The sequence below is a fragment of the Candidimonas humi genome (assembly GCF_019166065.1).
GTDB classification, from domain to species: Bacteria; Pseudomonadota; Gammaproteobacteria; order Burkholderiales; family Burkholderiaceae_B; genus Candidimonas; species Candidimonas humi.
The window spans coordinates 1-57,671 of record NZ_JAHTBN010000010.1 but is presented as its reverse complement, the minus strand read 5'-3'; the positions used below and the strand labels follow the sequence as shown (position 1 = coordinate 57,671).

The window sequence follows — 57,671 nt, the reverse complement described above, 5'->3', positions numbered from 1 at the left end:
TATACGCAGCTGGGCCGCTCCGATGTCGGCTTGACCACTGCCAGCGAAGCCGTCAATGTGCTGGCGCGCATCACCGACCGTGTCGAGACTCCGGTGATCGTCGACGCGGACAATGGCTTCGGCAATGCCTTGAACGTTCAACGCACCGTTCGGGACATGGAGCGCGCCGGAGCGGCGATGATCCAGTTGGAAGACCAGAGTTTTCCCAAGCGCTGCGGCCATCTCGAGAACAAGGCCCTGGTGTCCAAGGCGGAGATGTGCGGCAAGCTCAAGGCCGCGCTAGATGCCAGGCATGACGACGCAACCCTGATCCTGGCGCGCACCGACGCGGTCGCGGTCGAGGGCTTCGAGGCCGCGCTCGATCGCGCGCAGGCCTATCGCGAGTGCGGCGTCGACGCGCTATTCGTCGAGGCGCCGGGATCGACCGAGCAGATGCGCATCGTCTGCGAGCGCTATGCGGCGCATATCCCGCTGCTGGCCAATATGGTCGAGGGCGGCAAGACGCCTGTGCTCAGTACCGACCAGTTGTCCGGCCTGGGCTTTCGCATCGTCATCTTCCCGGGAGGCACGGTACGGTTCGCGGCGCGCCAGCTACAGCGCTATTTCGAGACTCTCAAGAAACACGGCACCACCTCCCCCATGCGCGAGGAAATGTTCGATTTCGACGAGCTCAACGCATTGATCGGCACGCCCGAGCTGCTGGAGCAAGGGCGCAAGTACCAGTAAGTAACGCTGGCGCTCGCAGCACGGCGCGGCCGGCCGCGGTGCCATGTTATTGGGGTTTGCCGGCGCGCCGGGCCGCGCCGGCTTGTCATGTCGGCGGGTCCGGGCTGCTGCGGCGGATACTCGCGGCCAGGCCGACCCGGCTGTGTGGTTTGGAGCAGGTCCTTATTGTGATAACGGAGCATCCGATGGCGAGTGCGGCAGGCCCACTAGGCCTTTTCGACAAACTCTGGAATATGCATGTCATCGCGCAGCGCGAAGACGGTGCAAGCCTGGTCTGGGTCGACCGGCATTATGTGCAGGAAGGTTCGTTCCACGCCTTCAACAAGTTGCGGGAGCGTGGGGCGCGCGTTGCCCGGCCCGACCTGACCGTGGCGATCGCCGATCACTACGTGCCTACCCGCGGCCGCGAGCATCCCGAGCCCGAAATGCTGAGGATGATGGATCAGCTTGCGGCCAATGCGCGCGAGCACGGCATCCGTCTGTACGACATGGACGATCCGGGGCAGGGCATCGTGCACGTGGTCGGCCCCGAAACCGGGATGACGCTGCCCGGCCTGCTGGTGGTCGAGGGAGACAGCCATACCTCCACGCATGGCGCATTGGGCGCCTGGGCCTTCGGCGTGGGCGCATCCGAGGTCGCCCACGTACTCATGACGCAGACCCTGTGGCAGAAGCGTCCGGCGCGTATGCGCGTGCGCATCGAAGGGACCTTGCCTGGCGGCGCCAGCGCGAAAGACGTCGCGCTGTCCATGATTGCGCGCGTCGGCGCCGACGGCGCGGTGGGGCACGTGATCGAGTATGCCGGCGCCGCGGTGCGTGCGCTCAGCATGGAAGGGCGCATGACCTTGTGCAATATGTCCATCGAGTCGGGCGCGCGCTGCGGCATGGTGGCGCCCGATCAGACCACCATCGATTACGTGCGCGAGCGCGCCTTCGCGCCGCGCGGCGCCGCTTTCGAGCTTGCGGCCTTGCAGTGGCTCGCCCTGGCAAGCGATGCCGATGCCGAATTCGAAAGAGAGATCGTCCTGGACGCCGCGGACATCGTGCCGACGGTCACCTGGGGCACTACGCCCGAGGACGCGCTGCCCGTGGACGCGACGGTGCCCGATCCGGCGCGCGTCGCCGACTCCTCCAAGGCCGCACATATCCGCGATGCGCTCGAATACATGGGCTTGCGTGCCGGCATGCGCCTGACCGACATCGCGGTCGACCGCGTCTTCATCGGTTCCTGTACCAACGCCCGCATCGAAGACCTGCGCGCGGCGGCCACGGTGCTGGCCGGCCGCAAGGCCAAAGTGCCCGGCCTGGTGTCGCCGGGGTCCACGGCGGTCAAGCGGCAGGCCGAGCAGGAAGGCCTGGACCGAGTGTTCAAGGCGGCCGGGCTCGAATGGGGCGCTTCGGGCTGTTCCATGTGCGCGGCGATGAACGGCGACATGCTGCGCCCCGGCGAGCGCTGCGCTTCTACCACCAACCGCAATTTCAAGGGTCGCCAGGGCGCCGGCTCTCGTACCCACTTGATGTCGCCCGCCATGGCCGCCGCAGCCGCCGTCGCGGGCCATCTCGTCGATGTGCGCAGCTTGACGGGAGAGCGATGATGCAGCCTTTGACCACATTGGAATCTACAGCCTGCGCGCTGCCCTTCATCAACATCGACACGGACCAGATTTTCCCTGCCCGATATATGAAGCAGCCGCGCTCGGTCGGCTATCAGAATTTCCTGTTCCACGAGTTGCGCCGCCATGCGGACGGCGAACTCGATACAGACTTTCCGCTGAACGACCCGCGCAACCGAGGTGCCCGCATTCTCGTGGCCAGGCGCAACTTCGGCAGCGGCTCTTCGCGCGAAGCCGCCGTCTATGCCCTGGTCGACCAGGGCATACGCTGCGTGCTGGCCCCGTCCTTCGGCGACATCTTCGCCTCGAATGCAGTCAACAACGGCTTGCTGCCGGCCCGCCTGGGTGAAGACGACATCGAAGCCTTGCTCGCCATCGCCGCGCCGGGCGGCGTGACGATGGCTGTGGACTTGAATGCGTGCACGGTCAGCGCGCAGGGGCAAGTCTTCGAATTCCGTATCGATCCGGTATGGCGCGTCAAGCTTCTCAATGGCTGGGACGATATAGACATCACGCGCAGCTACGAAGTCGAGATCGCCGCCTGGCTGGCAAGGGACGTGGCGGCCCGGCCCTGGGCGGCGCTGCACGCACCGGATTAAGTCTTTCATTCAACGAGCAAATGGCAAGACTCTACAACCCTGGAGACAAGCAAATGAGATTGAGCAAGAAGACCCTGCGACTGGGCATATTTGGAGCAATGCTGGCGCTGGCCCTGCCTACGTCCGGTATCGCGTTCGCCGCCTCCAACCCCGTGCTTCTGGTGGTCGGGGCTTCGCCCGGAGGCGATACCGACCGGCTGGCGCGTGGCATAGCCAAGGAAATGGCGCCGCTGCTGAAGCAGCCGGTCATCGTGGAAAACAAGCCGGGCGCGGGCGGCAACATCGCCGCAGAATACGTGGCGCGTTCCGCCAAGGACGGCAATACCTTGCTGGTGAGCTACAGCAGCTTCTCGGTCAACCCCAGCCTGTACAAGCACCTGCCCTTCAATCCGGAAAAAGACTTCAGCCCGATCAGCATGCTGGCCGAAGTACCCGCCGTGCTGGTGGCGCGCAAGGATTTTCCGGCCAGCACCGTGGCCGAGGCGATCCGCTTGTCCAAGGCGGCCCCGGACAAATACTCCTTCGCCATAGGCGGGGTAGGTTCGTCGGTGCACATGGCCACCGCCAGCTTCGAAATGCAGGCCGGCATCAAGGGCCTGAACGTGCCTTTCAATGGCACGACACCCGCCCTGCAGGCACTGCTGGGCGGGCAGGTCGACCTGATGTTCGCCACCGCGGCCAATGTCATGCCGTTCCTGAATTCCGGCCGCCTCAAATATCTGGGTGTCACCAGCGAGCAGCCCATGCCGCAATTCCCGGGCGTGCCGCCCATCGGCGCCACGCTCAAGGATTTTTCGTCCAAGGCCTGGTTCGGCATGTTCGCGCCCGCCGGCGTGCCGCGCGCCAGAATCGAACAGCTCAATCGTGCCGTGGTCGAGGGCGCGCATCATGCCTCGTTCGGGCAGCTCATCGTTCCCGAGGGAGGCGCCGTCGTCACGATGGCGCCCGACGAACTCTCGCGCTTTGTGACGGCCGATATCAAGCGCTACGCGCAAATCGTGAAGTTCACGGGGGCCAGTCCTCAATAGGCGGGACGAGGGCGGGCGCCGCCGGCGCCCGCCCGGCGGCAATGGCGGCTTTTTGTGACTGCTGTCTCTATCGCGCGTATGGCGGCACGGCCGCGGCGCCCAGCCTGCGATCTGCTATGATGCTGCTTCTTTTCGGGGCGTAGCGCAGCCTGGTAGCGCATCTGCTTTGGGAGCAGAGGGTCGCGAGTTCGAATCCCGCCGCCCCGACCAAATAAGTCAAGGGCTTACGTAAGAAATTACGTAAGCCCTTGCGTATTTTTTGCGTTGAATTTCTTCTGTACCCCCGGAATACCCCTGATAGCAGCTACTCGGCCTGGGCCAAGTGCTCGGGGTGTGCTTTGCTCCAAAATGTAATATAAGGGCTCTTATCGTCACACGGGAAAGAGAAGAACAATGAGCAGCTTCCAGTTAACCATGCTGTCAGGATCTGCAGCCTTTTGTCTTGTTAGTACGGTAATCGTCTTTCTGATTGTTCGGCTTGTGTCCACATTCTTTCTAAAGCCGCCGCCTGGGTTTGTGAGGTCCCTAATAGCGCTCTTGATCACTTGGTTTATTGTTGCCTTCTATTTGCCATTTAAGAGCGTTTCGTACTACATAGCGCACTCGCAGGAGATGTATCTTGCTGAGCTAATAGTTAGCGTGCTGGCCTTGTATGCGGCAACCAAACTCTCGCCGACCAAGGCTAAGTGATGTTCGGGCTATTCAGGAAAGTTGACGAGCGTGCGCTGGCTAACGCCGTTGTCGCTTTTGGAAGTGGCTTTTACAAGTCCGTGCGCCAGCATATGGATGCGGCCGATGTTGATGTGGCGGTGATGCGGTCAGAGTTCCCGTTGGTTGCAATAGCAGTGACAACCGCCTTTGTGGGTATGCGAAGGAAAAACCATACGAAGTTGATGGCGACAACCGCGCAGCATGCCGCCATGGCCTACGGCGTGCAAATGGAGCGTATAACCAATGGGCAGGTGGTTGCTGGGGAGTATGCCGTCAGGTTGACTCAGGGTCTTGCTGACGGGCGTGGAATGGAATACGTGCGTATCGTCTGCGAGGATCCGCCGGAAGATCAGCCTAAAAGGCTTATATCGCACTACTTAATGCGATTGAATACATCAATACCGGCGGGGGCAATTGATACTGCCATCAATGGCGTTGCGGCCTCTCTATCGAAACTGATTGACGATATGCGGCATGCCGGCATTTAGACACGGCGCCCGCCAGGGGGCGCCCCGGCACGGGTTAGACCAGGCCGCTTTCAGCGAGCGATACCGTGGAGTCTCCCGCGACGATGATATGGTCCAGCAAGTTGACATCGACCAGGGCCAGGGCCTGCTTCAGGTGCTTTGTCAGCGCGATATCCGCGCGGCTGGCTTCCTTGCATCCGCTGGGGTGGTTGTGGCTCATTATGATAGCTGCAGCATTGAGCCGTAAAGACTCCTTGACGATCTCGCGCGGGTACACCGAGGCTTGGCTGAGGGTGCGACGGAACATCTGTTGATCCTCGATTAAGCGATACTGGCTATCCAGGAACAAAACCCAGCACACTTCGTGGTCGAGTCTCGCCATCCTGCACTGCAGGTAGGCTTTGACCACCTTCGGATTCGTCATTTCGAGCCCGGCGTGGCGCATCTGCTCGCGCAGGATCCCTTGTGCTGCTTCGATGATGGCTTCATGGCTTGCGGGCTGGTACGTGCCCATCACATCCTGGACCATTAATGTGCTGTAGCTGTTGTCGGGGAGGCTTTCACATAGTGTCATTTGCTGTTGGGTATTCATGTTTTCCGCTCCTTGGTTGTTTTAAAACCGCTGCTGGCTTTGAAGATCTAGAGCCGGATCGTTGAATTTCTGGATCGCGGGTAAGCTCTTGTCTTCGCTGCTGCTGTCTTCGTGAGTCCGTCGCCGTGCCGTCATGGACCATGCAGCGACGAACGGAACAGGGACGTGGAATAAATAGGGAGCGGATGCGAGCGGTTTATGCCGCGAAAGCCCTGTGCAGTGCGGGAGTGGAGTGGTACGTGTCGGTGATTTCGGCGGCGGGCTGACGATGACTGCGGTGTTTAGCAGTGCTCAATTGCCCGCGATTCCGGCCGCGCGGCGAGCGCCTGTAGCCTGGCGAGCGCCAGGCTCGAAATGGGAGATTCCTGGGATTCCAGGAAACCCCACCCGGGCCTGCGGCCCGACCGCCCCAGGGCGGTGGGCTAGCGGGGAGGGGAAGGTGGTCACCTCCTCCCCGATGGCAGTACCCCGAAGGGGTCGGCCCGCAACGGCCGGAATGACGAAGTCTTCAGCCCTTTCTATACTGTTGTTCGAACCTTGGCCGCTTCCTTTTGTGTTGATCATCTCGTGCAACACGTCGGCATCGGCACTCTTCTCAAGCAGCCCCTGTAGTTACATCGTGTCACTGGTCGTCGGTGGTTCCTCAGGTCGGGCCAGGTATGCAACCCAAACCCTCAACCCGGATCTCGCCGATGGCCCCAGTTACACCACGTCTAGGGACATAATCGTTTTCGATATCTATCCCCCCTTATTTGAGAAGGTTTACAATTGTTTCAAATTTTATTCAGCGCCGCGAATCGACGGATGCCTAACTCAGATGGGGGAGAACTGGCAATGACAAACAAGAAAAGCCCACCCAACTATCGCGATGCAAGCACGGGGAGGTTCGTCACCAAAAGGTATGCCGAGCAGCACCTAACGGCGACGGAAAAAGAGCACAACCGGCCCGCCCGGAAATCGCCGCCAAAGTGCTAGCAGTTGTACTACCAGAATACAAGACTGACATACGGAGGTAGGTCAAGGTGAGCAACGAGTCGGCGGCTAATTCAGGCCAATCGGTTGAAGGAGAGGAGCCGAGGGCAAGTCAGGGGATGACGCAAGAGCAATTTTCGGCGCTTGTTGCTGAGGCACAAGCAGCTCAGACAAAGGTGCAGGAGGCCGAGAGTAAGGCGAAGGAGGTAGTTGATAAGCTTAACGAGCTACTCGCGGAAGCCAAGGCGGTGCTCGGGCAAACCGCAGAAGTAGCGCCGAAACTTGCTACAGCGACCGCGGAGGTTGAGGCTAACCGGATGTCAGCCCAAACACACGCGGGGCAAGCCGGTGAGGCGCAAGCCAGAGCTGCGGAAATTCGGGGGGAGCTGGAGACGATACTTGCCACTGCCCAACAGTCACAAGGCGCAGTGGATGCGGCGAAGCAGAGCGTGGATGGCCTCAAGGACTCTGCCTCGCAGACCAATGCGGATATTCTGAATGTCAAAGCGACAGCAGACGTGAACGCCAAAGCAATTGAAGACGCCCTTGGCGTCGCGAAGGCTTCCGCTGAAACCGCGAAGGGTTTGGCTGATGTCGCAGAGACTGTGGATCAGCGCGTCAAGGATTATGAGGCGAAGCTCAAGGAACTCAGTGCCCAGTGCGACGAGCAACTGGAGGAGATAAAGAAGCTACTTCCGGGAGCGACAAGTGCCGGGCTCGCATCGGCTTTCGACAAGCGCCGCCAAACCTTTTTGAACCCTGGTAAACATTGGCAATTGATCTTTGTGCTCACCGTAATAGTCCTTATAGCGGCCTCAACTTGGAGCCTCATTGAGGTCTACCAGCATGCGTCGGCCACAAACGGCCAGATGGTTATGTTCTGGCTGTCGCGTGTCCCCGTGGCTGCAGCGCTCGTTTGGTTGGCAATGCATGCCAGTCGTGAAGCTGCCTTGGCAAAGCGATTGGAAGAAGACTATGGTTTCAAGGTTTCCGTGGCCTCTTCATTCCAAGGATTTCAGGAGCAGATGCAGATTGTCGGCGGCTCCGCTGCTAATAATGAACCGTTGAAGGCGCTGTGTGACGCCACACTTACTCAGATCCTCAATCCGCCAGGCCGAATATACGAGAGACACTCACTCGCTGTGTCCCCAACTTCGGAATTGGGGAAAATGGCGCAAACCATTGCTGATATAGCCAAGGCCGTGAAATTGCCGACTAGTCATTGACTTGTGCTAGTTAGGGCGATTCTCGAATAATAAGCCCCCGATAAACCCATCTTGAGCCGTCCGGGGTGCTTCCGATAGTGTCCACCATTTTAGGTGGACATCATGCATCAAGGACAAGGCAGATGAGCATCCTGTGGCGTTTTGTGTGGTGCATTGCCGCCATCACGTGGGCTGGCAACACTGTTGCCAATCCCGTTTCTGGGGCTTATCTCAGGCAAGGTGCGGATGTGGTTCAACTGCTGCAGATCACCGCCAAGAATGACGGCGGCCTGCGAGGCACCATAACGCGGAATAAGCTGCAATCGGACGGATCTATTTCGAGAGAGAGTGTCGCTATTACGGGGGTCATTGACGGGCGTGCTATCACCATCATTGCCGGCCTGTTCGTCCGTTCGTCCAGCCTATCCGGAACCATTGACGGCGCGTCAGGACATAAAGTCATTGCGCTGGCCGTTGCTGACGGAGTAGCCCGATACACCGAAAGCGACCTTGACCAGTACCAAGCGGCTCTGCATGGCCTGGAAGCAAGGGGCGAAGCCATCCGGAAACAACGGCATACGAGTCCAAAGAAACGGCACACAGCGCCGCCTGCGCCAGCCGCGCCGACCATGCCGACCATGCCATCCAATAAGGGCGATATGATGAGCTATGCCACGAAAGTGAGGGCTTGCATCCGCCCGCGTGTCGCATATCCAGTGCCGCCTCGCACTAGTGAAAACCCAGCGGTTACCTACAGGGCTACCCTGGACTCGCACGGGATGGTCGAAAACGTTGAGATCAAGAGGTCTTCCGGAGTGTCGGGATTCGACAGAGCCGTGACTACGGGAGTGAAGAACTGCTCACCGTTCCCGAAGCCGCCATCGGGTGAGTACCCATCGTATGTTGATGGCAGCTATCGGATGTACGACTGACTAGGGCCTCGGACCTGACAAAAACCCAATGCCGCACGATGTGTGGCGCCGGTCCGAGCCCAGGGCGGCGTCGATATCCCCGACCGTGACATCGTGCCTGTCATCGATGGCGGCATTGCCAAGAGTCTGTTCCAGAGTCTTCCTGATTGTGCGGGGCGGAAGATCGTTCAGGCGCTGCACCGCTCGGTCGCTAAGCTCCGGGGCGAATGCATTGCCCCAGTGCCTCCCCTGGAGCATCAGACGGTATATGCGGCGAGCGATTGCCGCCACTTCATTACGGCTGGGTTCAGGGATCTCGAAGACCGCTAGCCTGGATAGGATGGGCGCTGGGATTGAGTCGAGGCTGTTAGCTGATGCGACCCATAAAATATGGCTCGCATCAATATCAAGCTCAGGGATAGATAGGTCCCGGAAATGTGCAGCCGATGCGGGTTTCAATAGTTGATATAGCCCGGCTAAAGGGTCGTGTCATCACCTTGTTCCAGCAGCATTGAGCCAAGACCTGCATGCGGCAATTCTCAAAGTTCCGGAAATCAAGGGGTGGCGCGCGCGTCTGGTCACATGAACCGCGAGCGCCAGCCCTCTTCAGCAGGCGGCTCTCGCGTACGTCTTACTAAAACAGTGCCTACTTCAGCTCCAGCCCCAGCTTCTTGCCGAGCTGCGAGTAGAACGCATACTGGTCTGCGACATATTTATGCGTGGCTTGGGCCGACAGCACATGGGGTACGGAGCCCAGGCGCTCTTCGGCCTGGATCCAGGACTTGTCCTTGCTCAGGTCGGTCAGGGCTTGCGTCCATTTCTTCTGCACTTGCTGCGGCAGTCCGGGCGGGCCGTAGAGCGCGCTCCAGCCGTTGACCGACTCCAGTTGAGGGTAGTGCACTTCCCGTGCCGTGGGCACGTCCGGCAGGTCGCGCAGGCGTTGCGGCGAGGTGGTGACCAGGGCGCGCAGGCGGCCGCCTTGTATGGGGCCGACCAGCGACGTGAGGTTGTTGCAACTGAAGTCGACCTGGCCCGCGATGACCGCGGTCGTGGCGTCGCCGCCGCCCTTGTAGGGGATCTGCGTGGCGGCGGTCTTGGGCAGCCCGGCGGCCGAAAGCAGGGTTTGCGCCGCCAGGTTCAGTACCGTGGCGGGCCCGGAGGTGCTGTAGTTCAGCTTGCCGGGGTGGGCCTTGATGTCTGCCACCAGGTCGGACAGCTTGTGATAGGGCGACTTGGCATTGACCACGCAAGCCATGGGGTTCAGATCCAGCAGGCCCAGGAAGGTGAAGTCGTTCCAGCGGTAGGTGAGACTTTTCTGCAGCGCGGGCAACACGGCCTGAGACCCTACGCGCGCCAGCAGCAGCGTGTAGCCGTCGGGCGAGGCGTCATGGGCGAACTGGGAGCCGATGGCGCCGTTGGCCCCGGCCTTGTTCAGCGGCACCATGGCCGCGCCCACGTATTTGGACACATGCGAGGCCAGGTTGCGCGCCGCCAGGTCGGAGTCTCCGCCGGCGCTGAACGGGATGACGATGGTGATGGGGTGCGTGGGGTAGGGGGCCGCGGCTTGCGCGGTTCCTGCGAACGCGCAGGCCAGGGTGGCGGCGGCGAGCATGCCGGGCGCGATGGCGCGGTGACGTTGATGCATGGAAAACCTCCTTTGGGTTTTAGAAGCGACAAAGGCGCCGCGTTGAACGGCGCCGGTTTTACTTCTTGGTATTTAGAGTGATTATGGGGCCATGCTCAATTGGCCTTTAGTTTACGGTCGTGGACAACTTTGCTCCACATTACCGATTCGGTCTTTATCAATTGCGTCAGTTGTTGCGGGGTGGTCGGCGCCGGGGTGCAGCCCTGAGCCTCGAGATTGCGCACGGTGTCGGGGTTGGCCAGGGCCTTGGCGACATCGCGCTGGATGGACTGCACCACGGCGGCCGGCGTTTTTGCCGGCGCCAGCAGTCCGAACCAGCCATGGACCTGCAGTTGCGGGTAGCCGGCCTCGGCGACGGTCGGCACATTGGGCAGCATCTTGGCGCGGACTTTGTCGGTTACCGCCAGTGCGCGGATGCGCCCGCTGGCCACCAGTGGCGCCAACGCGGCGATATTGCCGACGACGAAATCGATATGGCCGGCCATGAGATCGGCGTAGGCCGCGGCCTCGCCCTTGTAGGGAACGTGCATGACGTTGAGGTTTGCCGCCGCGGCGAGTTTCTCGGCGGCCATGTGCACCTGGCTGCCGACGCCGGCTGAGCCGAAGTTGACCTTGCCGGGGTGCTGCTTCGCGTAGTCGATCAGTTGCTGCAGGGTCTTGACGGGCAGGCTGGGGCGCACTGCCACCAGCATGGGGCCGGTGGCGACATTGCTGATGGGCGCGAAGTCCGCCAGCTTGTACGGCAGGTGCGTATAAATATACGGGTTGACTGTAAACATCGAGCCCGAAGCCAGCAGCAGGGTGTAGCCGTCGGCGTCGGCGCGCGACACGTATTCGGCGCCGATCATGCCGGCGGCGCCCGGTTTGTTCACCACCACCACGCTTTGTTTCCAGATGGAGCCCAGGCGCATGGCGAGGGCGCGTCCAATGTTGTCCGTGGCCCCGCCGGCGACGAAGGGCACGACCAAATATACGGGCCTGTCGGGCCAGGGCGCAGCCGAGGCAGAGGCGCCGGCCATACAGGCAGACAGCGCGAGCGCGGCGCAGGCAAGCGGGCGCACGAGGGGCCGGGGCCTACAGGCGCCGGACGAATGGCGGCGTTTGAGCAGGGCGGAAAAAAGGGACGATATGACGCTTGCGGCTCTGGACATGCATGTCTCCGTTGCGTGATGTTGTGTCGCCGTCCCGATGCTGCTGCGGACTGCGGGCTGCGGCTAGCTGGATGTTTTTTTCAGGATATAGGGGATCGAATCGCGAGGTAAAGCGAGTATTTTTCGCCTTGAGCGCAAGAAACTCTTTATGGCGGCATGGGTTTTAGGCGCTCGGTCCAGCCTCGTCCATAGGGGCGAAATCGAGTTCCGCGATGATTTCAATAAAATCAAAAAAACTGTAGTAAAAAAAACTTGATTCAAATAAAAACCACAAATATACTAATTTTCATACCGCCCACAGGGTCATTTATGGCGCCACGCCCGAGCGCCGCGAAATGGAGTCCGTCCGCATGTCTGCCCGTTCAGGAGCCTCTCTCGTCACCGACGCCCTGGTGCGCGCCGGTGTCAAAACGATCTTCAGCCTGTCGGGCAACCAGATCATGCCGATCTACGATGCCTGTATCGACGCCGGCATACGCATCGTGCACGTGCGTCACGAAGCGGCCGCGGTGCACATGGCCGATGCCTGGGCGCAACTGACCGGCGGTCCGGGCGTGGCCCTGCTTACTGCGGCGCCGGGCCTGACCAACGGCCTGTCGCCGCTGTTTTCGGCGCGTAGCGCGGAAAGCCCTGTGCTGCTGCTTTCTGGCGATTCGCCCCTGGGCGCGGATGGCATGGGCGCATTCCAGGAACTGGCGCAGACGCAAATCACCGCGCCCCTGGTCAAGGCCGCTTTGCGGCCTCGCCTGGCGGCGGAACTGGACAAGGATGTCAGCGCGGCGATCACGGTAGCGATCTCTGGCCGTCCGGGGCCGGTGCATGTGGCACTGCCCTTCGATTTATTGCAGCAGCAAGTGCCGGCCGAGCAGATTGTGGCCGCCGCCAAGCCGGTGCGCCACCGTATCGAGCCGCCGCGGGCCGATGTCGAGGCCATCGCGGCGCGGCTTGCGCAGGCCAGCCGGCCGCTGGTCCTGGTGGGGCCCATGCACAACGCGACCCGCGCCGGGCAGCGGCTGGAAGCGGCGCGCCGGGCGCTCGGCGCGCCCGTCATCCCCATGGAAAGCCCGCGCGGCCTGCGCGATCCCGCCCTGGGCGGCTTTGCCGACGTGCTGGCGCGTGCCGATCTGGTGGTGTTGCTGGGCAAGCCCCTGGATTTCACTCTCGGTTTTGGCCGCACGCCCGCGTGGAACCCCGAGGCGCAGGCCATCGTGGTGGATCCGGAAGCGCACCTGGTCGATCGCTCCAGGGGTTTGCTCGACAAGCGCCTGCAGCGAGCCGTGGTCGCGGATGCTGATGCGACGCTGGACGCCTTGTGCCAGGCTTCGCGCCCTGCGGACCGGGGCGCATGGCTGGACGAAGTGGCGGCCGCCCTGGCCCTGCGCGACTTGAAGGCCGGCAGCGTCCAGCCGGCCCATGCGGCCGCGGACGGAACGACGCCCGCGCTGCCGACCGAGATATGCGCCGCCGTGCAGCAGGTGCTGGACGCGGCCGAAGACCCCATCCTGATTTGCGACGGCGGCGAGTTCGGCCAATGGGCGCAGGCCTTCTGTCGCGCGCCCACACGTGTGATCAACGGCATTTCGGGCGCCATAGGCGGCGGCCTGTGTTATGCCATTGCCGCGAGCATCGCGCGCCCGCAGGCCACGGTGGTGGCATTGATGGGCGACGGCACGGTGGGCTTTCATTTCGCCGAATTCGAGACCGCGCTGCGGGCCAATGCGCGCTTCCTGGCCGTAGTGGGCAATGATTCGCGCTGGAATGCCGAGCATGTCATCCAGATGCGCGAGTACGGGCCGCAACGGCTGATCGGCTGCAGCCTCAGTCCGTCGGTGCGCTACGACCTGGCTGCGGCCGGCCTGGGTGTGCACGGGGCCCATGTCACCGCGCCCGGACAGTTGCAGCAGGCCCTGGCCGAGGCGCGGTCGGCGGGTACGGCCGCCTGCATCAATATAGAGATGAACGGCCAGGCAGCGCCCGTGTACGCAATGCAAGGCGCCACGCCGCGCGGGCCTCACTAGTTTCGTATCGCGGGGCGGCCGGAGGCCCCGGCCGCGGGCAGGCCCGGCCATGGGCCGGCAGTTTCAATCTGAGAGGATGAAATGGAGAGCAAGGAATCAGTATCCCCTTCCGGACATGGGCCGGAGCAGGCCGCCGCCCAGCACAAGGCGCTGAAGGTCAGGGTCTGGCGCGGCGCCGACGAGGGGAGCTTCGCTACTTATGAAGTGCCCTGGCGCGAGAACCAGACCGTGCTCGACGTGGTCACCGAAATCCAGCGCCGCATCGAGCCCGATCTCGCCTACCGTTTTTCCTGTCGCGTCGGGGTCTGCGGAACCTGTGCCATGACGGTCAACGGCAAGCCGCGCTGGACCTGTCGCACCCATGTCAGCCGCGTGGAGCGCGACGGCGTGATCGAGCTCGAGCCGATGCGCAACATGCCGCGCATCAAGGACCTCGTGGTCGACATGACCGAATTCTTCGACAAATGGCTGAAGGCGGGCGGTCGTTTCATCGGCAAGACCACGCGCAAGGAACGCCCCATCGCCGTCGATCCGGCCAGCAAGGAACGCAAGCTGGCAGATGCCGCCATCGAATGCATCAATTGCGGCATCTGCTATGCCGCCTGCGACGTGGTGGAATGGAACAAGGACTATCTCGGCCCGGCCGCGCTGAACCGCGCCTGGAGCCTGGTCAACGACGTGCGGCATGCCGACATCCGCGGCGTGATCAAGCAGGCTACCGCGGACGGCGGCTGCAATTCCTGCCATACGCAGGGCAGCTGCATGACGCACTGTCCGGTGGGCCTGAGCCCGACGGGCAGCATCGCCGGGCTGAAGAAGCGGGCGCTGCTGGATTTGTTCCGGAGGGACTGAAGCCATGGAAAACAAGCTGTTTCTCCTGCAGCGCCTGACGGCGATGTTCCTGGGCCCCTTCGTTCTGATACACCTGGGCGTGATCCTGTACGCGGTGCGCGGCGGCCTGACCGCCGGTGAAATCCTGCATCGCACCCAGGGCAACTGGTTCTGGCTGGCCTTTTATGGCTTGTTCGTGCTGGCGGTGTCCGTTCATGCCCCGATCGGCTTGCGCAACATCCTGATCGAATGGGCGCGCCTGCCGCGCGGCCTGGCCGGCGTGCTGTGCGCCCTGTTCGGTGTATTGCTGCTGGTGCTGGGCTTGCGCGCGGTGATTGCCGTCGGGGGGTGGCTGGCATGAAGTCCGTACACAATCACAAAGCCTATTGGGCCTTCATCGGGCACCGCGTGTCGGGCCTGCTGCTGGCGATTTTCCTGCCATTCCACTTCCTGGCGCTGGGCCTGGCCCTGGAAGGCGCGGCGCGCCTGGACAGCTTCCTGGTGTTCACCGACATTCCCCTGGTCAAGGTGGCCGAATGGGGGCTGGTGCTGCTCTTGACGCTGCATCTGGCCTTCGGCTTGCGCCTGCTGGTGCTGGAATTCCTGCCGTGGCGCGCACCGCGCGACGCGCGGCTCAATTGGGTGGGTTGGGGCGCCGGGGCGGCCATTGTGGTGGGCGCGGCGTTCCTGATAGGGGTATTTTGAACATGCAAATCGAACGCACTAAAACTGATGTCCTGGTGCTGGGTTCCGGAGGCGCAGGCCTGTTCGCCGCGCTGCACGCGCTGCAGGCCGATCCCACCCTGGAAGTCACGGTTGCCGTCAAGGGGCTGATGGGCAAGAGCGGCTGCACGCGCATGGTGCAGGGCGGCTACAACGTCGCCCTGGCCAAGGGCGATTCCATCGAACGCCATTTCATGGACACCATCGTCGGCGGCAAATGGCTGCCGCGCCAGGACCTGGCCTGGCGCCTGGTCGTGGGGGCCGTCGAGCGTGTCTGCGAACTCGAAAACGAGATCGGTTGTTTCTTCGACCGCAACCCCGACGGCACGCTGCACCAGAAGGCGTTCGCCGGCCAGAGCTTCGACCGCACGGTGCACAAGTCCGACTTGACCGGCATCGAGATCATCAACCGGCTGATGGAACAGGTGCGCGGCGCGGGCGTGCGGCGCATGGAAGAGCACCGGGCGATCGAGCTGATACCGGCAAGCGACGGCTCGGGCATATCCGGCGTGCTGTTCATCGACATGCGCAGCGGCGGCTATCGCTTCGTGCAGGCCAAGGCCGTGCTGCTGGCTACCGGCGCCGGCCCGACCATGTATCTGTACCACACCCCTTCGGGGGAAAAGACCTGCGACGGCTTGGCCATGGCCTTGCGCTACGGCCTGCAATTGCGCGACATGGAAATGGTGCAGTTCCATCCCACCGGCCTGCTGGGCGGCCCCGACACCCGCATGACGGGCACCGTGCTGGAAGAGGGCTTGCGCGGCGCCGGCGGCTATTTGCTCAACGGCAACCACGAACGCTTCATGGCGAACTACGACGCGCGCGCCGAACGCGCCACGCGCGACGTGGTCAGCCGCGGCATCTACGCAGAAATGCGGGCCGGACGCACCAGTCCCATGGGCGGGGTGTACATACAAATGAGCCACCTGGGGCCGAAGAAAGTCGCCAAGACCTTCCCCGGCATGGTGCAGCGCTGCGCCGATTGCGGCTTCGACCTGGCCGGCGGCCTGGTCGAAGTGGTGCCGACCGCGCACTACCTGATGGGGGGCGTGGAATTCAACGCCGATTGCACCACCGCCTCGCCGGGCCTGTTCGCGGCGGGTGAGGATTGCGGCGGCGTGCACGGCGCCAATCGCCTGGGCGGCAACGGCGTGGCCAATTCCACAGTGTTCGGCGGCATCGCCGGCGACTCCATGGCGGCCTACGTACGCCAGGGCGCGCCGTGGCGCGACCCCGACGAGCACGTCATCGAGGCCGGCATCGCGCGCGCCGAATTCCCGTTCTCGCGGCCCACGGGTTCCAGCCTGCCGGTGCGCGAGGCTTTGTCGCGCACCATGTGGGACCAGGTCGGCGTGATGCGCACGGGCGCCAGCATCGACGCCGGCATGGCGGAACTGGCCCGGCACCAGGATGCGCTGAGCCAGGTGGGTGTGAAGGACGGCGCGCGCCACTTCAATCTCAGCTGGCACGACTGGCTGAATGTCGAGAGCCTGGTGACGATCTCCCAGGTCATCGCCACCGCGGCGCAGGCGCGCGAGAACAGCCGGGGCGCGCACTACCGCGAGGATTTCCCTGAACCGGGCGACCTGATGGGCAGTTGCTACACGCGGGTCACACAGGAAGAAGGCGCCGGCTTGCGCCTGGAAATGGTGCCGGTGTCCTTCGACATCGTCAAGCCGGGCGAGTCGCTGATCGACGACGAGGCCGGCGCACCGCCGCCGGCGCAGCCGGCGACGGCGGCCTGAAAGACGCAGTATTTATCTGGAGAAGGCTTATGGCCATAGACATAGACACTATCGAGGCGGCGGCATACGAAATCATGTCGCGCGCCGCCATCGACATACCCGAAGACTACAAGAACGGCATCAGCCAGATGGGCAAGACGGAACAAGGCAAGTTGGCGTGTTTCGTGCTGCACACCATGATGGACAACTGGGATGCCGCCAGCAAGGACAGGCGCCCCATGTGCGCCGACACCGGCGTGCCGCGCTACTACGTCAAGGTGGGCAACGAGGCGTCGGTGCAGAGCGGCTTCGTCGGGGTGGAACGGGCGCTGCGCTCGGCCACCGCACGGGCCACCCACGACATACCGCTGCGGCCCAACCGCGTGCATCCGCTGTGGCGCAACGAATACAACAACAACGTCGGCATCAACGCGCCGGAAATCGAATGGTCGTTCGAGCCCGACGCCGACTGGGTCGATATCACCACGGTGCACAAGGGCGGGCTGTTCGGCACCGATTACCGCATGCTGTTTCCGGGCGACGGCCTCGACGGCATCAAGCGTTTCGTGCTGGACGGCCTGATCGCCTTCGGCAAGCGCGGCCTGGCCTGTCAGCCGGCCATCGTCGGCATAGGCGTGGGCGGCTCCAAGGACACTTGCATGCAGCTGGGCAAGCAGGCGGCATGCCTGCGCGTCGTGGGCGACCGCAATCCCGACCCGCGCATCGCCGAGCTGGAAATGGAAATCAAGCAACTGGGCAATTCCATAGGCATGGGCGCCATGGGTTTCGTGGGCTCGTCCATGGTGGTCGACTGCCACATCGAAGTCGGCTTCACGCACACCGGAGGCATGCCGGTCAGCATGCATACTTTCTGCCTTTCGTCGCGCCGGTCCACCGCCCGCGTATACGCCGACGGCAGAATCGAATACCGCAACGATCCGCAGTGGTTCACCCCATACATGCGCAGGGAGACAGTCGAATGGCCGACCGAAACGACAGTGACGATCTGAAGATTTTCCGCCTGGATCTGCCGGCGCGCGACGAGGACATCAAGCGCCTGGAGATCGGTTCTATCGTCTACATGACAGGCACCGTCTATACGGCGCGCGAGGGCGTCTACCAGAAAATACTCGGCGACGGCGTCGCGCCGCCGGTGGACCTGAAGACGGTCAGCAACGTGAATTTCCATTGCTCGCCGGCGGCCGCGGCCGACGACAAAGGGGGCTACAAGGTCGGGGCCGTAACTGCCACGGCCAGCTTCCGCTTCTCGAAATGGATGGACCGCTGGCTGGAAATGACCGGCACCCGCATCGTCATCGGCAAGGGCGGCATGCCGCACGAGGACTATGCGCGCGTGATGGTGCCGCATGGCGCGGTCTACCTGACCACCGTGGGCTACGGCACGGGGGCGCTGCTGGGCCGCGGCATCGTGCGCGTGCGCGACGTGTTCTGGCTGGACGAGCTGGGCATCGCCCAGGCCATGTGGCTGTTCGACGTCAAGGACTTCGGGCCGTTCATCGTCGAAAGCGATGCCGCCGGCAATTCCTTGTTCCACAAGCACGGCGAGGAAATCAACGCCGGCATCGACAAGCTGTATGCCGGCCTGAAGCCGCCCGCGCTGCATCGCTATGGCGAGACGGACGATCGCAAGAAAGAAGTGATGTAAGCCCAGGCCGCCTCGGCCGGCGCCGGCCGGCCGAGGCGGTTTCGTACGGCGCGGCGCCTGGCGCCTGCGCCATACGCCCGATCCCGAATTTTCAACGCCCGGGCCCGAGGCCCGCCTGACGAGAGGAACTCCATGGGAATCATCGATTTCCGCTTGCGTCCGCCCCTGCGCGGATTTCTCGACACCTTGATGTACAACGCCGGCGAGCGGCGCGACGGCTTCACGCGCACGGTCGGCTTCGAGCCGTCGCCGGCAGCCCAGCAACAGTCCATGGACATGCTGCTGGCGGAAATGGATCGCGCCGATATCGAGCACGGCGTGGTGGTCGGCCGGCGTGCCGGCATGCTGGGCAGCGTCTCGAACGAAGACGTGCTCCACATTATGCAGACCTATGGCCCGCGCTTTATCGGCGCGGCTTCCATCGACCCGACCTCGCGCCGCCAGGCTTGCGCCACCATCGACGCGGCGATCGAGCAAGGCTTCAAGCTGATCAATATCGAGCCGGGGGCATACCCCGTGCCCATGTATGCGGACGACCGCCGCCTGTATCCGATCTACGCCCATTGCGAGGATCGCCAGGTGCCGGTCATCATGATGGTGGGCGGCACGGCCGGCCCGGACCTGGGTTATTCCGACCCCATACGCACCGACCGCGTGCTGGCCGATTTCCCGTCCATGAAGGTGGTGGTGGCCCATGGCGGCTGGCCCTGGGTCAACGAGATCCTGCATGTGGCCTTCCGCCGGCCGAACCTGTACCTGTCTCCGGACATGTATTTCTCGCGCATGCCGGGCTGGGAAGAATACGTCAAGGCGGCCGATGGCTTTCTTGCCGATCGCATGCTGTACGCCAGCTCTTTCCCGTTCTGCCCGGTGCAAGGCTACAAGGAATGGTTCGAGCAACTGCCCCTGAAGCCCGAGAACCGCGCCAAGGTAATGGGGGATAATGCCCGGTCGCTGTTGGGGCTGTAGCGGCCGCAGGCCTGCCTGGCCGCCATGGCCCCGCGGGCATATTTCGAGAAGCCGATGGACGTCAAGACGCTATATACGCTGGTTGCAGTCGCCGATCGCGGCAGCTTCGCCGAGGCCGGCAAGGCCATCGGCCTGTCGCTGTCGGCCGTCAGCATGCAGATGCGCGCCCTCGAAGACGAACTAGGCACTGTGCTGTTCGACCGTACCCGTCGTCCGCCCGTGCTTACCCCCAGCGGCCTGCGCCTGATCGATCGTGCGCGCGACCTGATCGAGCACTGGGAAAGCCTGAGCGACAGCCTCAAGCGCGATGTCGCGGGCGGCGTGCTCAAGTTGGGCGCGGTGCACACCTCGATTTCGGGCTGGCTGCCCCTGGCTCTCAGGCGTCTGCAAAAGCGCGGGCAAGGCATCGAGATACGCCTGACCAGCGGGCTGACGCACGAACTCGAAATGGAGGTCTACCACGGCCAGCTCGACGTCGCCCTGGTGACCGAGCCCGAGGTCAGCCGGGGCAGCCTGCAGTTCCATGAATTCTTCGAAGAGGCCATGGTCGTGATCGCGCACAAGACGGCCGCCGGCGATACCGATCGGGAATTGCTGGAGAATAACCCCTATGTGCGCTTCAACCGCATGGCGCGCGTGGGCCGCATGGTCGGCGCCGAAATAGAAAGGCGCGGGCTGGAAGTCCAGTCGACCATGGAAATCGACTCGGTCGAGGGCGTGGTCGCCATGGTGGCCAATGGCCTGGGCGTATCCGTGGTGCCGAACCGGGGGGTGGCCAACGAGTTCCCCTCCACGATCCGCGTGCTGCCTTTCGGCGACCCGCCCATCATGCGCCGCTTGGGGCTGCTGATGCCGCGCGACAATCCGCGTTCGCACCTGTCCCATGCATTGCTGGATGCCTTGAGAGAAGTCTCGGCGCCGCGCGAGAAGAAATACGCCTGAGCAGGCTGGCCGAACGCGCCGGCCACAGGTTTGCGAACCTTGCGCCGTCTCGGGCTATGGCCTTGCCTTGCGAGCGCCGCTACCCGAAACCTGGTCGAAGTACAGCTTGACGGCATCGGTGAACGCGGTGCGGCTGTGGCTCGCGCGTTCCAGCAGGCCTATGCGGCGCTCGATGTCCGTGGTGGGCAAGGGAATCACTTGCAGCTCGCGGTCTTCCTGCCAGCAGACGTTCGCGAGCTGCGGCACGATGGATATGCCGAAGCCGTGGCGCACGAGCTCGATGATGGCCTCGACGGAGTTCAGTTCCATGCTGTCGCGCACCTGGACGTCCAGGCGGTCGAGCACGTCCTGTATCAGGTTGCCCGTCCAGGTGTTGCGGTCGAAGCGCATGAATGGCGCTTCGGCCAGGATCTGCATGGCTTGCGAGGAGGGCAGCGCAAAATGCGGCCGGCGCGGCACGATGAGTATCATCGGTTCGCTATAGAGCGGCGTCCATAAAAGATTGGCCGAAAGCGGAAACGGCGACTGGGTGACGATGGCCGCATCCAGCTCGCCCTGTTCGACGCGCCGCGTGAAATCGCTGGACAGCCCCGCGAACAAGCGCACGTCCAGCTTGGGATGGCGTTGGCGCACGGTCCATAGCGCGTCGGCGAAGGCCCCCATCAGCACCGAAACCAGCGCCCCGACGATTATCGTGCCCGACATGCTGTCCGCGCCGGTTTGCGCGGCCAGTGACTCGAAGTGGCGCACGATGTCTTCGATTTCCGGTACCAGCGCGCGGCCGGACGAGTTGAGGATCACGGCGCGGGCGCTGCGATCGAACAACTGGCAATTCATGGAGTCTTCCAGGGCGCGGATCTGCAGCCCGACCGCCGCCGGAGTCAATCCGATTTGCTTGCCCGCCGCAGCGAATGAGCCTTGGCGCGCCACGGCGAGAAAGGTTTTCAGGGTGCGGATGGACGACATGGAGATTCAACTATTGGAAGTCGTATGGGCGCTGTCGCCGTAGGTCGCGGGAATGCCCGTAACACGCGCCGCGGTGTAAAAATTTTCTTGGTCTCGGCGCGATTTCCATAAACCTGACTTTATCATGGGTATTGCAATAATTGTGTCTCCGTTATTGTGTTTCCGTAGTCGGTCGTTACCGGATCCGCCGGCTCGGCAGCATTACCGCAGCCACTGGTAATACAGGCTTTCGGTGGCCTCGGCCATGTAGCCGACAGAAAACCTGGGGTCGCCCGCGACCTTGGCGCGGGCGGCCTCGCCCAGCCTGGCGCGCAAAGCCGGGTCGTCGACGAGCCGGGACAATGCGTCGGCCAGTTGCGCGCGATTGCCCGGCTCGACGAGCAAGCCGTTGACGCCTTCTTCGATAATTTCGGGAACCCCGCCCACATTGGTGCCTACCAGAGGCAGGCCGCATGCGGCAGCTTCCAGATAGGCGGTGCCCAGCGCTTCGCTCTTGGTCGCAAGAGCGAATATGTCGAAGCCGCTCAGCAGGTTCGCGATGTCGCGGCGCCTGCCCAGCAAATGAATCCTGTCGCCCAGTCCTTCCGATGCCACTTGTTCCCGCAGGCTCGTGAGCAGGGGTTCGCCTTCGCCGGCAATGACCAGGTGGAGGTTCGGCCGGGATCTGATCAAAGGGATGCTTGCCGCGACGAGATCCGGGTGCCCCTTTCTTTCCCGCATGTGCCCGACGGATCCAATGACGATGGCGTCTGGGCTCAGGCCGAGCTCGTGCCGCAATATGGCGGCATCGACGGGGCGAGGCAGGACGATCGCGTCCATGACCGTCGCGATCTTTTCGGGGGCTGCGCCTCGGCCTATCAATAGTCTGCGGACGTGCTCGCTGACCGCAATGACACGATGCGGAAGGCCAGTGTAAGAAATGAGCGAGCCCGGTGGTATCGCCAGGTGTCGGGTACGGACGATCAAGGGGGTTCTCACGAGGCGTCCCGCCGCAGCCGCAGACATCGTATCCGTGCGGCTGTGTGTGTTCACGACGTCGAATCCGCCCTGCCTCAGTATGCGCGCGATATGCATCGCGGCGACCGCGAAACTTCTGGGCCCCGCCATCACGACTTCGTGCACCCGGAAGCCCTCGGACCGAGTGCGTTCCGCCAGGGCTGCCTCCGCCTGGCAGACCAGTTCCAGGTGGTGGCCACGCTCGCGCATGGCCAGCATTTCCTTGAAGATCCTGTGTTCCTGGCCGCCGAACGATGTGGCTGCCTCTGTATGCAGAATGCGCAGCGGCTTTCGACACTCTGTGTTGGGCGTAGTCATGTTTGCATTTTTCGTATTCGGCTGTCGCGCGCGATTCCGGCATCGGCCATTGTCGCTGCGCTCGAACGGCCGTGGGGCGGCGTGTAGGGCCCACGGCCGGGATCGTGCAGCCTAGGCCGCCTGGTCTTCGTCCGTCTCCAGCGCTTCCGGATGGCGTTCGATCAGCACACGGCCGATGCGCCGGCCTTCCATGCTCAGGACTTCGAAGCGGATGTGCCCATGGGGCTGTGCGAGCGCATATTGTTCGCCGGTCTCGGGCAGGTGGCCGAAGCGGCTGAGCAGGTATCCGGCCAGCGTGGTGTAGTCGTCGGCATCGTCGACCAGGCCGGTGATGTTCAATTCCTGTTCGAGCTGGTGCAGGTCGGTGGCGCCGTCGACCTTCCAGCGGTCGGGGCCGTCGGGCAGGATGTCGGGCGCCTCGTCCTCGTCGGGAAAGTCGCCGGCGATGGCCTCGAACACGTCGATGGGCGTGACCAGGCCCTCGATGGCGCCGAACTCGTCGGCGACGATGACCAGTTGGCCGCGGGCGCGCTTCAAGGTGTGGATCAGCTCGAGCATGGGTACCGAGTCGTGCACGATGATGGGCGGGCGCAGGCCCTGGATCCGGATGCGGCCGTGCAGCAGCAGGTCGCTCATCATGTCCTTGGCGCGGCCTATGCCTTCCAGCTCGTCCAGCGTGCCGCGGCATACGGGAAAGAAGCCGTGCGGCGCCTGCCTGAGTTCTTTTTCTATGGTGTGGGCGTCGTCGTTCAGGTCTATCCAGCTGATGTCGGTGCGCGGCGTCATGATGGAGCGCACATTGCGGTCGGCCAGCTTGAGCACGCCGCTGACCATATTGCGCTCTTCCACGCCGAAGGCGCCGGCCGCCTCGGCTGCGGGCTCGCCTTCCTGCGGCGCGTCCTCGGTCGCCTGGCGCTTGCCCAGCATGCGCAATATCCCTTCGGCGGTGCGTTCGCGCAAGGGGCGGCGGCCGCCGATCTTCATGAGGTTGCGGCGCGCCACCTGGTTCAGGATTTCGATGAGCACGGCGAAGATGATGGCGGCGTACAGGTAGCCCTTGGGCACATGGAAGCCGAAGCCCTCGGCCAGCAGCGCAAAGCCTATCATCAGCAGGAAGCCCAGGCACAGGATGATGGCCGTGGGATGGGCGTTGATCAGGCGTGTCAGCGGCTTGGATGCCAGGACCATGGCGCCTACGGCGATGATCACCGCCGCCATCATGATTTCGATGCGGTTGACCATGCCCACCGCGGTGATGACCGAATCCAGCGAGAACACGGCATCGAGCACCACGATCTGGGTGACGATGACCCAGAAACTGGAATGCATCCTGGCGGCACTCGCCTCGGGGCGCGCCTTGCCCTCGATGCGCTCGTGCATTTCGGTGGTGCCCTTGTATACCAGGAAGAAGCCGCCGGCGATCAGTATCAGGTCGCGGCCGGAGAAGGCGAAGGGGCCGACGTCGACCAGCGTAGCGGTCAGTGAGAAGATCCACGAAATGGCCGACAGCAGCACCAGCCGCATGACCAGGGCCAGCAGCAGGCCGATGATGCGCGCCCGGTCGCGCTGCGCCGGCGGCAGCCGGTCGGCCAGTATGGCAATGAAAATCAGGTTGTCGATGCCGAGGACGATCTCCAGCACGACCAGCGTCAGCAAGCCGACCCACGTGGCGGGGTCCAGCAGCAGCTCCATCCAGCTCTCCGGGTATGAAAACGAAAAGTATATGTTACATGGTGCGGCGGCCCATGCCGCCGCGACCCGCGCCGATTCAGGCGGCGCCGCGCGCCGGCGGCAGGGTGTAGCGCCGGTTCTTGTACATCCACGCCGGCCAGAGCACGTGCGCCAGGGCCTCGCGCGCCAGCTCGGGGTCGAGCTCGGCGGGCTCGTAGGTTTCGGGCGCGATATAGCGATACTGGCTGGGCGGGCGCTGTGGTTCCAGCACCAGCAGCCTGTCGTTTTGCAGATAGCCGTAGTTGTCGCTGTATTGCATCATGGCGCGCCCGCCCGCGTCGGCCCGGCACAGGTCGTGCCCGATCATGGGATGTTCGGCGCGTATGCCGGCCAGCGACAGCAGGGTGGGGGGCAAGTCTATCTGGCTGATCATCCGGCCGTCGCTGCGTGCGGGTACGTCCGCGCCCAGGATCAGCGCCGGGATGTGGAAATGCCGCAGCGGCACCAGGCTTGCGCCGAAGACCCGCGAGTCATGGTCGGCCACGACCAGGAACACGGTGTCCTGCCAATAGTCGCTCTGCATCGCCCTGTCGAAGAATCGGCCCAGCGCCCAGTCGGCGTAGCGCACGGTGTTTTCGACGCTGGCCGGCTCGCCCACCGGCTGGATGCGGCCCTGCGGGTATTCCCAGGGCGAGTGGTTGGTGACCGAGAACGCCAGGGTAAGCGTGGGCTGATCGGGCGGGTTGCTCAGCAGCCGGTCGAGCTGGGCGAACATGTCTTCGTCGCTCGCACCCCAGGTGCCGACGAAGGCCGGGTTCTCGAATGTGGCGCGGTCGTACAGATCGTCGAAGCCGTTGCCGAAGAAGAAGCTCTTCATATTGTCGAAGTGCGCTTCGCCGCCGTAGATGAAGCGGGAGCGATAGCCCTGGCGCCGCAGCGCCTGGGCCAGCGTGAAGAAATTGCTTTGCGCATCGGGCAGGCGCAGCGCCGCATCCGAAACCGTGGGCGGAAAGCCCGCCACCACGGCTTCCAGCCCGCGCACCGAGCGGGTGCCGGTGGCGTAGGCCTGCGTGAAATTCCACCCCAGGCCCGCCAGGCGGTCGAATTCGGGCGTCAGGCCCGCGCCGCCGAGCACGCCGGTATATTGCGCGCCCAGGCTTTCTTCCACGATCAGCACCACATTCAGGGGGCGGTCGCGGCGCATGGCGGGTTCTTGCATGTGCAGTGAGGGAATATCCTGTGCCGTACCCGTACCCGTACCCGTACCCGTGCCCGTACCCGTACCCGTACCCGTGCCCGCAGACATAGCCGCACCTGTGCCTGTAGCTGCAGCTATGGCCGCGCCCGTGCCCGCGGCCGAACTCAGGCCGGCGCAGCGCTTGACGATCTCATGCATTTCCTCGGCCGGCATGCCGCCATACACATCGGCGGCCGAGCGCTCGTTTTTCATGCTGTAGACCGCGTAGGCCACGTTGTACAGCGAGTTCAGCGGCAGCGTGTTGAGCATGCTGTCGCCGCAGTAGGCGACGGTGGCCGGGTTGATGGGTCGGTGTCCCAGGGTGCCGCGGATCGCCAGGAAGATGATGGCGGCGGCGGCCAGGCTGTACAGCGGCCGCAGCCACCACGTCATGGGCGCGTCGGCCGGCGCATGCCCGAACAGCGCGTGGCCGGCCCACATGAACAGCACGAGTATCGCGACCCCGCCTATGATCACGGCTTTGTAGCCTTTCCAGAGCATGCCGAACACTTCCTGTGGGTGCTTGAGGTATTCCACGTACAGGCGGTTGGGGCGCGTGTCATATTCGTAGATGAATTGCGGGGTGGAAACTTCCAGCAGCACCAGCAGGAACCAGGCGATCAGCAGCCACCAGCCGGTGATCGTCACCGCCAGCGGAAAGTGCCCCAGCCAGGGCGCCAGCAGCGCGGGGATGCCGGCGAACACGGCGATCTGGTTGGCATCGATGCGAAAGCCGCCCTTGAGTATGGGCAGCAGGCCTCCGGCCTGGCGCACTCGCGGCCATTGCCATGCCGCCAGCAGGCAGCGGCTCAGTGTCAGCAGGCAGAAGGCCGCCACGATGAAAACCCAGATCTGTGTGCGCATGTCGTCGATAAAAAAGTGGCGGGCCAGCGAAGACGCCTTGAACGAGCCGCCCCGCGCCGTCCGATGGAATGCCGTGTGTCGCGAGGTGTCCCGTGGGGCTTCCCACTGGTTTTGTTATGGGCTGAAGGGTAGCTAAAGGGTAGACCGGTAGTTTATATGTTCTTGGGCCATGGCCATATGTGCCGCCTGGTGTGTATTCCCCTGCATTTGCTTATTTCCAGAAGGCCGGTGTAATTATGCTCAAATTGGGTATAATTTCCGGACCGGCCGAAGGGGCCGCCCCACACAGGAATTTGCGCATCATGTATCGAACAGGATGTATGGCCACGCTGGCGGGGGCGCTGGCCCTGGCGTCCGTTGCCGCGGCGCCGCTGGCCCAGGCCCAGGGTACGATCCGTATCGGCGAACTCAACAGCTACAAGACCGTGCCGGCATTTCTCGGCCCCTACAAGAAGGGCATGGAACTCGCCGTCGCGCAGATCAATGCGGCCGGGGGCGTCAACGGCAAGCAGCTCGAACTCGTCACCCGCGACGACAATGCCAACCCGGGCGATGCGGTGCGTGCCGCGCAAGAGCTCCTGCAGCGCGACAAGGTCGACGTGCTGTGCGGCACGTTCCTGTCGAACATCGGGCTGGCGGTGGCCGATTTCGCCGGACACAACAAGACCTTCTTCCTCGCCAGCGAGCCGCTGACCGACAAGATCGTCTGGGCCGACGGCAATCCCTATACATACCGCCTGCGCAGTTCCACCTACATGCAGGTGGCGATGCTGATCCCGGCTGCGGTCAAGATGCACAAGCAGCGCTGGGCGCTGGTGTACCCGAACTACGAATATGGCCAGTCGGCGGCCGCGACCTTCAAGCGCCTGCTCAAGCAGGCCCAGCCCGACGTCCAGTTCGTGGCCGAGCAGGCTGCGCCGCTGGGCAAGATCGACGCCGGCAATGTGGTGCAGGCGCTGGCCGATGCCAAGCCGCAGGCGCTGTTCAATGCGCTGTTCGCCGGCGACCTGACGAAGTTCGTGCGCGCCGGCGCGCAGCGCAATTTCTTCCAGGGCCTGGACGCGGTCAGCATGCTGACGGGCGAGCCCGAATACCTGGACGCGCTGGGCGCCGAGACGCCCAAGGGCTGGGTAGTCACGGGCTACCCCTGGTATGCGATCCACACCCCGGCGCATGACAAGTTCCTGCAGGCCTACCAGGCCCGCTACAAGGATTACCCGCGCCTGGGTTCGGTGGTGGGCTACAACACCATCCAGTCTCTGGCTGCCGGCATACGCAAGGCCGGCTCCACCCAGACCGACGCGCTGGTGCAGGCCTTCGAGAACCTGCCGGTGGACACGCCTTTCGGGCGCATCGTGTATCGCGGCATCGACCACCAGTCGACCATGGGCGAGTACGTGGGCCGGCTGGCCGTCAAGGACGGCAAGGGCATCATGACCGACATCGAATATGTCGACGGCGCCACGCTGCAGCCCAGCGACGAGCAGGTCCGGAAGTGGCGCCCGGCCAGCGCCGGTTGAGCGCGGCCGCGCCGCGACACGCCGGCGCGCGCGCCTGATCCCATGTCCGCGACAGGTTTCCTGGTCCAGTTCCTGAACGGCCTGGCGCAAGCCTCTTCGCTGTTCCTGGTGGCCGCGGGCCTGTCGCTGATCTTCGGCGTGACGCGCATCGTCAATTTCGCGCACGGCTCGCTGTACATGCTGGGCATCTATGTTGCCTACAGCCTGCTGCAGCACTGGGGCCACGGCCCCGCCGGATTCTGGCTGTGCCTGCTGCTGGCCTCGGCGGTCGTGGCGGCGCTGGGCGCCGCGATCGAAATGCTGGTCTTGCGGCGCATCTACGCCGCGCCCGAAATGTTCCAGTTGCTGGCCACCTTTGCCCTGGTGCTCATCATCAACGACGCCGCCTTGTGGCTGTGGGGGCCGGACGATCTGCTCGGGCCGCTGGCGCCCGGGCTGAACGGCGCCCTGAAGATTCACGATCGCTACCTGCCCGTCTACGATCTGGCCCTGATCGTGATCGGGCCGGCGGTGCTGCTGTGCCTGTGGCTGCTGCTGACCCGCACGCGCTGGGGCGGGCTGCTGCGCGCCGCTACCCAGGACCGAGAAATGCTGGGGGCGCTGGGCGTGAACCAGGCCTGGCTGTTCACGGGCGTGTTCGCGCTGGGAGCCTTCCTGGCCGCCCTGGGCGGGGCCTTGCAGATACCGCGCCAGCCCGCCAGCCTGGGCCTGGACCTGAGCGTGATCGGCGATGCCTTCGTGGTGGTGGTGGTCGGCGGCATGGGTTCGATTCCGGGCGCCTACCTGGCGGCGCTGCTGATCGCCCTGGCCAAGGCGCTGTGCATCGCGCTGGGCACGGTGTCGCTGGGCGCGGTGACCATTGCGTTTCCGAAGCTGACGCTGGCGATGGAGTTCATCGTCATGGCCGCGGTGCTGGTCTGGCGTCCGTGGGGCTTGCTGGGCCGGCCGCTGGCGGCGCCGCGTGCCGCCGGGCTGCCCGAACCCCCGTTGCGTGAGCCGGGCGTAGGGCTGCGCTGGCTGATGCCGCTGCTGGCCATAGCCCTGGCCGCCTTGCCGCTGTGGGCGGGCAGCATGCCCTACGCCCCGGTGCTGGCGCTGGACGTACTGGTGTCCATATTGTTCGCGGCCAGCCTGCATTTCATGATGGGGCCGGGCGGCATGCCTTCGTTCGGCCATGCTGCATATTTCGGGTTGGGCGCATACGGCGCGGCGCTGCTCCTCAAGGCCGCCGGCTGGCCCATGGCCGCGACGCTGGCCGCCGCGCCGGTGGTGGCGGGCCTGGGGGCGCTGGTGTTCGGTTGGTTCTGCGTGCGCCTGTCCGGCGTCTATCTGGCCATGCTGACGCTGGCTTTTGCGCAAATCGTCTGGTCGGTGGCATACCAATGGGACAGTTTCACCGGCGGTTCCAATGGCCTGCTCGGCATCTGGCCGGCCGCATGGCTGCCGCGCAACGGTTATTACTACCTGGTTCTGGCGTTGGTGGCGCTGGCCCTGCTGGTGTTGTGGCGCATGATCTATGCGCCCTTCGGCCAGGCGCTGCGGGCCGTGCGCGACAACCCTGTGCGCGCCGAGGCGCTGGGCATGAATGCACGGCTGGTGCAGTGGCTGGCCTTCGTCATCGCCGGCGCGTTCGCGGGCCTGGCGGGAGCCTTGTTCGCTTATTCCAAGGGCAGCGTTTCGCCCGAGATCATCGCCGTGGGCAAGTCGGTGGACGGCCTGGTGATGGTGCTGCTGGGCGGCATACAGGCCCTGGCCGGCCCGATCGCCGGCGCCGCAGCATACCAGGTGCTGCAGGATTACCTGGCCGGCGCCACGCAATACTGGCACGCGTGGCTGGGCGCCGCCATCCTGCTGCTGGTGTTGGTTTTCCCGCGCGGCATCGCCGGTATTTTCGGCGGGACTGCGCGCGGCGTTTCTGTGCGGAGGGCGCGATGAACGAGCCGCTTTCCCGTCGCGGTGTGGCTGCTGCCGGCGGGGGCGAACCCGTTTCGAGCCCAGGTGCGTGGGCTGCCCGCAGCAGCGAGCCGGATTCCAGCCCCTGCGCGCCGATTCCCGTCCGCGGCATACCTGCTTCCGGCGGCGAGGCCGCGCAAGGTGGGGCGCTTTCCCCGGCTTGCGTAAGTGTGCTCAGCGTGCGCGGCCTGCGCAAGGCTTTCGGCGGCAATCTCGCGGTGGACGGCGTCGACTTCGACGTACATGCCGGCGAGATGCTGGCGCTGATCGGCCCCAATGGCGCCGGCAAGTCCACCACTTTCAATATGGTGGGCGGGCAGTTGCCGGCCAGCGGCGGGTCGGTGCGCTTTCGCGGCAGCGAGTTGCTGGGATTGTCGGCGCGCCGCATCGCGCGGCTGGGTGTGGGGCGCACCTTCCAGATCGCGGCGGTGTTCGCATCGATGACCGTGTGCCAGAACGTGCAGATGGCGCTATTGGCCGCCCGCCGCCGCGTCTACGGCTTCTGGCGGCCGGCCCGCCCGCAGCAGCATGCGCAGGCGCTGGAACTGCTGCAGCAGGTCGGCATGCGTGACCAGGCCGAGCGCTCGTGCAGCGAGCTGGCCTACGGCGATGTGAAGCGCGTCGAGCTGGCGATGGCGCTGGCCGGCGACCCGGCGCTGCTGTTGATGGACGAACCTGCGGCCGGCATGGCGCCGCGCGAACGCAAGGCGCTGTTCGAGCTGATCCGCGGCCTGGCACGGGCGCGCGGCATGGCGGTGCTGTTCACCGAGCACAGCATGGACGTGGTGTTCGACTACGCCGATCGCGTCATCGTGCTGGCGCGCGGGCGCCTGATCGCACAGGGCGGCGTGAGCGAAATACGCGCCCACCCCGAGGTACGGCGCGTGTATTTCGGATCCGGTGCGAGTTTCGAAGCGGCCGGCGCCGAGCCGTTTGCGGAAAATGAGGTGGGGTCTTGAGCACTGCCCGGCCGCCCGAAGGCGCCGCGCTGCTGCGCGTGCGGCATCTGGACGCCTGGTATGGCGCTGCGCAAATACTGTTCGACGTGGCATTGGAGGTCAGGCGTGGCGAGATCGTGGCCCTGATGGGCCGCAACGGCGCGGGCAAGTCGAGCACCCTGAAGGCCATCATGGGCCTGATGCCCAGGATCTCGGGCCAGCTCGATTTCATGGGGCATCCGCTGGCCGGGCGCAAGCCGTTTCGCATCGCGCGCCTCGGCCTGGGCTATGTGCCCGAAGACCGGCGCATCTTCACCGAATTGACGGTGCAGCAGAACCTGGACACCGGCAGGCAGGCGCCGCGCGCCTGGCCCGAAAGCGGCGCCGCGCCGGCCTGGAGCGCGGATGCGCTGTATGAATTGTTCCCCGCGCTGGCGGCGCTGCGGCGGCGCCAGGCCGGCACGCTGAGCGGCGGCGAACAGCAGATGCTGACCATAGCGCGTACGCTGATGGGCAACCCCTACCTGGTGCTGCTGGACGAGCCTTCGGAAGGCGTGGCGCCCCTCATCGTCGAGCAGATCGCGGCCATGCTGCTGGAGCTCAAGCGCCAGGGGGTAGGGTTGCTGCTGTCCGAGCAGAACCTGCATTTCACGCAGCGCGTAGCTGATCGCGCCTATGTGCTGGAAAAGGGCGTGCTGCGCCACCAGGGCGGCATGGCAGAGCTGGCGCGCAACGAGGAAGTGCTGCGCGCTTACCTGGGGATCTAGGGCAAGCCTGGCGCGAATATTTGCCGCCGTGCTGTGTATTGCGTCGTGCCGGCGCGAGACTATATCTACATCGTCGGCGAAGCGAGCGCCAGGGACGGCGGGCGCGGCAATTCGGCGGCCGGCGCCGGGCTTTCGGCATATGCAGCCTGGCGTAGCTTCGGGGCCGATGCCAGCTTGAATGTCGCCATCAGGGATGCCAGGCCGGAGGCCTGTTCCCGCAAGCTGCCCGAGGCTGCCGAGGCCTGCTCCACCAGCGCCGCGTTCTGCTGCGTGACTTGATCCATTTGTTCCAGCGCCCGGTGCACTTGCTCGATGCCGACAGCCTGTTCGCGGCTGGCCGAGGAGATTTCCCCCACGATGGACGTCACCCGCTGGATGCTGTCCACGGTCTCGGACATGGCCGTGCCTGCCTCCGCCACCAGGGCATTGCCCTCGGCGGTAGAAGACACCGACAAGTCGATCAGCGCCTTGATTTCCTTGGCCGCCGCGGCGCTGCGCTGCGCCAGCGCCCGCACTTCGGTGGCGACCACGGCAAAGCCGCGGCCTTGTTCGCCGGCGCGGGCGGCTTCTACCGCGGCATTCAGGGCCAGGATATTGGTCTGGAACGCGATGCTGTCGATGACGCCTATGATGTCCGCGACCTTGTGGGCGGAATCGTCTATAGCACCCATGGCCCGCACCACCCGCGACACGGCCTCGCCGCCCTTGACGGCCACCTCGGCCGCCGATACGGCCAGGTGGCTGGCCTGCTGTGCGTTGTCGGAGTTCTGCCTGACCGTGGCCGTCAGTTGTTCCATGGTGGCGGCCGTCTCGGCCAGGGAACTGGCCTGTTCTTCAGTGCGCGAAGACAGGTCGGCATTGCCGGCGGCGATCTGCCCGGATGCGCCGGCAATGGCGTCGGCGCCGCTGCGCACTTCTTGCACCACGCTGGTCAGGCTCTCGTTCATCTGCTTGAGCGCGCTCAGCAACTGCCCGGTTTCGTCCCGGCCTCCGTCTTCGATCGTCGCGCTGAGATCGCGCGACGAGACGGTTTGCGCGAGCCCGACGGCCCGGCGCAGCGGCCTCACGATGGATCGGGTGATCAGCCAGGCGAAGATCAGGCCGGCCAGTATGGCCAGGGCCGCTACGCCCGCTACCAGCAGCATGCCGGCGCGGTTGTCCGAGAGCTGCTCCTGCATGTTCTTGTCGATCAGGCGCTTCTCGTAGGCGAGCAGCGCGTCCACGCTGCCCACATAGGCCTCCAGGTAGCCGGTCATGTCTTTGTCGAAGAATTGCCTGGCCGCGTCCAGGTCGCCGGCCGATTTGGCTTTCATGGCGGCGGCACGCGCCCCGACATAGGCGGCGCGTTTCTGCCCCACGGCGGCCAGCATGGTCTTGGCGCCGGGATCGGTGATGCGCGAGGTCACCTGCTTCTGCAGTTCGGAGATGCGCACGCTGGTGGCTTGCATCTGGTCTTTGAAGTAGGCCTCGGTCTGCGCATTGCCGGCCTTGGCGGCGGCGATGGTGCGCAGGGCGTTCATCGAGGTCAGCTTGTTCCATTCGGTCATCGCGCGCTCGGTGCCGAAGCGCACCTGGATGATGTTCTTCATGAAGGCGCTGGCCGTTTCCATGCGCCATATGCCGACTCCGGCCAGGATGAGGATGAGCAGCAGCACGAAGCCGAAGCTTGCGGCAAGCCGGGTACTGATTCTTGAATTGTTCACGTTACGCCCCGCATACGGCCTGCCGCAAGAAATTGGCGGCAGCGGCCCCTAGGCGGTTTAACGGCATGCGCGGCCGGACATTAAGGACTTTTCACCGAATCGGGCAGGCGGAGCTCAATCCTTCGCCACGGCCGTCAGCCCCGCCACCAGTTGGTCGATGAAGAACGTGTACAGCACCGCCACCGGCGCGCTGGCTATCAGCGCGCCGGCCAGCAGCGGCCCCCAGTGGTAGACGTCGCCGCGTATCAGGTCCGTGGGCACCGCGATGCTGATGGTCTTTTGCGTGGAATTGGTCACGAATGCCAGGGCATAGATGAATTCGCTGGTCGAAAGCGTGAAGGCGAAGACGACGACGGTGAGTATCCCTGGAACCGCCAGGGGCAATACCGCGTGGATGAAGGCGCCCAGGCGACCCTGGCCGTCTATCATGGCCTGCTCTTCGATATCTATGGGTATGCCCTTGAAGAAGCCCATCAGCAGCCAGGTACAGAAGGGGATGGTGAAGGTGGGATAGGCCAGGACCAGCGACCAGAGCGAGTTCTGCAGCCCCAGGAAGGCGATGACCTTGGAAAACGGGATGAACAGCAGCGTGGGCGGCACCAGGTAGCTGAGAAAAATGCCTATGCCCAGGGTTTCGCCCCAGCCGCCCGCGATGCGCGCCAGCGCATAGGCGGCGGGGATCGACAGGGCCAGGGTGATGAGGACCACCGCCACGCCGACGAACGCCGTATTGAGCAGCCAGCGCACGAATTGCGTATGCAGGAAAAGCAGCTGGATATTGGCGAGCGTGGGCGCATCGGTATACCAGAACGGATTGTTTGCGGGCGAGAAGATGTCGGCCTGGCTCTTGAACGTCGTGATCAGCATCACATAGAACGGCAGGGCCGAGAACAGCGTGAACAGGCAGACGCCCAGATAGAGCCCGCCGCGCAGGCCCAGCCGCCTGGTCTTGCGGCTCATGTCAGATCTCCCGGCGGCGTATGAACGCCAGTATGACGATGGACACGGCGGCCAGGACGGGCAGCAGGAACAGCGCGATGGCCGCGCCCTGTCCGAGCGAGCCGCCCTGTACCCCGGTGAAGAAGGCCAGCGTGGTCAGCACCTGGGTGCTGTTTGCCGGCCCGCCCCGGGTCAGGATGTAGACGGTCACGATATCGGTGAAAGTAAAGACGAAGGTGAACAGGATGGACACGCCGAACACGGGATACAGGATAGGGAACACCACGTGGAACAGGCGCCGGAAATAGCCGGCGCCGTCGATCTGGGCCTGTTCGTAGATGTCGCGCGGCATGCCGTTGAGCCCCGCCAGGATGATGACCGTGGCCAGCGGCAGCATGCGCCAGACGTTGACCATAATGATCGAGAATGTGGCCAGTCCCGCGCGGCCCAGCCAGTACATATTGGAAAACGGGCCGAACAGGTCGCCCGGGTGGCCCAGCAGGCCGAGCTGGCGCAGCAGCCAGTCGTAGGGGCTGAACGTGGAATCCAGCATCCACAGCCAGCCGATCACGCTGAGCGATGCCGGCGCCGTCCAGGGCAGCAGGATCAGAAAGCGCACCAGCCACTTGCCGCGGAAGTCGCGGGCCAGCAGCTCGGCCTGGACGACAGCCAGGACGAGGGTGCCGATCAGCGTGGCGATGGTGATGACCAGCGTGTTTTGCACCGCGCCGATGAAATCCGGGTCCTGCAGCAGCGCCGTGAAATTTTCCAGGCCCACGAAATGCACGGCCGACCCGCCGGTGGTGATGTCGCTCAGGCTGTAGTACAGGGCCAGCACGATGGGCACGCCCAGCAGCAGGACGATATACAGGATCGCCGGCAGCACCATGCCCATGGCCAGCAGCGTGTCCCGGCCCCCTTGGCCGAGGCCGGCATGCCGCGCGGTGCTGCTCGCCATGTCAGGCCCCTGTCCGGTCGTTGCGCAGGCCGGTCTTCGCGTCGAAACGCTTGAGCAAATGCCTGGGTACATGGAAGTTGCAGTCCTGGCCGGCCGCGACGCGGTGCGCGTCGCGCTCGGGCAGCTTGACGATGACGTCGCTGCGGGTGTCCCGGCCCACGGTGCCATAGACCAGTGCGTCCGCGCCCAGCTCTTCGACCTGCTGGACATGCAGCGTGAGGCGATAGGAGTCCGGCGCCGGCGGCGCCTGCGCGTCCAGGAAACAGTGTTCGGGATGGAATCCTATGAGATTGTCGCCATCGGGCAGCAGGTTCATGGGAGGCGAGCCCATGAACTGGGCCACGAAGGTATTGCCGGGCTCGTGGTAGATCTCGTGCGGGGTGCCGATCTGCTGGATCTTGCCGAAGTTCATGACGGCCACGCGGTGGCCCAGGCCCATGGCTTCTACCTGGTCGTGCGTGACGTAGATAGTGGTCACGCCGGTCTCTTGGTGCAGGCGCTTGAATTCGCGCCTTGCCGCATGGCGCAGCTTGGCGTCCAGGTTGGACAAGGGTTCGTCCATCAGGAACAGGCTGGGCGAGCGCACCATGGCGCGGGCCAGCGCGACGCGCTGGCGCTCGCCGCCCGAAAGTTCACGAGGCTTGCGGGCCAGCAGGTGGCCGATGCCGAAGAGTTCGGCGGCCCATGCGACTCTTTTCTGGATCTCGGGCGCCGGCATCCGGGCGGTTTCCAGCGGAAAGGAAATATTCCTGGCTACTGTCTTGTGCGGGTAGAGCGCGTAGCTCTGGAACACCATGGAAATATTGCGCGCCTTGGGAGGCAGGTCGTTGGCCAGTTTCCCGCCGATATAGATCTCGCCGCTGCTGGGGCGCTCGAGCCCGGCGATGGTTCGCATGAGCGTGGTCTTGCCCGAGCCCGAGGCGCCCAGCAGCACGACGAACTCGCCGTCCTCGACATCCAGGTCGATGCCGTCGACGGCCTTTACGCGGCCGGTCTTGCCGCGGCCGTCGTAGTAGGTGCAAAGATCCTTGATGCTCAGGCTCGCCAAGATCGTGCTCCTGGAATGATGGCCCGCCCCCGCCGGGCGCTCGAAGAGGGACGGGCCGGTTGCGGGCCGGGCGCCGATGCCCGGCCCACGCGTGCCGGCGCGATCAGGCCTTCCCGCCGATCAGGCCGCGCTTGCGCCAGCCTTCGTAGATGTGGCGGATCTGGCGCGCGGCATCTTCGACGGCGGCCTCGGGCGTGAGGCTGCCGCGTGCCGCCTTGGCCATCATATTGGGCAGCACGAAGGTGTTGAAGACTTCGCCGGCGGCCGGGTTCGAATAGCCGGGGTGGCCCAGGTTGGTCGTCCAACTGGTGGCGCCCAGCAAGGGCTTGAGCTTGCCGTGGGCCTCGCCCTGCAGGCGGAACGGGTCATCGGCGAACCAGGCATTGTTCAGGTCCAGCAGGCGCGTCGCGCCCGCGATGGCCGCGTATCCGCGATTCCCCTTGGGAACGGCCGTATCGAAGAAACTGGGCGAGTTGTAGAGCTTGCTGTTGTACATGGCCTGGTCGTAATTCTCGGCCAGGTATTTGATGAACTGCTTGGCCGTGTCCTCTCGGGCCTTGGCGAATTTCGGAATGATGTAGTTGTAGAGCACGTGCACATTGGCCCAGCGCGTGCCGTTGGGGCCGGCCAGCGGGCCGGTGAAAAAGACATCCTTGGCGATGTCGGGCTTGGTATCCTGCGCCGAGCGGTAGGCCGAAATCGAATTGACGATATACGAAGCCTTGCCGGCGATCAGCGCTTGGTTGTTGGACGCGGCGTTCCACGAGAATATCTCGGGCGTCATGGCCTTGTGGAACAGCTCGGTCATGTACTTCACGGCCTCGACGGCGCGCCGCTTGAAGACGCCCTGGTCCAGGACCACGTCGTCCCATTCGTCCTGTATATAAGTGTCCCAAGCCCACATGACGGCGCGCGCCACCATATTGGAATCGATCTCCTGCGACATGCCGATACCGACGGGGATGCCTTGTTTCTGCATGATCTCGGTGCCGGCGGCCAGGACGTCGGCCCAGGTGTCCGGCCCGTAGGGCTTGCCCGCCTTGGCCCACAGGGACTGGCGGTAATCGCCGCAGTCTATGGTCCAGCCGTGGCAGAAGCTGTACCAGGTCTTGACCACCGGGTTGTAGGAAACGCGCTTGGACGCATAGAACTCCGGCCCGCAGCTTTTGGCGATTTCCTGGTTGATGTCCGCCATGTCCAGGACGCTGGGCGTGAACGCGGCGGCCTCGGACCCCAACTCGATCAGGTCGTGGCCGGAATTCGCAGATACTTCAGAAGACGTGGTGGTGACCAGGTCGGCGATGCTGATGTGGTCGACGCTGACCTTGACGCTGTTTTTCTCGCCCCAATCCTTGGCGAACTGGTCGAACCATTTGTCGTAGCTGGGTACGAAGTGGCTCCATTGCAGGATCTTGAGGCTGCGCTCGGCGGCGCGGGCGGTGCCCAAGGGGAACAGGGGCGCCGCGATGGCGGCCAGCCCGGCGGCACCGGCGGCTTGCAGCAGCCTGCGCCGGGAAACGTCCGGCGCGGGGCCGCCGTCGGCAGCATCGGCGGGGGTGTTTACATGGGGGGTGATTGACATACCGGCCTCCTAGGTGTGGATGAGGGGGCCTCTTGTCGGTGCGCGAAGCGATCCCTCTGTTAGGAATGCAGCGGCGTAGCGGTCGTAAGAATCAGGCGCGTCACGTATAGCGTAATAAACGCAAGCTGGATGTGTAAAACATAGTAAGACAAAGCTACGAAGATGTCTATATCCGGGCCGCCCGCGCCGGGGCGGCCCGGCGCGGGCGCAGCAAGGCGGCAGGTCTTATGCCGCTTTGCTGTGCAGGCCGGGCTCGCGGTACTGGCCCAGCAGGTCGGCGCGGCGCGCCTGCGCGGCCTGGAGATTGCGTTCCTTTACGTGGCCGAAGCCGCGGATATCGTCGGGCAGGCGGGCCAGCTCCAGGGCCGCGGCCATATTGCGCTCGTCGGCGCTGCGCGCGAATTCGGCGGCGAGTTCCAGATAGTCTTGCACCAGTTGCCGTTCGTGCCGCCGTTCCCCGGTCTTGCCGAACACGTCCAGCGCCGTGCCGCGCAAGCCCTTGAATCTTGCCAGCAGGCGGAAGGCCGTCATCATCCAGGGCCCGTAGGGCCGTTTCACCAGGCGGCCGGCCTCGTCCTTGCGGGCCAGCAGCGGCGGGGCCAGGTGGAAGCGCAGCGTGTAGTCCTTGCCGGGCTCGCCTTCGAACTGCGCACGCAGCTTGTCCATGAAGGCCGGGTCCGTGTACAGGCGCGCAACCTCGTATTCGTCCTTGTAGGCCATCAGTTTCGCGAGATTGATCGCCACTGCGCGCGTCAAGGGCAGGCTGGCCTGCCCGGCAAGCCCGGTTTCGCGGCGCCGCACCTGCGCCACGGCTTCGACATAGCGCGCCGCGTAGGCGGCATTCTGGTAGGCCGTCAGCATCAGGCGATTGCGCTCGATCAGCGCGTCCAGTGTTTCCGGCATGGCTACGACGCGGGCGCCCGCGTCCGCAAGGCCGCGTTTGGGGGCGATCGAATCGGCGCCCCGGTGGGCCGCGGCGCGGCCCCATTCGAAGGCCGCCAGGTTCTTGTCCGCGGTGACGCCGTTGAGCTCGATGGCGCGCCGCAGGCTCTCGTGCGTCAGCGGTATCCAGCCTTTCTGCCAGGCATAGCCGAGCATCAGCGGATTGGTGTAGATGGCGTCGCCCAGCAGGCTCAGCGCGAGCGCGCCGGCGTCGAAGAAGTCGCAGCCGCTGCCGATTGCGGCTTTCAGTTCTTGTTCGGTGGCGGCGGCCGGATACTGCCACTTGGGGTTGCGGATGATGTCGGCCGTGGGCAGCCCGGCGCTGTTGACGGCGGCGCGCGTGACGTCCAGGCGTACCTTGGACAATACCTCAGCCGAGGTCGAGACGATGGCGTCGCAGCCTATGATCACCTCGGCCTCGCCCATGGCGATGCGGGTGGCATGGATGTCCTGCGGCGCGGCGGCGATCTGCACGTGGCTGAGCACGGCGCCGCCTTTTTGCGCCAGGCCCGCCATGTCGAGCACCGTCACGCCTTTGTTTTCCAGGTGAGCCGCCATGCCCAGCAGGCCGCCTATGGTGACCACGCCCGTGCCGCCTATGCCCGTCACCAATATGCCGTAGGCCTTGTGCAGCGCCGGCAATTCGGGCTCGGGTATGGCTTCGCCCTGTGGGCCCATCGCGCCCTTGGCCTGCGCCGGGCCGCCGGGCTTGCGCAACTGCGCGCCTTCGGCCGTGACGAAGCTGGGACAGAAGCCGTCCACACAGGAAAAATCCTTGTTGCAGGACGACTGGTTGATCTTGCGCTTGGTGCCTTGCGGCGTTTCCAGGGGTTCCACCGACAGGCAGTTGGAGGCGACGGAGCAGTCGCCGCAGCCTTCGCACACCGCGTCGTTGATGAAGGCGCGCCGCGCCGGGTCGGGATAGGCGCCGCGCTTGCGCCGGCGGCGCTTCTCGGTGGCGCAGGTCTGGTCGTAGACCAGCACGGTAGTGCCCTCGACCTCGCGCAGTTCGCGCTGCACGCGATCGAGTTCGCGGCGATGATGCACGGGCGCATTGCCCGCCAGCGCCACGCCGCGGTATTTTTCGGGTTCGTCGGTGACCACCACGATGCGGGTCACGCCCTCGGCATGCACTTGCGCGATCACGTCGGTAACCTTGAGCACGCCGTCCACCGGCTGGCCGCCCGTCATGGCCACCGCGTCGTTGTACAGAATCTTGTAGGTAATGTTGGAACGCGCCGCCACGGCTGCGCGTATGGCCAGAATGCCGGAATGAAAGTAGGTGCCGTCGCCCAGGTTGACGAAGACATGCTTCTCGCGGGTGAAGGGCTGCTGGCCGATCCAGGCCGCGCCTTCGCCGCCCATGTGGCTGAAGGTCTCGGTGTTGCGGTCCATCCAGATGGTCATGTAGTGGCAGCCTATGCCGGCCATGGCGCGCGAGCCCTCGGGCACGCGCGTCGAGGTATTGTGCGGGCATCCCGAACAGAACCAGGGCTTGCGCTCGGCGGCGGGCGCCGGGCGGCGCAATTCGCTTTCCTTGGCCTCGATGATGGCCACGCGCGCCGCCACCCGCGCGCGGATCTCGGGCGGCAGCGCGGCCCGGTCCAGGCGCCGCGCAATGGCCTTGGCGATCAGGGCGGGCGACAGCTCGCCCTGCGCGGGCAGCAGCCAGTCGCCGCGCGGCACCGACCATTCGCCGCCGGCGTTGTCCTTTTCGTCGAACTTGCCGTAGACCTTGGGGCGCACGTCGTCGCGCCAGTTGTACAGTTCTTCCTTGAGCGCGTATTCCAGGATCTGGCGCTTTTCCTCGACCACCAGGATTTCTTCCAGTCCGGTAGCGAACTCGCGCGCGTCCTGCGCGTTCAGCGGCCACACGCAGCCCACCTTCAGCAGGCGGATGCCGATCTGCGCACAGGTGCGTTCGTCCAGGCCCAGGTCGGCCAGTGCCTGGCGCGTGTCCAGGTAGGCCTTGCCGGCGGTCATGATGCCCAGGCGCGCCCGCGGCGAATCGATGACGACGCGGTTGAGCCGGTTGGCGCGCACATAAGCCAGCGCGGCATACCATTTGTAGTTCATGAGCCGGGCTTCCTGCGCCAGCGGCGGGTCGGGCCAGCGTATGCCCAGGCCGTCCGGCGGCAGGGCGAAATCCGCCGGGATCACCACCTGCGCGCGGTCCGGGTCTATGTCCACCGAGGCCGTGGATTCCACCACGTCGGTCACGCATTTCATGGCGACCCACAGGCCCGAATAGCGGCTCATGGCCCAGCCGTGCAGGCCGTAATCCAGGTATTCCTGCACATTGGACGGATACAGAACCGGCAGGCCGGCCGCCTGGAACACGTGCTCGGACTGGTGCGCCACGGTGGACGACTTGGCGGCGTGGTCGTCGCCGGCCAGCACCAGCACGCCGCCGTGCCGCGCAGTGCCGGCCGAATTGGCATGCTTGAGCACGTCCATGGACCGGTCCACGCCCGGCCCCTTGCCATACCACATGCCGAATACCCCGTCGCGCGTGGCGTCGGGGTAGAGCGAGACCTGCTGCGTGCCCCATACCGCGGTGGCGGCCAGGTCTTCGTTCAGCCCCGGCTGGAACACGATGTCGTTTTCCACCAGGTGCTGCTTGGCTTTCCACAGCGCCAGGTCGAGCCCGCCCAGGGGCGAGCCGCGGTAGCCGGAAATGAATCCGGCCGTATTCAGCCCGGCCCGCTTGTCGCGCAGCTTCTGCAGCATGGGCAGGCGCACCAGCGCCTGCGTGCCGCTCAGGTAGGCACGGCCTTGTTCTATGGTGTATTTGTCGTCGAGGCTGGCCTTGGCAAGCGCCGCCTGCAGCGCCGGATCGAGTGGGGCGTTCATCTGCGCGTCTCCTGTCGAATGTTCAGGGTTGCCTTGGGACGAATCTGCTCGAGCCGACCAAGCCGCCGCAACGCGCTGGAAGGCGTCCTGCGGCGTCAAGATTCGAGGTCCAAAAAACTGTGGGCCTTGAATCGCGCCTTGCAGTTCATCCCGCCAGCGAGCGCAGCGCACTCGGGCCTTGCGTCCAGTGCCGTCCTCGCATTATTGGATTATTGACAGGCATTATTGGGCATGGGGCCGTTATCGTAAAATCAAATTTTTCTCTATCTGGTATTAATAATTCAGATGAAGAGCGAAGTTACCCTGCGCCAGTTCCGGTATTTCATCGCCGCCGCCACCTCGGGCCAGTTCTCGGCGGCGGCCCTGTCGGAACATGTGTCCCAGTCGGCCATCACCAGCGCCGTGCAGAGCCTGGAAAGCCAGCTCAAGGTCCGGCTGTTCGACCGCCTGCCGCACGGCGTGGTGCTGACGGCCGAGGGCCAGATCTTCTTCCACCACGCGCGCCACGTCGTGGATTCGGTCAACGACGCCATGCGCCATTCGGCGCTGCGCACGCAAACCGTGGCGGGCACCATACGCGTGGCCGCCACCTATACGGTACTGGGCTATTTCTTGCCCGACCTGCTCAGTCGCTTCAAGCACAGCTATCCGCAGGTCGAGATAGATTTGGTGGACATGGACCGGCCGGTCATGGAACAGGCGCTGGACGCGCGGTCCATAGACCTCGGCATAGGGCTGCTGTCCAACGTCGCCGGGCTGGATCGTTATGGCCATCGCCTGCTGGTGCGTTCGCGCCGCAGGGTGTGGGCAGGCGCGGCGCATCCGCTGGCTCGCCACCAGGTAGCGAGCCTCGAGCAGATCGCGCAATGTCCATACATATTGCTGACGGTGGACGACGCCGACACCGCCGCCACGGCCCACTGGCCGCGCGGCCGCGAGGCGCTGAAGATCGCCATGCGCACCAGTTCGCTGGAGGCGGTGCGCGGCCTGGTGGCCTATGGCTTCGGCATCTCGATCCTGTCCGACCTGGTATACCGGCCCTGGTCGCTCGAAGGCAGGAAGATCGTGGCGATCCCCATCGCCGATCCCGTGGCGCCCATGGACGTCGGCATGCTCTGGCCTCGCGAGCGCGAGCCGGTAGGGCTGGTGGATATCTTCAGGCAGTTCCTGATCCAGGCCTGCGACTATGATACCGAGATGCGCGGCGCGGCCACTGCGGCGCGCCCGGTCGCGCCGCGCTGATACGGGCCGGCTCTTGAAGGCCGATCGCCGGCCCGCATCGGGCCTGGCGTCCTGTCGGGCCAGACCTTGTATAGATTCGAACAGGGCGCCAGGGGCGTGGGGCGGGCGCTGGTGCGCCCCTTCGCGGCGGGGCTTGCGTCAAGGCACCAGCGACGTCAAGGCACCAGTGACAGGCCGATGCGCACTTGTGAATTGGAGCGCTGGTTGTAGCCCAGCAGGGTTTCGCCGTAGCCGTTGAAGTATTGCAGGTGCAGGTAGCCGTTCATGTGCAGGAAGGTGCGCTGCAGGGGCCACGCGGCGTCGAGCTCGGTGCTCTGGTGGCTGCCCTGGCCCTTGCGGTACAGGCCGCTGAGCACCAGGCCGTTATCCTGGGCCCAGCGCAGCTTCCAGTCCACATGGCCGGCGTAATCGGCATAGTCGGGATTGTCGCTGGTGCCGAAATAGGCCTTGATGCGCGGCGCGAAAGTCAGGGTGCTGCCGCTGTCGAAGCGGTAGTTCAACTGCGGTTCGACGAAACCGTCGTTCACCGATCGCGAGTCCGCGCCCGCTTTGCCGTTGGACCTGTGCTCCACGCCGGTGCTCAGCCCGGCGAACCAGTTCTTGCTGCGGCTCTGCCAGAGCGCATCCTTCTGCCAGAACACGCTGGGGTTGTAGGTCGTGTCGATGAAGGGCGTGGATTTGCTGGACAAGTCCCACAGCGACGTCTGCGTATAACCCAGGTAGAAATGGTTCTTGAACGACGGATGCTGCGGATCGTCCGGCGTGAACAGGCGGTATTTGAAGCTTACCTGGAATCGGGCCTTGGTCCCGCCCTTGGTGCCCACGTCGAAATAGACCGGTTCGTAAGGCGAGAGGGCATTGCGGAAATTCTCGAAGGCCGTGGGCGGCGTAGTGGCCGGCCTGCCGTGGCTGTCGGCGGCAGGCCCGGAGGTGGGCGAGGCCCCCGCGGCCTGCACCACATTGTCGGGCAGCACGGGTTCGGCGGATGCCAGCGTGCCCGCGCCGGCGTCCACCACCGGCACGGAAGCCGGCGTGCCGGCCACCGGGCTCTTTTCCAGCGGGCTTGTGTCCAGCGCCAGCAGCACCGGCTGGCCTTCGACGTTTACCGCCTGCAGGCCTTTCAGGCCCCTGGGCACGACGGCGCGCCAGCGCATCTTCACGAAATTGTTCACCGGAATATTGACCTGCCCCGACGGGCTGTCGAGATAGGCGAGGCTGCGCACCGCGCCGCCATGGTCGTCGCGCCACTGCAGCACCAGCTTGTGCTGCGGAGTCCAGCTAAGCGTGTCGCCGGTGTCATTGAACAGCACGGCGCTGACCTGGATCGTCTCGCCGGGCACCGCGTGCGTGGTGTCCAGGCGATAGGCCACGCCGGCGTGTGCGGCAGCCGCGGCGAGCAGGGCGGCCGCAGCGGACAGGCGGAAAAGGAACGGCCCGGGCCGCATGCATAAATGCCTGAAAGGCAGGGATCTGAAAATCGCGATCATCATGTATCTATGTCGTTCTTCGAAATACCGCGCCCGTGGCCCGTGCAGTCGTGCGTCGGGGCGCCTGGAGTCCGTCGGAACTGTAGCATTGCAGGGGCGGCGGGGCGCAACCTGATGTAAGCAAATACACCGGCAGCCCCGTCAGGCCAGGGCCGACGGCCTGGATGAGGCGAGAGTTATTACAGCATGATGCCGTATTGTGTATTGTTTTGAGCGCCATGCTGCGCTGTGCCGCAACACCTCGCATCGCGTTGCGCCGAGGTGCGCGGAAGGGCGGCGTGCCTGTGCGTTCTTGGCCCGGTGTGTCCGCGGTGTGTCAATGCCGTATTTGAAAGTGGCGGCCATACAGCATCGCGCACCATGTAAAATGCCCACTCGCCATCGCGAGGCGGCAGTAGCTCAGTTGGATAGAGCACGGGCCTTCTAAGCCCGGGGTCGGGGGTTCGAACCCCTCCTGCCGCGCCAGCCAAGCCAGCATCTGTGCGGGCCCCGAAGGGCTCGGCGCAATCGCCTCAAGTACCGAGAATGCCTCGGCGGCGCACCGGATCTTGTTTCATTGTCTCTCTATCGTCCCCATGAATCGAAGCGCGTGAGGCCGTGGCCGGCTTCAAGCTCTTCATACTCCGAGCAGTTTAGGCGTATGGCAGGGGCGGATAATTGTCCGGCAATTTTAATATACAATTCCATCGCGGCATGAGCCGGACGCTTGCCGCCACGCCCAGTGTGGAAGTCCGGACGCAGTTGTGGAGTGGTCATGGCGGCAAATAACGAATCGCAGAATATACGGCCCGTCGGCCCGGCATCGGGCGCTCCCGATCTGCCCTCGGTCCCTTTGGCCGAATTGCCCCGCCGCCTCTCCGACCTGCCGGCCATTGCCGCGGCGCGCAATCCGGATCAATGTGCGCTCATCGAAACCGGCCGCCGTCTCAGCTATGGGCAGCTCGAGCTTGCTGTGCAGGCTGCGGCCGCGCGCCTGCGCGAGCTTGGGCTGCGCGGCGGCGATCGCCTGATGATCGTCAACGAAAACAGCATTGCGTTGATCGTGCTGCTGATGGCAGCGGCCCGGCTGGACGCCTGGGCGCTACTGGTCAACGCCCGCCTGTCGGAGGCCGAGATGGAAGCCTTGCGGTTGCATGCTGGGCCGCGCCGCGTGGTCTATACCGCGGGCTGCTCGTCCGACGCGCTGGCGCATGCGCAGCGTGCCGGGGCGGAAGTTTCCGACTGGGTCATGGACGGCATAGACATCGGCCGGGTCGGGGTAAGCGCGCTGAACGAAGAATGCGAGGCGGAGCCGGTGCGCGAGGCTGCACACGAGCAATGCGCCGCGTTGATCTACACCACCGGCACCACCGGCGCGCCCAAGGGGGTCATGCTTTCGCATCGCAACCTGTTGTTCGTGGCCGCGGCATCGGCCACACTGCGGCGCGTCGACGGCAGGGACGTGGTGTATTCCGTGCTGCCCATCTCTCATGTATACGGCCTGGCCTCGGTCTGCCTGTGCACTTTGTACGCGGGGGCGACGCTGCGGCTCGAGCCGCGCTTCTCGGTCGACGCGGTGCTGCATGCCCTGGCGCACGAAGACGTGTCGATCTTCCAGGGCGTGCCGGCCATGCACGCCCGCATTCTGGAAACGCTGGCGACCCGCAAGGCGGCCCTGCATGCGCCGCGGCTGCGGTTCGTGTATTCCGGCGGTTCGCCCATGGACATGGATTTGAAGCACCGCGCCGAAGAGGTCTACGGCACTTCGCTGCATAACGGCTATGGCATGACCGAGACCAGCCCCACCGTGGCGCAGACGCCGCTGGATGCGCCGCGCTCCGATACCTCGGTGGGCTATGTGATACCCGGCGTCGAGGTCCAGGTGGCCGATGCCGACGGGCAGGCCTTGCCCGCAGGGCAGGTGGGCGAGCTATGGGTGCGCGGCCCGAACATCATGCTGGGCTATTACCGGGCGCCCGAACTCACGGCCCGGGCCGTCGACGCCGAGGGATGGCTGCGCACGGGAGACCTGGCGCGCATCGACGCCGACGCGTCGGTCAGCATCGTCGGGCGCAGCAAGGAACTGATCATCCGGTCGGGCTTCAACGTCTATCCGCCCGAAGTCGAGCAGGCGCTGAACAGCCACCCCGAAGTTGTGCAGTCGGCCGTTGTGGGCCGTGCCGTCGCGGGCAACGAAGAAGTCGTGGCCTTCGTGGAGGTCACGCCGAGCAGCACCCTGGCCCCGCAAGCCCTGCAAGATTGGGTGCGCGCACGCCTTGCTCCTTACAAGCGGCCTTCGGAAATCCGCATCATCGCCGCCTTGCCGGCCGCCGCCACCGGCAAGGTGCTGCGGCACAAGCTGGCGCAATTGCTGTAGTTCCTGTCTTGCGGCTTGGGGCGCGGGAACAGAGCTCGGCGCCCCTCAGCTTCTCCATCCCGCGCGATTCTCGCGCCGGCCGCCGCACGGGCGGCCGCGATGTTTCCCCACTGTTTGGCATGCTTGGTGATTACCCGCATCCGCATTGATTGTCCTATTAAAATGTAGGACAATATATAAATGCAAAATTGATGTTCAATTTGAACGGGCTTGGCATTGCGAGGAGACGGGCATGTTGCGGAAAGCCGATCTAATGCGATTCTGGAGGGCCGGGGCAAGCGCTGGAGTAGGCGTGCGTTCCTGCATCCACGAACTAGGTGGCAGGCGATGAATAGCTCCGAACGAATCGCGGCATTTTCATGTGCTTATCGCCCGCAGGACATGGGAGAGCGCCTGCTGCAGGCGTGTGTCCGGTCCTTGCTGGACACATATTCCGTGGCGGTGGCGGGGGCGAACGAGCCCGCGAGCCTGGCGGCCAGGCGATATGCGCGGGCCGAGGCGGGGCTGGACTTGCACCTGGGTGCGCATCTGTGGGGCGGGGCCGAAGAAGCTGTGTCCCTGGAATCGGCCGCGCTCTGCAATGGCATAGCTGCCCATGTCCTGGACTATGACGATGTCACGCCCATGTTCAGGGGCCACGCCAGCGTGGCGCTTTGGCCGGCCCTGTCGGCGCTGGCCGAGGCGATGGATATCGATAGTGCACGGCTGGCCAGCGCATACGTGGTCGGCTTCGAAGTATTGTGCGGGCTGGCCCGTGGCATGGCGATCGAGCAATATGCACGCGGCTGGCATACGACCGCATCGATAGGCATCCTGGGCTGCACGGCAGGCTGCGCGCATTTGCTGGGCCTGGATCCGCAGCAGACCGTCAATGCTCTCGGGCTGGCTGTGGCCCAGGCCGGCGGGGTGCGCGAGAACGTGGGCACGCAGGCCAAGTCCTTCCAGGCGGGCCAGTGCAATGCCGCCGCCTTGCGTGCGGCGCTGCTGGCGCGCGAGGGCTTCGAGGCCTCGGCCGATGCCATCGACGGGGAATTCGGCTACCTGGGCTTGTACGGGGCAGGGACGGCTGCAGCGCTGCCCGGCGAGCTGGGGAATGCGCCGCTGGAACTGGAGCGCAGCGGGCTGGACGTGAAGAAGTATCCGATGTGCTATGCCACGCATAGGGCGCTGGACGGCCTGCTGGCGATCAAGCACGGCCACGGCATCGACGCGGCGCAAGTACGGGCCGTACACGTGCGCGCCAGCGCCGGCGCACTGGTTCCCTTGGTGCACCCATGTCCGCGCACGGGCCTGGAGGGCAAGTTCAGCATGCAGTACGCGGTGGCGGCAGCGCTGCTGGATGGGGCCGTGCGCCTGGCCTCTTTCACCGATGCCGCCGTGTGCCGCCCCGCGGCTGCCGAGCTCATGGCGCGCACTAGCGTGGCCGAAGCGGACGGGGACATGTTCCCGAAATGGGCTGAAGTCGAAATCGTGTTGCGCGACGGCCGGAGCCTGGCGCAGCGCGTAGAGCGGCTGGGCGGGTCGCAGCAGGCGCCGCTGACGGATGCGGATCTGCGGGAAAAAGCCGCCGACTGCCTGCAATGGGCCGGCCGTGAGCAGGGCGATGCACGGCGACTTTGGGATGCCGCGTCCAGGCTCGGCCGGATATCTTCCAGGCAACTTTTCCAAGAGCTGCGGTTCGGCACATGAGCCGTGGCTTGCAACGAACCGCCGCGGCGCGGCTGCGCCTGCGGCACCCACTACATGGAGACAGAAACAAAATGAGCATGAACAGAATATTGGCGGTACCCGTGCTGGCTTGCACGGCCGCCATCTTGGCGCCTGCGGCGGCGCAGGCGGCATTTCCCGATCGCCCCGTGACTATCGTCGTTCCGTATCCCGCGGGCGGAGGCACCGACACGCTGGCCCGGCAATTGGCGCTGGCCTTGTCGCGGCACTGGAACGCATCGGTGATCGTGCAGAACGTGCCCGGCGCAGAAGGCTTGATCGGGTCGCAGCATGTGTTGCGCCAGCCTGCCGACGGCTACACATGGCTGCTGCAGATTACGCAAATGTTGTTGTGGAAAAAGACGATACCCGGTAATAACGTGAATGTGCTGGACGACTTCGATTTCGTGTCCAAGCTACAGACTTCGCCATTGGCCATCGGTGTCTCGGCCAAGGCGCCGGTCAAGACCTTCGGGGAATTCGTCAAGTGGTGCAAGTCCAAGAAGCCCAATTGCTCCTGGGGCACCGCCACGTCCTACGGCCAGCTGGTCGGCGGGCAGTTGATGGACACAGCGGGGCTGAAGAACGCGACCAATATTCCCTACAAGGGGACGGCGCCGATGCTCACCGATGCCATAGGCGGCCATATCGACATGGCGATCCCCTCGCTGTCATCGGGGCTGGCGCAGGCCCGCGGCGGGCTGTTCAGGCTGCTGGCGGTAGGCTCGTCGGCGCCGTCGCCGTTCGCGCCCGAAGTGCCGTCGCTGCAGCAACTGGGTTTCGATGTGCATGCCGAAGACTGGTATGGGATCCTGACCCGCAAGGGCACGCCCCAGCCCGTATTGCAAGCCATCGAGGCGGGCATCCAGGCCGTGTCCAAGGAGCCCGCATTGCTGGCGGCCATAAAAAATACCGGCTCGCAGCCGGTCTTCAGTTCTTCGGCACAATTCACCCGGGAAGTCCGGCAGGAATCGAAGCTCATGGACCAGTTGCTGGCCAAATACTGGAAGAAGAGCTGAGACCGCTATGCCCGGCAGAGGCGAGAGCCGGGCGTAGCCTTGTGTTGGGCCGAGCTGGCCGGTGCCGCCGGCCTTGCGCAGTTTCGATCGCTGCGTTGCGCGGGTTCGAAAAAGCCCGCGCGCCGCGAGCTGGCCGCCCGCGAGTGCGGGCCCTTGCCGGCGCCTTCAGCGAAACAGGTCGGGCCGCAGCGACATCAGCCGGTCTAGCGCCTTGCCCAGGTGCTGTTGCATGCGTTTTTCGGCCAGCTTGGCGTCGTGGCCCAGCATCGCCTGGGCGATGTCGGCGTGTTCTTTGCGCGAGCTGTGCACATAGGCGCGATCCAGCGAACTGCGGATCTGGTAGCGCAGGAAGGGCAATTGCATCTGCAGGATCAGCGTCTGCAACTGGGCGTTGTCGCAGAGTTCCAGGATGATGTTGTGGAATGTACGGTTTTCTTCCGAGAATTCGAATTCTTCGTCGGACAGTGCCTTGACGAACTGCTCGAGCATCTTCCAGTGCTTGCGGTGCTGGTCGGCGTCGAGGTTTTCGGTGGCCAGCCGTGTGGCAAGCCCTTCCAGCGCCTGCCGGATGCGGAAGATGTCGACGATTTCCTTGGGCGTGAAGCGTTTGACGAGGGCGCCCTTGTTGGGCACGAAATCGATGATGCCTTCGGCGCTGAGCCGGCGCAAGGCCTCGCGCAGCGGGCCGCGGCTGACGCCGTAGTCCTTGGTGAGATCGGCCTCGATCAGCCGCTGGCCGGGAGCCAGTTGGCCGTTCTGGATGGCGTTCTTCAACTGGTGGAACAAGTGGTCGACCGTGTTTCCGCGAGGCAGGGCGGTGCTCGAAGAAGGTGTAGGCATTTAGGCGGAAGGGATCCTGATCATTGTGGCCTCGAAAGAATAACAGGAGTTGGCTCGCGACAGGAGCCTCCCACACGATTTTCCTCAAAAATTCCCATATAAAATTGTAGTACAATATTAAGCTACAATATAGCGAACGCCAGGAATTGCACCCATCCCCGGCCGGCTGCGCAGCGCCCGGCCGAGGTTCAACGGAGACCTTGCATGAACGACGCATCGATGCCCGAACAAGTTCCAGTGCCTTGCACCATCCTGCGCGGCGGCACCAGCAAGGGGGTTTATTTACACGAGGCCGATGTTCCTCCTGCAGGGCCGCGCCGCGATGCCTTCCTGCAGGCCGTCATGGGCAGCCCCGACATCCTGCAGATCAACGGCCTGGGCGGATCCCGCCTGATCACGTCCAAAGTGGCGATCGTCAAGCGCTCGCTACGCGACGATGCCGATATCGACTACACCTATGCCCAGGTCGTGCCGGATCGCAATGTCGTGAGCTACGCGGGCAATTGCGGCAATATCTCGTCGGGAGTCGGGCCGTTCGCCATCGATTCGGGCCTGGTGCCGGCCTGCGAGCCCATCACCGAAGTGCGCATCTTCAATACCAATACGCGGAAGATCCTGATTGCGCATGTGCCGGTGCTGGGCGGCCGTGCACGCGTGGGCGGCGATTTTTCCATCCCCGGCGTGCCGGGCACGGGCGCCGAGATTTTCATGGACTACCGCCAGACCACGGGCGCCAAGACGGGGCGCCTGCTGCCCACCGGCAACGTCACCGACCGTTTGACGCTGGGCTCCGGACAAAGCATCGAGATAAGCCTGGGCGATGCGGCCAATCCCTGTGTATTCATCCGGGCCGGCGACGTGGGCCTGACAGGCAGCGAACTGCCGCTGCGGATCAACGAGGATGCCGGGCTGATCGCGCTGCTGCGGGAAATCCGTGGCCGGGCCGCAGTGCTGGCGCAATTCTGCACGGCATGGGAAGAGGCCGAGACGCGCTCGCCCAGCCTGCCGCTGGTGGTGCTGGTGGCCGCGCCCGCCGATTACACGGACATGAACGGCGGGCAGGTCGAGCGCGGCGCCATGGACCTGCGCGCACGCCTGGTCTTCTACAACAAGTGCCACGAAAGCATGGCGGGCACGGGATCGATGTGCACGGCCGCCATGTCCTGCGTGCAGGGCAGCATAGTCCACGAGGCCGCGCAGGCGAGCATGGGCGGCGGCACGCTGCGCATCGGCCATCCGCTGGGCGTCATGCAGGTGGCAGTGGAGCCCGAGCCTGGCACGGCTGGCGCATCCTTGCGCTATCGCCGGCTCGGCTTCGGGCGCACCGCGCGCCGCATCATGAGCGGCGAAGTCTATCTGCCGGCGGGCCTGATGGCCGACTGAAGCCGGGCTGCGGGCGCAGATGCGAATACCGCGATACGAATACCCAAAGTGCGAACGGAGAATCTTTGATGAGTGCGAATGCCAAGCGGCTACGTGAAATGATGCAGGGCCACGACATGATCGTCGCGCCGGGCGCCTACGATGGGCTCACCGCCCGGCTGGTCGAGCAGGCCGGCTTTCCCGCCGTATACATGACGGGGGCGGGAACCTCGGCGGCGCGCGGCTATCCCGATTACGGACTGCTGACCATGACGGAGATGGTGGAGGCCGCCGGCATCCTGGCGCGCTCGGTAGGCATCCCTGTGATCGCGGACGCCGACACGGGATACGGCAACGAGCTGAACGTGACGCGCACGGTGCGCGAGTACGAGGCGCGCGGCGTTGCCGGCATACATATAGAAGATCAGGTCGCGCCCAAGCGTTGCGGGCACCTGGACGGCAAGGAGATCATTCCCTGCGAAGAGTATGTGGCGAAGATCCGCGCCGCGGCTGCGGCACGGCGCGACCCGGCGTTCGTGATCATCGCCCGCACGGATGCGCGCGCCGTCTCGACCCTGGAAGAGGCCGTGCGGCGCGCCAATGGGGCGCTGGCGGCGGGGGCGGACATGGCGTTCGTCGAGGCCGTGCAGTCGTACGACGAACTGCGGGCCGTGCCCCGGTTGGTCCATGGCCCATGCCTGCTCAACATCGTGAAGGGCGGCAAGACGCCGGACATCGTGCTGGACGATGCACGCGCCGCGGGATACCGCCTGGCCATCCTGCCCAGCCTGCTTTCCGTGGCCGCGATAGAAGGCTGTGAACAGGCGCTGCAGGCATTGAAGAGCACCGGCAGGCCGCCCTCGTCGGCATCGGGGGCGTCGCTGCGCGATCGCTTTCGCCGCTTCCAGGCCGACGAATGGGACGAACTGCGCACGCGCTTTCGCGAGCCGGGCGCATCCGCGCCGGCAGCGGGCGCAGGCCGGCGGGAGGGCTGAACCATGGCGGGCCGCACCCTGCTCGACAAACTCTGGGATTCCCACGTGGTGCAGCAGTTTCCGGGCGGCTGGGTGTTGCTGCACATAGACCGGCAGTTGCTGCACGACCTGTCCGGAACGGCCAGCCTGAACGCATTGGCAGCCAGGAACCTGCCGGTGCACGACGCATCGCTGGCGTTCGCTACCCCCGATCATGCCGTCTCGTCGGCGCCCGGCCGTACCCCGTATACCTACGCGCCCGGCGGGCGCCTTTGGCAAGGCCTGAAGGATCGCAGTGCCAGCGCCGGCATCCGCCTGTACGACATCGGCGAAGAAGGGCACGGCATCGTCCACGTGATGGCGCCCGAACTGGGCCTGGTGCAGCCGGGGCTCACGCTCATCTGCGGCGACAGCCACACCTGCACCAACGGCGCCTTCGGCGCCCTGGCGTTCGGCGTCGGCACTTCCGAACTGGCGCATGCCTTGGCCACGCAGACCTTGCTGCAGCGCAAGCCCAAGTCCATGCGCATCCGCTACGACGGCAAGCTGCGTCCGGGCGTGACGGCCAAGGACCTGATCCTCTATACCATCGGGCGCCTGGGGGCGGCCGCCGGTACCGGCTATGCGGTGGAGTACGCAGGCGATGTGGTCGCGAAGTTTTCGATGGAGCAGCGCATGACGCTGTGCAATCTGTCGATAGAGCTGGGAGCCCGTGCCGGCTTCGTCGCGGCGGACGAGACCACCAGCGCATATCTGCGCGGGCGCCGTTATGCGCCCGGGGAACAGCATTGGGAAAGGGCGCAGGCTTATTGGCATACCTTGCATAGCGATGCCGATGCGGTGTTCGACCGAGAGGAAGTCATCGATGCCGTACAAGTCCGCCCCATGGTCACGTGGGGCACCAGTCCCGAACATGTGCTGCCCGTGGGCGATTCGGTTCCCGATCCTGCGGCTTGCGGCGATGCGAGCCGCCGTGCGGCCTGGAGCGCGGCGCTGGATTACATGGGCTTGCGGCCTGGCACGCGGCTGGAAGGCTTGCCCATAGACCGGGTCTTCATCGGTTCCTGCACCAATGCCCGGCTGTCCGACCTGGCCGAGGCGGCGGCCATCGTGCGCGGCCGGCATGTCGCCCGCGGCGTGCATGCCTGGGTGGTGCCCGGCTCCGAATCGGTGAAGCGCGAGGCCCAGGCCCTGGGCCTGGACCGCGTCTTCGTTCAGGCCGGCTTCGAATGGCGCGAGCCCGGCTGCAGCATGTGCGTGGCGGCCAACGGCGAAATCGCCGGGCCCGGAGAACGCGTGCTGTCCACCACCAACAGGAATTTCGTCGGGCGCCAGGGGCCCGGCGTGCGCACGCATCTGGCCAGTCCGGCAACGGTGGCCGCGTCGGCCATTGCTGGCGCGATCACTTGCGCCACGGGAGCATCGAATGGATAAGTTTCGTCAGGTCCGCGGCCCGGCCGCGGCGTTGCTGCAGCCCAATATCGACACCGACGTCATCGTGCGCATCGAACGGCTCGGCACTATCGCCCGTGACCAGTTGGGGGAATATGCCTTCGAATCGCTGCGCTACGACGGCGAGCGCCGTCCGGTACCCGGCTTTCCGTTCAACCAGCAGGCGTTCGCGCACGCGCCCATACTGCTGGCGGGCCGCAACTTCGGCTGCGGCTCGTCGCGCGAAGGCGCCGTCTGGGCGCTGGCCGGCCTGGGCGTGCGCTGCGTGCTGGCCCCCGGTTTCGGCGACATATTCTTCAACAACTGCTTCCAAAACGGCGTGCTGCCCATCAGGCTCAGACAGGAAGAAATAGACCTGCTCGCGCGCCAGTGCGCGGATGGCGCGCAGTTGCTGATCGACCTCGAAGCGCAGCGCATCGTCGCGCCCCACGGGCAGGCCATTGCATTCGAAGTCGATCCGCGCAGGCGCGAAGCGCTGCTCGAAGGTCTCGACGACATCGAGCAGACATTGCGCCAGGACACGGCGATCCGCGCCTGGCAGCAACAAGACAGGCAGGAGCGCCCCTGGGTCTGGCTGTGACCGGGCCGTGCCGTAGCTGTCCGTGTTGATTTCTATCGTGGCCGCGGGAACCGTGGTCTCGTGACCGCGCCTGCGGCTTGGGCGTGGCGGCCGTGTGTGCTCGTCGGCCAGGAAAAGCCGCTACTTCAACCCCACAATATATGGAGACGAAATGCTCAAGACTCTAGCCAATATCCTGATAGCCTTGCCCGCGCTGGCCCTGTGCCATTCCGCTGCTGCCGCCACTTATCCCGCGCAGCCCATCAAACTCGTCGTTCCTTATACGCCGGGGGCCAGCACCGACACCTTGGCGCGCCTGGTAGCGGCCTCGGTTTCAAAGCAGCTCGGGCAATCGGTGATCGTCGAGAACAAGCCCGGCGCGGGCGGCATCATTGCGTCCGACTACGTGAAGCAGCAGAAGCCCGACGGATATACGTTCATGCTGACCACGGATGGAATATTGTCGGTCAACCCATCTGTGTACAAGCGCCTGCCGTACGATCCGCTCAAGGATTTCACGCCCTTGACCATTGCGGTAGCGGTGCCCGATGTGCTGGTGGTGCAGAGCAGTTCGGCATTCAAGAGCCTGCAGGATGTCGTCGCTTATGCGAAAGCGCATCCGGACGCCCTGAGTTTCGGGTCGGCAGGCATAGGCAGCTCGCTGCATATTGCCGGCGAGCTGTTCAATGAAATGGCAGGCATCAAGACTACCCATGTTCCCTACAAGGGCGGATCGGCCGAGATGAACAATCTGCTGGGCGGCCATGTGTCGATGATCTACATACCTATGGTGTCGGCCGTCAACATGATGTCTTCGGGAAAGATACGTGTGTTAGGTATCGGCAGCGCCAAGCGCAATCCGATGCTGCCCGATGTGCCGACCTTCGATGAGCAGGGCCTGAAGGGCTACGATTCGGATACTTGGTACGGTTTCAATATGCCGGCCGGCGCCGATGCGCGGGTTGCGGCGACCTTGCACGATGCCATCGTGAAGGCCTTGGCCGAGAACGCCGAGCGCTTGCGTTCCATGGGCTTCACCATTGTGGCCGGCAGCGGGCAGGACATGGACCAGGTCGTCAGGAAAGACATCGAGCGCTGGCGCGGGCTGATACAGAAGGCCGGCCTGTACCATCAGCAATAAACGGGGGCAGCCCGCTTGCCGGGCTCGCCGGCCCGGTGGCGGTGCGTGATGCATGGCTGCGGCGATTCGGCGATTGCGCGTGTCGTCCGCGCCGGCCCGCGGGAGCAGGCGCTGGAAGCGCCGCGATTGACCCGGGCCGCCAGGCCTGCCGGAGGCCCCTGCGATGCATGGGCCTCTTTCGGCATATGGGGCGTCCTGTATCGCCCTTGCTCTTAGTTGCCCTGTTCCTTCAACAGATGCTTGGCGATGATGATTTGCTGGATCTGCGAAGTGCCTTCGTACAGGCGGAACAGGCGCACGTCGCGGTAGAAGCGTTCGATGCCGTATTCCGAGATGTAGCCGGCGCCGCCGTGCACCTGGACGGCGCGGTCCGCCACGCGGCAGCACATTTCGGTGGCGAAGTACTTGGAGCAAGAGGCCAGTTCGGATACGTTCTCGCCTGCGTCGCGCCGTCGCGCGGCGTCGTGCACCATGCATTCTGCCGCGTAGATTTCGGCGCGGCTGTCGGCCAGCATGCCTTGCACCAGTTGGAAGTCGGCGATGGGGCGCCCGAACTGCTTGCGCTGGCTGGCGTAGGCGACCGCGTCGCGCAGCATGCGCTTGGCCGCGCCGGTGGCCACGGCGGCGATATGCAGCCGGCCCTTGTCCAGCACTTTCATGGCGGTCTTGAAGCCCACGCCTTCCTTGCCGCCGATGAGGTTGGCGGCCGGCACCCTGCAGTTCTCGAAGATCACGTCGCAGGTATGGGCGCCTTTCTGGCCCATTTTCTTGTCGATCTTGCCCAGCGACAGGCCGGGCGTGCCGGCTTCCACGATGAAGGCTGAAATCGCCGAGGCGCCCTTGAGCTCGCGCGAAGTGCGCGCCATGACGGTGAAGATGCCGGCGTGCGGCGCATTGGTGATGAAGCGCTTGGTGCCGTTCAGTACGTAGAAGTCGCCGTCCTTGTCGGCCGTGGTCTTGAGCGAGCCGGCGTCGGAGCCGGCCTCGGGTTCGGTCAGCGCGAAGGAACCGATCAGCTCGCCCGCGGCCAGCCGCGGCAGGTAGCGCTGCTTCTGCTCGGGGGTGCCGTCGATGACGATGCCCTGGGAGCCGATGCCATTGTTGGTGCCGATCAGCGAGCGGAAGGCGGGCGAGGTCTGGCCCAGTTCCATGGCCAGGCGCACTTCTTCTTCCATGGTGATGCCCAGGCCGCCGTATTCCTCGGGCAGCGACAGGCCGAACAGGCCCAGCTCTTTCATTTGCTGCACGATTTCCTGCGGGATCTGGTCGGTTTCGGCCACTTGTTCTTCCAGCGGAACGAGGGCCTCGCGCACGAAGCGTCGTACGCTGTCTTCCAGCAGGGTCTGGGTTTCGGGATCGCGGATCATGAGATGTTCCTGTAAGAAAAATGATGCAAGAGCGGCTGGGCCTATTTTAGTTTAATGTTCTGCTTTGCAGTACGGATGCTGGCGAGATGGGCTTGCCTGGATCAGGGGCACGTTTTTGACAAGGTATTCGTATTTCTGCATAAATAATTGATTAATAAATATATTATTTAATATTTTAGGCTCATGAGGTGTGCGAGATACATGCCCTCGCCAGCATCGATGATGTCTCCAGGCTACATAATTCTGCAATGCAGAACTAAAAAGGTGAAAATTCAGCCATAATTGATGCCAAGCCAAGCCAAGCCAAGCCAAGCCAAGCCAAGCCAAGCCAAGCCAAGCCAAGCCAAGCCAAGCCAAGCCAAGCCAAGCCAAGCCAAGCCAAGCCAAGCCAAGCCAAGCCAAGCCAAGCCAAGC

The 57,671-nt window shown here is 64.6% G+C and carries 46 protein-coding genes and 2 tRNA genes (1 of these 48 running past the window's edge); 31 read left to right on the top strand and 17 right to left on the bottom strand.

Going from position 1 to position 57,671, the window contains the following annotated elements; all coding sequences use genetic code 11:
* The 6 genes from KVP10_RS17985 to KVP10_RS17960 form a co-directional block, all read left to right on the top strand.
* A protein-coding gene (locus KVP10_RS17985; protein ID WP_217966115.1) for an isocitrate lyase/PEP mutase family protein crosses the window boundary here: on the top strand, nt 1-726 show its 3' portion. Its footprint begins 156 nt before the window's first position; 726 of the gene's 882 nt are visible here — the last part of the coding sequence; its start codon lies off the left edge, out of view; the stop codon is at nt 724-726.
* Between the two features lie 185 nt (nt 727-911).
* Nucleotides 912-2,321 (top strand): 3-isopropylmalate dehydratase large subunit, encoded by a 1,410-nt coding sequence (gene leuC, locus KVP10_RS17980; RefSeq protein WP_217966114.1) that lies wholly within the window; start codon nt 912-914, stop codon nt 2,319-2,321.
* A gap of 8 nt (nt 2,322-2,329) precedes the next feature.
* On the top strand, nt 2,330-2,938 hold the full coding sequence (gene leuD / locus KVP10_RS17975) for a 3-isopropylmalate dehydratase small subunit (protein WP_217966113.1): 609 nt from the start codon (nt 2,330-2,332) through the stop codon (nt 2,936-2,938).
* Between the two features lie 53 nt (nt 2,939-2,991).
* Nucleotides 2,992-3,966 carry a Bug family tripartite tricarboxylate transporter substrate binding protein gene (locus KVP10_RS17970; protein WP_217966112.1) on the top strand — a complete coding sequence of 325 codons (975 nt, stop codon included), beginning with the start codon at nt 2,992-2,994 and terminating at the stop codon, nt 3,964-3,966.
* Nucleotides 3,967-4,099: 133 nt separating this feature from the next.
* Nucleotides 4,100-4,176, top strand: a tRNA-Pro gene (locus KVP10_RS17965).
* A gap of 479 nt (nt 4,177-4,655) precedes the next feature.
* Nucleotides 4,656-5,165: a hypothetical protein gene (locus tag KVP10_RS17960; RefSeq protein ID WP_217966111.1), complete on the top strand. Its 510-nt coding sequence runs from the start codon at nt 4,656-4,658 to the stop codon at nt 5,163-5,165.
* A gap of 34 nt (nt 5,166-5,199) precedes the next feature.
* Here the strand turns inward: KVP10_RS17960 and KVP10_RS17955 are convergent, their stop codons facing one another.
* On the bottom strand, nt 5,200-5,736 hold the full coding sequence (locus KVP10_RS17955) for a JAB domain-containing protein (RefSeq protein ID WP_246600817.1): 537 nt from the start codon (nt 5,734-5,736) through the stop codon (nt 5,200-5,202).
* Nucleotides 5,737-6,827: 1,091 nt separating this feature from the next.
* On the opposite strand from KVP10_RS17955, the gene KVP10_RS17950 reads away from it, so the two are divergent.
* On the top strand, nt 6,828-7,934 hold the full coding sequence (locus tag KVP10_RS17950; RefSeq protein WP_217966110.1) for a coiled-coil domain-containing protein: 1,107 nt from the start codon (nt 6,828-6,830) through the stop codon (nt 7,932-7,934).
* 122 nt (nt 7,935-8,056) lie between these two features.
* The gene (locus KVP10_RS17945; RefSeq protein ID WP_217966109.1) at nt 8,057-8,845 is read left to right on the top strand and encodes an energy transducer TonB; all 789 of its coding nucleotides are present in this window, start codon (nt 8,057-8,059) and stop codon (nt 8,843-8,845) included.
* Between the two features lie 625 nt (nt 8,846-9,470).
* Here the strand turns inward: KVP10_RS17945 and KVP10_RS17940 are convergent.
* Both KVP10_RS17940 and KVP10_RS17935 read right to left on the bottom strand, forming a co-directional pair.
* Nucleotides 9,471-10,469 (bottom strand): tripartite tricarboxylate transporter substrate binding protein, encoded by a 999-nt coding sequence (locus tag KVP10_RS17940; RefSeq protein WP_246600816.1) that lies wholly within the window; start codon nt 10,467-10,469, stop codon nt 9,471-9,473.
* Nucleotides 10,470-10,564: 95 nt separating this feature from the next.
* Nucleotides 10,565-11,431, bottom strand: coding sequence for a tripartite tricarboxylate transporter substrate binding protein (locus KVP10_RS17935; RefSeq protein WP_343218765.1), 867 nt, complete (start codon nt 11,429-11,431; stop codon nt 10,565-10,567).
* A gap of 539 nt (nt 11,432-11,970) precedes the next feature.
* Here KVP10_RS17935 and KVP10_RS17930 point away from each other — a divergent pair.
* From KVP10_RS17930 to KVP10_RS17890, 9 genes are all read left to right on the top strand, one after another.
* Nucleotides 11,971-13,638 (top strand): thiamine pyrophosphate-binding protein, encoded by a 1,668-nt coding sequence (locus KVP10_RS17930; RefSeq protein ID WP_217966107.1) that lies wholly within the window; start codon nt 11,971-11,973, stop codon nt 13,636-13,638.
* Nucleotides 13,639-13,719: 81 nt separating this feature from the next.
* Complete coding sequence (locus KVP10_RS17925; protein WP_217966106.1) at nt 13,720-14,490, top strand: succinate dehydrogenase/fumarate reductase iron-sulfur subunit; 771 nt, start codon at nt 13,720-13,722, stop codon at nt 14,488-14,490.
* A gap of 4 nt (nt 14,491-14,494) precedes the next feature.
* Nucleotides 14,495-14,830, top strand: a complete 336-nt coding sequence (locus tag KVP10_RS17920) for a succinate dehydrogenase/fumarate reductase transmembrane subunit (protein WP_217966105.1) — start codon at nt 14,495-14,497, stop codon at nt 14,828-14,830.
* The gene (locus KVP10_RS17915) at nt 14,827-15,174 is read left to right on the top strand and encodes a succinate dehydrogenase/fumarate reductase transmembrane subunit (RefSeq protein ID WP_217966104.1); all 348 of its coding nucleotides are present in this window, start codon (nt 14,827-14,829) and stop codon (nt 15,172-15,174) included. Before KVP10_RS17920 ends, KVP10_RS17915 begins: the two co-directional genes overlap by 4 nt.
* Nucleotides 15,175-15,176: 2 nt before the next feature.
* Nucleotides 15,177-16,940 carry an L-aspartate oxidase gene (locus KVP10_RS17910; RefSeq protein WP_217966103.1) on the top strand — a complete coding sequence of 588 codons (1,764 nt, stop codon included), beginning with the start codon at nt 15,177-15,179 and terminating at the stop codon, nt 16,938-16,940.
* Between the two features lie 29 nt (nt 16,941-16,969).
* Nucleotides 16,970-17,929: a fumarate hydratase gene (locus KVP10_RS17905; RefSeq protein ID WP_217966102.1), complete on the top strand. Its 960-nt coding sequence runs from the start codon at nt 16,970-16,972 to the stop codon at nt 17,927-17,929.
* Entirely contained in the window at nt 17,899-18,585 is a 687-nt protein-coding gene (locus tag KVP10_RS17900) for a fumarate hydratase C-terminal domain-containing protein (RefSeq protein ID WP_217966101.1), read from the top strand. Before KVP10_RS17905 ends, KVP10_RS17900 begins: the two co-directional genes overlap by 31 nt.
* Before the next feature lie 132 nt (nt 18,586-18,717).
* Nucleotides 18,718-19,554, top strand: a complete 837-nt coding sequence (locus KVP10_RS17895) for an amidohydrolase family protein (RefSeq protein ID WP_217966100.1) — start codon at nt 18,718-18,720, stop codon at nt 19,552-19,554.
* Nucleotides 19,555-19,608: 54 nt separating this feature from the next.
* A complete protein-coding gene (locus KVP10_RS17890; protein ID WP_217966099.1) occupies nt 19,609-20,496 on the top strand; it encodes a LysR family transcriptional regulator in 888 nt (295 codons plus the stop codon).
* A 54-nt stretch (nt 20,497-20,550) separates the two neighbouring features.
* Here the strand turns inward: KVP10_RS17890 and KVP10_RS17885 are convergent, their stop codons facing one another.
* The 4 genes from KVP10_RS17885 to KVP10_RS17870 form a co-directional block, all read right to left on the bottom strand.
* Entirely contained in the window at nt 20,551-21,462 is a 912-nt protein-coding gene (locus KVP10_RS17885; protein ID WP_217966098.1) for a LysR substrate-binding domain-containing protein, read from the bottom strand.
* Nucleotides 21,463-21,663: 201 nt separating this feature from the next.
* Nucleotides 21,664-22,776, bottom strand: a complete 1,113-nt coding sequence (locus tag KVP10_RS17880) for a glycosyltransferase family 4 protein (RefSeq protein WP_217966097.1) — start codon at nt 22,774-22,776, stop codon at nt 21,664-21,666.
* A 111-nt stretch (nt 22,777-22,887) separates the two neighbouring features.
* A complete protein-coding gene (locus tag KVP10_RS17875; protein WP_217966096.1) occupies nt 22,888-24,468 on the bottom strand; it encodes a TerC family protein in 1,581 nt (526 codons plus the stop codon).
* A gap of 76 nt (nt 24,469-24,544) precedes the next feature.
* Complete coding sequence (locus tag KVP10_RS17870; protein ID WP_217966095.1) at nt 24,545-26,548, bottom strand: LTA synthase family protein; 2,004 nt, start codon at nt 26,546-26,548, stop codon at nt 24,545-24,547.
* Between the two features lie 320 nt (nt 26,549-26,868).
* Here KVP10_RS17870 and KVP10_RS17865 point away from each other — a divergent pair, with 320 nt between their 5' ends.
* Genes KVP10_RS17865 through KVP10_RS17850 form a run of 4 tightly spaced genes read left to right on the top strand, consistent with a single transcriptional unit; the run spans nt 26,869 to nt 31,726 of the window.
* Complete coding sequence (locus KVP10_RS17865; protein WP_217966168.1) at nt 26,869-28,068, top strand: ABC transporter substrate-binding protein; 1,200 nt, start codon at nt 26,869-26,871, stop codon at nt 28,066-28,068.
* Between the two features lie 42 nt (nt 28,069-28,110).
* Complete coding sequence (locus KVP10_RS17860; protein WP_217966093.1) at nt 28,111-30,003, top strand: ABC transporter permease; 1,893 nt, start codon at nt 28,111-28,113, stop codon at nt 30,001-30,003.
* Entirely contained in the window at nt 30,000-30,980 is a 981-nt protein-coding gene (locus KVP10_RS17855) for an ABC transporter ATP-binding protein (RefSeq protein ID WP_217966091.1), read from the top strand. Before KVP10_RS17860 ends, KVP10_RS17855 begins: the two co-directional genes overlap by 4 nt.
* Entirely contained in the window at nt 30,977-31,726 is a 750-nt protein-coding gene (locus KVP10_RS17850; RefSeq protein ID WP_217966090.1) for an ABC transporter ATP-binding protein, read from the top strand. Before KVP10_RS17855 ends, KVP10_RS17850 begins: the two co-directional genes overlap by 4 nt.
* Nucleotides 31,727-31,791: 65 nt before the next feature.
* Here the strand turns inward: KVP10_RS17850 and KVP10_RS21460 are convergent, their stop codons facing one another.
* The 6 genes from KVP10_RS21460 to KVP10_RS17820 all read right to left on the bottom strand — a co-directional run bounded on the left by KVP10_RS21460 (nt 31,792) and on the right by KVP10_RS17820 (nt 41,751).
* Nucleotides 31,792-33,429 (bottom strand): methyl-accepting chemotaxis protein, encoded by a 1,638-nt coding sequence (locus KVP10_RS21460; RefSeq protein ID WP_217966088.1) that lies wholly within the window; start codon nt 33,427-33,429, stop codon nt 31,792-31,794.
* A gap of 114 nt (nt 33,430-33,543) precedes the next feature.
* Entirely contained in the window at nt 33,544-34,389 is an 846-nt protein-coding gene (locus KVP10_RS17840) for a carbohydrate ABC transporter permease (RefSeq protein WP_246600815.1), read from the bottom strand.
* Nucleotide 34,390: 1 nt separating this feature from the next.
* Entirely contained in the window at nt 34,391-35,326 is a 936-nt protein-coding gene (locus KVP10_RS17835; protein WP_246600814.1) for a carbohydrate ABC transporter permease, read from the bottom strand.
* A gap of 1 nt (nt 35,327) precedes the next feature.
* Nucleotides 35,328-36,374 (bottom strand): ABC transporter ATP-binding protein, encoded by a 1,047-nt coding sequence (locus tag KVP10_RS17830; protein WP_246600812.1) that lies wholly within the window; start codon nt 36,372-36,374, stop codon nt 35,328-35,330.
* 103 nt (nt 36,375-36,477) lie between these two features.
* Nucleotides 36,478-37,956 (bottom strand): ABC transporter substrate-binding protein, encoded by a 1,479-nt coding sequence (locus KVP10_RS17825; RefSeq protein WP_217966086.1) that lies wholly within the window; start codon nt 37,954-37,956, stop codon nt 36,478-36,480.
* 225 nt (nt 37,957-38,181) lie between these two features.
* Entirely contained in the window at nt 38,182-41,751 is a 3,570-nt protein-coding gene (locus KVP10_RS17820) for an indolepyruvate ferredoxin oxidoreductase family protein (RefSeq protein ID WP_217966085.1), read from the bottom strand.
* A gap of 285 nt (nt 41,752-42,036) precedes the next feature.
* Between KVP10_RS17820 and KVP10_RS17815 the strand changes: the two genes are divergently transcribed.
* Entirely contained in the window at nt 42,037-42,993 is a 957-nt protein-coding gene (locus tag KVP10_RS17815; RefSeq protein ID WP_246600810.1) for a LysR family transcriptional regulator, read from the top strand.
* Between the two features lie 155 nt (nt 42,994-43,148).
* Here KVP10_RS17815 and KVP10_RS17810 read toward each other — a convergent pair whose 3' ends face one another.
* On the bottom strand, nt 43,149-44,438 hold the full coding sequence (locus tag KVP10_RS17810; RefSeq protein WP_217966083.1) for a phospholipase A: 1,290 nt from the start codon (nt 44,436-44,438) through the stop codon (nt 43,149-43,151).
* A 430-nt stretch (nt 44,439-44,868) separates the two neighbouring features.
* Between KVP10_RS17810 and KVP10_RS17805 the strand changes: the two genes are divergently transcribed.
* The 4 genes from KVP10_RS17805 (at nt 44,869) to KVP10_RS17790 (ending at nt 49,562) form a co-directional block, all read left to right on the top strand.
* Nucleotides 44,869-44,945, top strand: a tRNA-Arg gene (locus tag KVP10_RS17805).
* Between the two features lie 289 nt (nt 44,946-45,234).
* Nucleotides 45,235-46,836: a class I adenylate-forming enzyme family protein gene (locus KVP10_RS17800; protein WP_217966082.1), complete on the top strand. Its 1,602-nt coding sequence runs from the start codon at nt 45,235-45,237 to the stop codon at nt 46,834-46,836.
* A gap of 327 nt (nt 46,837-47,163) precedes the next feature.
* Nucleotides 47,164-48,525, top strand: a complete 1,362-nt coding sequence (locus KVP10_RS17795; RefSeq protein ID WP_217966080.1) for an MmgE/PrpD family protein — start codon at nt 47,164-47,166, stop codon at nt 48,523-48,525.
* 71 nt (nt 48,526-48,596) lie between these two features.
* A complete protein-coding gene (locus KVP10_RS17790; protein ID WP_217966078.1) occupies nt 48,597-49,562 on the top strand; it encodes a tripartite tricarboxylate transporter substrate binding protein in 966 nt (321 codons plus the stop codon).
* Between the two features lie 165 nt (nt 49,563-49,727).
* Here KVP10_RS17790 and KVP10_RS17785 read toward each other — a convergent pair whose 3' ends face one another.
* Nucleotides 49,728-50,402, bottom strand: a complete 675-nt coding sequence (locus KVP10_RS17785; protein ID WP_217966076.1) for a GntR family transcriptional regulator — start codon at nt 50,400-50,402, stop codon at nt 49,728-49,730.
* A 204-nt stretch (nt 50,403-50,606) separates the two neighbouring features.
* Here KVP10_RS17785 and KVP10_RS17780 point away from each other — a divergent pair, with 204 nt between their 5' ends.
* From KVP10_RS17780 to KVP10_RS17760, 5 genes are all read left to right on the top strand, one after another.
* Complete coding sequence (locus tag KVP10_RS17780; RefSeq protein WP_246600809.1) at nt 50,607-51,785, top strand: 2-methylaconitate cis-trans isomerase PrpF family protein; 1,179 nt, start codon at nt 50,607-50,609, stop codon at nt 51,783-51,785.
* A 68-nt stretch (nt 51,786-51,853) separates the two neighbouring features.
* Entirely contained in the window at nt 51,854-52,759 is a 906-nt protein-coding gene (locus tag KVP10_RS17775; RefSeq protein ID WP_217966075.1) for an isocitrate lyase/PEP mutase family protein, read from the top strand.
* A gap of 3 nt (nt 52,760-52,762) precedes the next feature.
* Nucleotides 52,763-54,172: a 3-isopropylmalate dehydratase large subunit gene (gene leuC, locus KVP10_RS17770; RefSeq protein WP_217966073.1), complete on the top strand. Its 1,410-nt coding sequence runs from the start codon at nt 52,763-52,765 to the stop codon at nt 54,170-54,172.
* Entirely contained in the window at nt 54,165-54,770 is a 606-nt protein-coding gene (gene leuD, locus KVP10_RS17765) for a 3-isopropylmalate dehydratase small subunit (protein ID WP_217966071.1), read from the top strand. Before leuC (KVP10_RS17770) ends, leuD (KVP10_RS17765) begins: the two co-directional genes overlap by 8 nt.
* 151 nt (nt 54,771-54,921) lie before the next feature.
* The gene (locus KVP10_RS17760; protein WP_217966069.1) at nt 54,922-55,890 is read left to right on the top strand and encodes a Bug family tripartite tricarboxylate transporter substrate binding protein; all 969 of its coding nucleotides are present in this window, start codon (nt 54,922-54,924) and stop codon (nt 55,888-55,890) included.
* A gap of 212 nt (nt 55,891-56,102) precedes the next feature.
* On the opposite strand, the gene KVP10_RS17755 is transcribed toward KVP10_RS17760, so the two are convergent.
* Nucleotides 56,103-57,257 (bottom strand): acyl-CoA dehydrogenase family protein, encoded by a 1,155-nt coding sequence (locus KVP10_RS17755; protein ID WP_217966068.1) that lies wholly within the window; start codon nt 57,255-57,257, stop codon nt 56,103-56,105.
* 51 nt (nt 57,258-57,308) lie between these two features.
* Nucleotides 57,309-57,671, bottom strand: a 363-nt coding sequence (locus KVP10_RS17750) for a hypothetical protein (protein ID WP_217966066.1), incomplete at its 5' end; no start/stop codon positions are given.

What these genes read in the sequence shown, in the direction of transcription:
- leuC (WP_217966114.1), top strand. Translation starts at nt 912, where the DNA reads ATGGCGAGTGCGGCAGGCCCACTAGGCCTTTTCGACAAACTCTGGAAT.
- KVP10_RS17970 (WP_217966112.1), top strand. Translation starts at nt 2,992, where the DNA reads ATGAGATTGAGCAAGAAGACCCTGCGACTGGGCATATTTGGAGCAATG.
- KVP10_RS17960 (WP_217966111.1), top strand. Translation starts at nt 4,656, where the DNA reads ATGTTCGGGCTATTCAGGAAAGTTGACGAGCGTGCGCTGGCTAACGCC.
- KVP10_RS17955 (WP_246600817.1), bottom strand. Translation starts at nt 5,736, where the DNA reads ATGAATACCCAACAGCAAATGACACTATGTGAAAGCCTCCCCGACAAC.
- KVP10_RS17950 (WP_217966110.1), top strand. Translation starts at nt 6,828, where the DNA reads ATGACGCAAGAGCAATTTTCGGCGCTTGTTGCTGAGGCACAAGCAGCT.
- KVP10_RS17945 (WP_217966109.1), top strand. Translation starts at nt 8,057, where the DNA reads ATGAGCATCCTGTGGCGTTTTGTGTGGTGCATTGCCGCCATCACGTGG.
- KVP10_RS17940 (WP_246600816.1), bottom strand. Translation starts at nt 10,469, where the DNA reads ATGCATCAACGTCACCGCGCCATCGCGCCCGGCATGCTCGCCGCCGCC.
- KVP10_RS17930 (WP_217966107.1), top strand. Translation starts at nt 11,971, where the DNA reads ATGTCTGCCCGTTCAGGAGCCTCTCTCGTCACCGACGCCCTGGTGCGC.
- KVP10_RS17925 (WP_217966106.1), top strand. Translation starts at nt 13,720, where the DNA reads ATGGAGAGCAAGGAATCAGTATCCCCTTCCGGACATGGGCCGGAGCAG.
- KVP10_RS17920 (WP_217966105.1), top strand. Translation starts at nt 14,495, where the DNA reads ATGGAAAACAAGCTGTTTCTCCTGCAGCGCCTGACGGCGATGTTCCTG.
- KVP10_RS17915 (WP_217966104.1), top strand. Translation starts at nt 14,827, where the DNA reads ATGAAGTCCGTACACAATCACAAAGCCTATTGGGCCTTCATCGGGCAC.
- KVP10_RS17910 (WP_217966103.1), top strand. Translation starts at nt 15,177, where the DNA reads ATGCAAATCGAACGCACTAAAACTGATGTCCTGGTGCTGGGTTCCGGA.
- KVP10_RS17905 (WP_217966102.1), top strand. Translation starts at nt 16,970, where the DNA reads ATGGCCATAGACATAGACACTATCGAGGCGGCGGCATACGAAATCATG.
- KVP10_RS17900 (WP_217966101.1), top strand. Translation starts at nt 17,899, where the DNA reads ATGGCCGACCGAAACGACAGTGACGATCTGAAGATTTTCCGCCTGGAT.
- KVP10_RS17895 (WP_217966100.1), top strand. Translation starts at nt 18,718, where the DNA reads ATGGGAATCATCGATTTCCGCTTGCGTCCGCCCCTGCGCGGATTTCTC.
- KVP10_RS17890 (WP_217966099.1), top strand. Translation starts at nt 19,609, where the DNA reads ATGGACGTCAAGACGCTATATACGCTGGTTGCAGTCGCCGATCGCGGC.
- KVP10_RS17885 (WP_217966098.1), bottom strand. Translation starts at nt 21,462, where the DNA reads ATGTCGTCCATCCGCACCCTGAAAACCTTTCTCGCCGTGGCGCGCCAA.
- KVP10_RS17880 (WP_217966097.1), bottom strand. Translation starts at nt 22,776, where the DNA reads ATGACTACGCCCAACACAGAGTGTCGAAAGCCGCTGCGCATTCTGCAT.
- KVP10_RS17875 (WP_217966096.1), bottom strand. Translation starts at nt 24,468, where the DNA reads ATGGAGCTGCTGCTGGACCCCGCCACGTGGGTCGGCTTGCTGACGCTG.
- KVP10_RS17870 (WP_217966095.1), bottom strand. Translation starts at nt 26,548, where the DNA reads ATGCGCACACAGATCTGGGTTTTCATCGTGGCGGCCTTCTGCCTGCTG.
- KVP10_RS17865 (WP_217966168.1), top strand. Translation starts at nt 26,869, where the DNA reads ATGGCCACGCTGGCGGGGGCGCTGGCCCTGGCGTCCGTTGCCGCGGCG.
- KVP10_RS17860 (WP_217966093.1), top strand. Translation starts at nt 28,111, where the DNA reads ATGTCCGCGACAGGTTTCCTGGTCCAGTTCCTGAACGGCCTGGCGCAA.
- KVP10_RS17855 (WP_217966091.1), top strand. Translation starts at nt 30,000, where the DNA reads ATGAACGAGCCGCTTTCCCGTCGCGGTGTGGCTGCTGCCGGCGGGGGC.
- KVP10_RS17840 (WP_246600815.1), bottom strand. Translation starts at nt 34,389, where the DNA reads ATGAGCCGCAAGACCAGGCGGCTGGGCCTGCGCGGCGGGCTCTATCTG.
- KVP10_RS17835 (WP_246600814.1), bottom strand. Translation starts at nt 35,326, where the DNA reads ATGGCGAGCAGCACCGCGCGGCATGCCGGCCTCGGCCAAGGGGGCCGG.
- KVP10_RS17825 (WP_217966086.1), bottom strand. Translation starts at nt 37,956, where the DNA reads ATGTCAATCACCCCCCATGTAAACACCCCCGCCGATGCTGCCGACGGC.
- KVP10_RS17820 (WP_217966085.1), bottom strand. Translation starts at nt 41,751, where the DNA reads ATGAACGCCCCACTCGATCCGGCGCTGCAGGCGGCGCTTGCCAAGGCC.
- KVP10_RS17815 (WP_246600810.1), top strand. Translation starts at nt 42,037, where the DNA reads ATGAAGAGCGAAGTTACCCTGCGCCAGTTCCGGTATTTCATCGCCGCC.
- KVP10_RS17810 (WP_217966083.1), bottom strand. Translation starts at nt 44,438, where the DNA reads ATGCGGCCCGGGCCGTTCCTTTTCCGCCTGTCCGCTGCGGCCGCCCTG.
- KVP10_RS17800 (WP_217966082.1), top strand. Translation starts at nt 45,235, where the DNA reads ATGGCGGCAAATAACGAATCGCAGAATATACGGCCCGTCGGCCCGGCA.
- KVP10_RS17795 (WP_217966080.1), top strand. Translation starts at nt 47,164, where the DNA reads ATGAATAGCTCCGAACGAATCGCGGCATTTTCATGTGCTTATCGCCCG.
- KVP10_RS17790 (WP_217966078.1), top strand. Translation starts at nt 48,597, where the DNA reads ATGAGCATGAACAGAATATTGGCGGTACCCGTGCTGGCTTGCACGGCC.
- KVP10_RS17785 (WP_217966076.1), bottom strand. Translation starts at nt 50,402, where the DNA reads ATGCCTACACCTTCTTCGAGCACCGCCCTGCCTCGCGGAAACACGGTC.
- KVP10_RS17780 (WP_246600809.1), top strand. Translation starts at nt 50,607, where the DNA reads ATGAACGACGCATCGATGCCCGAACAAGTTCCAGTGCCTTGCACCATC.
- KVP10_RS17775 (WP_217966075.1), top strand. Translation starts at nt 51,854, where the DNA reads ATGAGTGCGAATGCCAAGCGGCTACGTGAAATGATGCAGGGCCACGAC.
- leuC (WP_217966073.1), top strand. Translation starts at nt 52,763, where the DNA reads ATGGCGGGCCGCACCCTGCTCGACAAACTCTGGGATTCCCACGTGGTG.
- leuD (WP_217966071.1), top strand. Translation starts at nt 54,165, where the DNA reads ATGGATAAGTTTCGTCAGGTCCGCGGCCCGGCCGCGGCGTTGCTGCAG.
- KVP10_RS17760 (WP_217966069.1), top strand. Translation starts at nt 54,922, where the DNA reads ATGCTCAAGACTCTAGCCAATATCCTGATAGCCTTGCCCGCGCTGGCC.
- KVP10_RS17755 (WP_217966068.1), bottom strand. Translation starts at nt 57,257, where the DNA reads ATGATCCGCGATCCCGAAACCCAGACCCTGCTGGAAGACAGCGTACGA.